The sequence below is a fragment of the Paraburkholderia sp. XV genome, assembly GCF_020177535.1.
Taxonomy (GTDB): Bacteria; Pseudomonadota; Gammaproteobacteria; order Burkholderiales; family Burkholderiaceae; genus Paraburkholderia; species Paraburkholderia caribensis.
Genome location: NZ_JAGUUD010000005.1, coordinates 112374 through 169684, shown reverse-complemented (window position 1 = coordinate 169684; position 57311 = coordinate 112374). Strand labels below are relative to the sequence as shown.

The following is a 57311-nucleotide window of genomic DNA, read 5'->3' as shown; positions in this document are numbered from 1 at the left end:
CGCTTGAAGTCAGCCTGATCGCGGCTGTGCTCGGCATGGCCGGCGGGTTCGCGCTCAATGCGTGGCGCCTGCGATACGCCCGCGTGCTAGCCGCGCCCTACGGCCTGTTCGTCTGGCTGATCCGCGGGATGCCTTACCTGTCGCAACTGATGATCGTCTACTTCGGGCTGCCCGTTTTCGGTATCACGATGACGGCCGTGCAAGCGACGGTCGTGTCGCTCGCCATCTATGCGAGTGCGTATTTCGCCGAGATTTTTCGCGCTGCATGGGCCAGCGTGCCGCGCGGCCAGATCGAGGCTGCGCAGGCGTTCGGCGTGAGCCGCTGGGCGGCATTCCGCGCGATCGAGCTGCCGCAGGCGCTCGCGTTCGCGGTGCCGCTGCTCGCGAACCAGATCATTCTCGTGATCAAGGAGAGCGCTGTCGCTTCCATCATCACGGTCCCCGAACTGACGATGACGGCCAGCGACATCGTCGCCTCCACTTACACGTACATCGGTCCGTATGCGCTGCTGATCGTGAGCTACTGGCTGCTCACGCAGGCCGTGTCGCTGCTGGCGCAGCGCGCGACGGCGACGATTCCTTTTCTGCGTAGCGACACCAATACAGCCACCAATAAAGCCACATGAGCGCTCAACCCATACTCAAGCTGCGCGCCGTCGGCAAGTCGTACGGCGCAACCCGCGTGCTCAAGGGCATCGACCTCGACGTGATGCGCGGCGAAATCGTCACGCTGATCGGGCCGTCCGGCTCGGGCAAGACGACGGCGCTGCGCTGCATGAACTTTCTCGAACCCTACGACGAAGGCGAGGTCTGGATCAAGGGGCAACTGCTCGGCTATCGCTCGGCTGGCCGCACGCCGCGCGATCGCGACAGCGAGGCGAGCGTCGCGGAAGTGCGGCGGCCCGTTTCGATGGTGTTTCAGCAGTTCAACCTGTGGCCGCACATGAGCGTGCTCGACAACGTCGCTGCGCCGCTCGTGCTAGCCAAGAAGATGCGCCGCGCGGACGCGCGCGCCAAGGCGCACGCGGCGCTCGCGCGCGTCGGCCTGCAGCACAAGGCGGACGTCTATCCTGCGCGGCTGAGCGGCGGCCAACAGCAGCGCGTGGGCATTGCGCGTGCGCTCGCCATCGAGCCGGAAGTGATGCTGCTCGACGAACCGACTTCGGCGCTCGATCCCGAACTCGTGGAAGAAGTGCTGAACGTGATCCGTTCACTCGCCCAGGACGGCATGACGATGGTCATGGTCACGCATGAAATGAGCTTTGCCGCAAAGATTTCCGACAAGGTCGTGTTCATGGAAGCGGGGCAGATCGTGGAGTCGGGGCCGCCTTCGCAGCTCTTCGGCAACTCGCGCACGCCTCGTCTTCAGCAATTTCTCAAGCCGTGGTTCGATCGTAGCCTGAGCTTCAGCGCACCGGCGGCAAGGACGGACAGCGCGGCGCAGACGTCGGGGGCGCCGTCATGATGCGCGCCGGTAGCCATCACCTCTCGGACGATGCACTGCGCGCCGCCGCAAGCGTCGACGACACACGCCTGCTCGCGTCGATCGAAGCACTCGCGGCATTCGGCGCGCGGTCCGACGGCGGCGTGAACCGCCCCGCTCTCAGTGCTGCGGATCTGGAGGCGCGGCGCCATCTGGTCGGGTATGCGCATGCGTTGGGCTGCACCGTCACCACCGACGCATGCGCGAACCTGTTCATCCACCGGCCCGGCAGCGACGCCGCGCCGCCCGTGATGACGGGCAGCCACATCGACACGCAACCCTCGGGCGGCAAGCTAGACGGCTGCTACGGCGTGCTCGCCGGGCTCGAATGCATGGCCGCGCTCAACGATGCGGGCATCCGCACACGCCGCCCGCTCGAAGTCGCGATCTGGACCAATGAAGAAGGCACGCGCTTCGCGCCCGGCGCGATGGGATCGAGCGCATTTGTCGAGCCGTCGCGCATGCCTGCCTACCTGAACGCCGCCGACGCGGACGGCGTCACACTGGGCGCCGCGCTGGAGCGCTATCGGCATGCGTTGCCCGGCCTGCCGACACGCGGCGACGCGCCGCCTGCGCATGCTTTCGTCGAGTTGCATATCGAGCAAGGCCCGCAACTGGAGAATGCCGGCGTGCCGCTCGGCATCGTCACGGGCATTCAGGGCGTGCGCTGGTACGAGTTCCACTGCCAGGGCGTGGCTGCGCACGCCGGCACCACGCCGATGCCGATGCGCCGCGATGCGATGACACTGGCCGTGGCGCTGCGGGCCTCGCTCGAAGCAATCGCCACCTCATTGGGCGGCGAGCACACGCGCATCACATTCGGGCGCTGGAGCGTGACGCCGAATTCGATCAACACGATTCCATCAGACGTGACCTTCTCCGTCGATTTCCGTCATCCCGACGCCCACGTGCTCGATTCGTTCGACGCGCAGGTATCGGCTTGCGCGCAGCGCCACGGCGCGCGCATCGCGCCGCTTTTCACTCACGCGCCGGTGCGTTTCGACGCGACGGTGCTGGCGCGGCTCGACGCCGCCTGCCATGCGCTCGAGGCGCCTGCGCTGCGGCTCACGTCGGGCGCCTTTCACGACGCGATGTATCTCTCGCAGCACTGCCCGACGGCCATGCTGTTCGTGCCGAGCCGCGACGGCATCAGCCACAACCCGGCGGAAGCCACGGACGCCCGTCACCTCGTGCTGGGCGCACGCGCGCTCGCGCACACCCTCACCACCCTTTGCAACGACTGACAAGGAACCCAGATGAGCACGACTGCCGTACACGCCCACACCCATACCCACACGCATGCACACGCAAGCGACGACAACGGCACGGAACTCGGCCAGAACGCCACCTTGCACGAACCGATTTCCGCCGACGGCACGCCCGAACCCGGCAAGACCTACACGGTGCCCGCCCGCTGCGGCCGCGCCGTGCGCGTCAAGGCGGGGCAAACCATCCGCATCTCGAACCCGCACGGCACGCAGGTCTGCGACACGTGGATCTTCAATGCCACGCACCTGAACGAATTCCTCTCGTTCGAACACACGCGCGCATATATCGACAAGATCATTCCGCAGCCGGGCGACCCGCTCGTGACGAACCATCGCCGCCCGATCGCCGAACTGGCCGCCGACACGTCGCCGGGCGTGCACGATACGCTGATCGCCGCCTGCGACCTGTATCGCTACAGGAACCTGGGCGTGGAGAGCTATCACGACAACTGCGCGGACAATCTGCGGCTGGCGCTGAAGGCAATCGGCCTGCGCACGCGGGAAGTGCCGCAGCCGTTCAACCTGTGGATGAACATTCCCGTCAAGCCGGATTACACGATCGACTGGCTGCCGCCCGTGTCGAAAGCGGGCGACCATGTGGACATCAAGGCGGCGATGGATTGCATCGTCGTGATGTCGGCGTGCCCGCAGGATATCATTCCCATCAACGCACTCAACCCGGTCGAAGTCGAGTTCACGGTTCTCGCCTGATACTCGCCAGGCCGTTTTTTTACGCTGATCGACAGAACGCACACGGTGGCCACCAGAAAAACCCCCACGTCCGGCAACGGCGCTTCCCGCAGGCCGTCCTCACTCGCGCCACGGCGCGCCGCCAAAACGCCCCGCACGGCAGCGGCTCATTCCGCACAAGGCGCGGCAGCAGAAGGTCTTGGCACACGGCTACGGCACGCGCGCATGGTGCAGCAGCTCACGCTCAAGGCACTGGCGGAGCAGGCGGGCTGCTCGGAGAGCCTGTTGTCGAAAGTCGAGGGCGGCCATGCGACGCCGTCGCTGGCGACCTTGCACCGGATCGCGCTCGCGCTCGATACGAACATCGCTGCGCTGGTGTCCGGTCCTGTCGCAACCGTCACGCCCGTGCAGCGCGCCAGCGAACGGCCATCCGTGCGCTTTCCCGGCGTGCAGCAGGCGTCGGGCCGGCATGGCCGCGCGGGCGGCTCGATCATGCTGGAACGGCTCGTCGTGGCGGGCCCCGGACAACTGCTGCAAGGCGACATTCACGTGCTCGAACCGCTCGCGCGCAGCGACGAGCAGATCAGCCATGCCGGCGAGGAACTGGGCTACGTGCTGGAAGGCGAACTCGAACTCACGCTTGGCAGCGAATGCTACCGGCTGCAGGCGGGCGACTCCTTCTACTTCCCGAGCACCGAGCCGCACAGCTACCGCAATCCCGGCGACTGCATTACCCGCGTGCTGTGGATCAATACGCCGCCAACCTTCTAAAGCATGCGGTTGGCTGCCGAACGAAAGTGAAACAGGAGTTCAATGTGACGGGCACCGATCTGACCCAGATGCAGCAGCCGCGCTTCGCGGGCATCCCGACTTTCATGCGCGTGCCGTTCAGCACCGACCCGAGCACCTTCGACATCGCGCTGGCGGGCGTGCCCTTCGACGGCGGCGTCACGGCGCGCCCGGGTGCGCGCTTCGGCCCGCGTGAAATCCGCAACATGTCCACGATGATGCGCGGCATCCATCACGTGACGCGCTTCAATCCGTTCGACGCCTGTCGCGTCGCCGATATCGGCGATGTGCCGTTTACCGACCTCTATCATCTCGAACGCGCGCACGATGATATCCGCCGCTTCTTCGAACCGGTGTTCCGCGCCGGCAAGCTCGCGCTGACGGCGGGCGGCGATCACTCCATCACCTATCCGATCTTCCAGGCGCTGGCGCCGCGCGAGCCGATCGCGCTGGTGCATATCGACGCGCACACCGACACCTGGGATTCGTTCAAAGGCTCGAAATTCACGCACGGCGCGCCGTTTCGCCGCGCGGTCGAAGCAGGTCTGCTCGACCCCAGGCGCACCATTCAGATCGGCATTCGCGGGGCGCAGAATTCGGACGAAGGCTGGCGCTACTCGCTCGATCACGGCATGCGCGTCGTGTTCATCGAGGAGTTCGACGCGCTCGGGGCGGCCGCTGTTGCGGCAGAAGCGCGGCGCATCGTCGGCGATGCGCCTGTTTATCTTTCGCTCGATGTCGACGGGCTCGACCCGGTGTTCACGCCGGGCACGGGCACGCCGGAAGTGGGCGGTCTCACGACCCGTGAGACGCAGGCGCTGCTGCGCGGTCTCGATGGGCTCAACTGGGTCGGCGGCGACGTGGTCGAAGTGTCGCCGCCTTACGATCCGAGCGGCAACACCGCGCTCGTCGCCGCGACGCTGATGTACGAAATACTGTGCCTGCTCGCGAGGCGCGCGAGCAGCGAGCACCGTTAGCAGGCGGCCATCGCGCTACTGCTTGCCCTTCCACGGCACGAGCTTGCGCTCCAGCGCGCGCATGCCGAGATCGAACAGCCACGCAATCGCGCCGATCAGCACGATGCCCATCACGACCACGTCGGTGCGCAGAAAGCTCGACGCGTTGAGCACCATCTGTCCGAGCCCTGCCGTCGCCGCGACCATCTCGGCGGCGACCAGCGTGGTCCAGCCGAAGCCGATCGCGATGCGCAGCCCCGTGAGAATCTCCGGCAGCGCCGCGGGCAACACGACGTGCAGCACGACCTGCCTGAAGTTCGCGCCGAGCGACCACGCGGCATTGATCTGCTCGACGGTTGCGCTGCGTACGCCCGCACGCGCGGCCATGGCAATCGGCGCGAAGCACGCGAGCCAGATGACGACAAGCTTCGCCGTTTCGTCGATGCCGAACCAGATCACCACGAGCGGCAGATACGCGAGCGGCGGCAGCGGCCGGTAGAACTCGATGGGCGGATCGAGCAGACCGCGCGCAACGCGGCTCACGCCCATCAGCACGCCGATGGGTACGGCCGTCACGCAGGCGAGCGCAAATGCGCCGAACACGCGGATTGCGCTCCACATCAAGTGTTCCGACAACGGCAGTCCGCCCTGGATGCGGCCGTTCCATGCGTCGGCGAATGCGCGCCAGACGGCCTCCGGCGACGGCAGAAACAGCGGCGGCACCCAGCCGAAGTGCGACGAGGCCCACCACAGCAGCAGCAAGGCCGCCACGCAAAACGTGCTGAGCGCGGCGGTCGGCCCTTCGCCGGGCATGCCGCGATTCGACTTGCGCCTGCGCGTGCGCGTGCGTGGCGCGTCGGCGTCGGCGCGGCGCGATGCACGCACGCGGCCCGTTGCGTTTTGCCGCGAAGAATCGATCGAGTTCATCAGGCGGCCTCCCGCACCGTCTCATGCAAGCGGCGCGTCAAACGCTCGCGCCACTCGATAAAGCCCGCCGACGACTTCACCGCGCGCGCATCGCGCGATGCGAGATATGCGCGCGCGAACGGCAGCTCATGCACTTCCGCGACGCGTCCCGGACCCGGCGTCATCAGCACGGGACGCGTCGCGAGAAACAATGCCTCTTCGACGCTGTGCGTGATGAAGAACACCGTCTTTTGCGTGCGCGACCAGACGTCGAGCACGAGTTCCTGTACCGTTTCGCGCGTGAGCGCGTCGAGCGCGCCCATCGGCTCGTCCATCAACAGCACTTGCGGGTCGCTCGCCAATGCGCGGGCGATGCCCACGCGCTGCTGCATGCCGCCCGACAGCGCGTACACCCTGGCGTTCGCATGCCGCTCCAGGCCGACCAGCGCTAGGGTGCGCCGCGCGATCTCGTGCCGCTCGTCGCGCGCGACGCCGCGAAAGCGAAGTCCGAGCGCCACGTTGTCGAGCACGTTGAGCCACGGCATCAACGCATGCTTCTGAAACACCACGCCGCGCTCGGCGCCCGGTCCTTCGATCGGCGCATCGTTCAGCCGCACCTCGCCTTGCGTGGGATCGACGAAACCGGCGATGCAATTGAGCAGCGTGGTCTTGCCGCAACCCGACGCGCCCAGCGCGACGACGAATTCGCCGCTGTCGATGCGCAGATCGACGCCCGCGAGCGCAGGCTCATCCGCACCGTCATAGGTCACGCCGACGCCGCGGATTTCCAGCGCGCTCATCGCGCGGCCTGTTGCGCGAAGCGAGGATTCACCGCGCCCGAATAGTCGGGCAGCACGTTCTGGATCGTGCCCTGCGTCTTCAGGAAGGCCGCCGTCGCCGCCAGCGATGCCACCGCGCCCGACTGCTTGCCGCCGCCGAGCCACGTCGGCGACGCCTGTTCCGCGGGCGTCGGGAATGCGTACAACGCCAGGCTTGCGGGCACGTCGGCGGGCGCTGCGCCCGACTCCTGCGCGACGGCCTGCACCTCCTTCGACGCGGGCGTCCACGCCGCCTTGTGATCGCGATACTGCGCATCCGTTTCGGCCAGCACCTTGACGAGGCCCGTCATGAACGCGGCATTGTCGCGCTCGAACTGGCGCGCGGCGACGAAGCCGTCGAACGTCGCCTTGCCCGATTCCTTCGCGACTTCGCCCGACGTGATCAGCACCTTGCCGTTCTGTTTGACCTTCGCGAGCACCGGGTCCCAGATGTACGTCGCGTCGATATTGCCGCGCTGCCAGGCGGCCGCGACCTCGGGCGGACGCAGGTTGAGGATCTTCACCGTCGACGGATCGACGCCCGCCTGCTGCAACGCGACGAGCGCATGGAAGTGCGACGTCGACACGAACGGCAGGCCGATCGTCTTGCCCTTCAGGTCGGCGAGCTTCGTCACGCCCGAGCCGTCGCGCGCGACGAGCGCTTCCGCGTCGTTGATGTTGTCGAGAATCCAGAACAGCGACAGGTCCACGCCCTGCGACAGCCCCGCCGCGATCGGGCTGGAACCCGCTTCGCCGAGCTGGATCGAGCCGGACGCGAGCGCGCGGATCACATCCGCGCCGCTGCCGAGCTTGCGGTACGTCACCTTGTAGCCGGTGGCTTTTTCGACGGCACCCGTGACCTGCGCGTAACGCCACGGCACGACCATGTCCTGATAGCCGATCACGACTTCGCGGGTGTCGGCGTGGGCGGGCGAGACGATCGCGGCCGCCGCCACGACGAACGCGGCGGCGTGCAACGCGCGGCGCAGGAAAGAGAGAGTGTGGTTCATCGGAAGATTGCGTGCTGGTTATGGAAACTGCATGAGGCTTCCGACTATAGGCACTTCTTGCCGCCGTCGTTCGAATGTTTCGTGCGTAGCAAATTACGCCGTTGCAGCTTTGCTTTTCATGCGGAAACAGCGAAAGCCGCTGATATCGCTGCACGGGCCGGTTTGTGCATTCGGCGAGCCGGATTCGCGCGCTTGCCGTATCGTATTTCGCGCACGCTGCGCAATCCGCTCATTGCATTGCGCTTACCGCTTTTCACCTTTTCGGCAAGGGCTTCCATCATGACCCGATCCCGTCAGTTGCATCTCGGCGCATTCATGCGTCCCGTCAGCCTGCATACGGGCGCGTGGCGCTTTCCCGGCGCGTACCCCGACGCAAACTTCAACATCGCGCACCTCAAACGCTTCGTGCAGACGCTCGAACGCGCGTGCTTCGACGCATTCTTCATGGCCGATCATCTGGCCGTGCTCAACATGCCGCCCGCCGCGCTCAGGCGCAGCCACACCGTGACGTCGTTCGAGCCGCTGACGCTGCTCGCCGCGCTGTCGTCGGTGACGGAGCGCATCGGCCTGATCGCCACCTCGTCGACGACGTTCGACGAGCCATACCACGTCGCGCGCCGTTTCGCTTCGCTCGATCATCTGAGCGGCGGGCGCGCCGGCTGGAATCTCGTGACCACCTCCAATCCCGATGCGGCGCTGAACTTCGGTCTCGAAGCGCATGTCGAGCACGGCGAGCGCTATCACCGCGCGCGCGAGTTCTACGACGTCGTTACAGGCCTGTGGGATAGCTGGGCCGACGACGCGTTTGTCCGCGACGTCGAAAGCGGCGTCTTTGTCGACACGGAGCGGATGCACGTGCTCGGCCACAAAGGCGAGCATCTGTCGGTGCGCGGTCCGCTGAACATCGCGCGGCCGGTTCAGGGCTGGCCCGTCGTCGTGCAGGCGGGATCGTCGGAAGCGGGACGCCAGATCGCCGCCGAAACGGCCGACGCCGTGTTCACCGCGCCGCCCTCCCTCGCCGAAGGCCAGCGCTTCTACGCCGACGTGAAAAGCCGCGTCGAACGCGCGGGCCGCGACCCGGAGCATCTGAAGATTTTGCCGGGCGCGTTCGTGGTGGTCGGCGATAGCGTCGATGAAGCGCGCGAAAAGCGCGCGCTGCTCGATACTTTCGTGCACTACGACAGCGGCATCGCGTCGCTGTCAATCGCGCTCGGCCACGACGTGTCGCAACTCGATCCGGATTCGCTGCTACCCGAGATTCCCGAGAGCAATGCCAGCAAGAGTTCGCGGCAACGCGTCGTCGATTGGGCGCGTCGCGACCAGTTGACCATCCGCCAGCTTGCGCAGCGCATTGGCGGTTATTCGGGGCTGGAGATGGTCGGCACGCCCGCGACCATCGCCGACCAGATGGAGCAATGGCTGACCGAGCGCGGCTCGGACGGTTTCAACGTGATGTTTCCGTATCTCCCCGGCGGCCTCGACGATTTCGCCGATAAAGTCGTGCCCGAGCTGCAACGGCGCGGCATTTTCCGGCGCGCGTACGAAGGCACGACGCTGCGCGACCATCTCGGCTTGCCGCGTCCCGAAAACCGTTTCTTCACGCAGCGCGGCGCGAGCTAGACGGGCACCGCCTCGCGCAGAAAATCCACCAGCGCCGACTGCACCGCGTTCATCGCGCCGCCCGCGCCGACGAGCGCGAGCTCGGTGGGCGGCAGACGCGGCAGGTCGAAGCACACGCTATGCTCGGGCAGCACGGCCGTGGTGGGCAGCACGGTAATGCCGAGGCCCGAAGCAACGGCCGCCTGAATGCCCGTCAGGCTATGGCTGCCGAACGCGACGCGCCAGCTTCGCTGCGAATGATCGAGACTGCGGATCGCGCGCTTGCGGTACACGCAGCCTTGCGGAAACAACGCCAGCGGAATCGGCTCGCCGTCCTCGGGCGGCACTTCGATCATGCGCCCGCGCACCCACACGAGCGTTTCGGGCCACGATGCGAGACATGGCCCGCTGCCCGGCTCGCGTTTGACGAGCGCAATCTCGATCTCGCCGCCCGACAGCTTGCGGTGCAGATCGGCGCTCATGCCCGCGACCGTTTCGAGCCGCGCTTCGGGCCGCGCCTTGACGAAGCCCGACAAGATCGACGCCATGCGCTTCGCGTCGAAGTCTTCCGGCACGCCGATACGGATAGGCGTACGCCAGACGTCGCTCGCGAGCGCGTCTTGCGCCTCCTGCGAGAGCGCGATCAGGCGGCGCGCATATTGCGTGAGCAGCTCGCCGTGCTCGGTCGCGGTCACCAGGTTGCCCGTGCGGTCCCGCATCAGCAGCGTGCGGCCAACCAGTTCCTCGAGGCGCCGCACCTGCTGGCTGACCGTCGACTGGGTGCGGTGCACGCGCTCGCCGGCCCGTGTGAAGCTGCCTTCGTCCACCACGCAAACCAGCGTCTTCAGAAGTTCGAGATCGAGCATGGCGAAGGCCTCATATTTACATTTCCACTGAGCACGTCATTCTAATTTAATTTCCCAATATGCAACGCGCGGCTTAGTCTGTGTTCCCTATCGACATCCATGAACAAGGAACCGCTCATGTCACTCGGCAACACACCGCGCCCGTCGTGGCTGACCTTCGACTGCTACGGCACGCTGATTCAATGGGACGAAGGGCTGCTGGACGCCGTCACCGCGATCCTCGCGGCCAAACAAGCCGCCGCGATCGATCCGCGTGCGTTCATCGCCGTCTACGACAGGCACGAGCACGCGCTGGAGCAGACGCCACCGCACCGCTCGTTCCGCGAAGTCGCGGGCCACGCGCTGCGCATCGCACTGGAGGAATTCGATCTGCGCGCCGACGACAACGACATCCGCCTGCTGACCAGCCGCATCTCCGCGATGCCGCCCTTCCCCGAAGTGACGGGCACGCTGCGCGCGCTGAAGGAAGCGGGCTACCGGCTGTGCATCGTGTCGAATACCGACGACGACGTGATCGCCGGCAACGTCGCGCAGCTTGGCGGCTATATCGACCGCGTGATTACCGCGCAGCAGGCAGGCGCCTACAAACCCGACCGGCGGCTTTTCGACTATGCTCACGAACAGCTAGGCGTATCGCGCGACGACGTGGTGCATATCTGCGCAAGCCCGCATCTGGATCACGCGGCGGCGCGCGACATCGGCTTTCGCTGCGTGTGGATAGACCGCGGCACGGGCCGCCAGCGCCTGCCCGACTACACGCCCGACGCCACGCTTGCGACGCTCGACCGGGTGCCGCCGCTGTTCGCGTCGCTCGGCTGGTGAAACGTGCAAAGGACCTGTCATGGCACATACGCTCAACGTCAATACGGCCGCTGTCGCGCGTCGCGCCGCGCTCGACTCCGACGCGGTGCACACGGCCCGCATCGAACTGGCCGCGTGTTTTCAGCTCGCCGCGCAGCATGGCCTTGAAGAAGGCGTGTGCAATCATTTTTCCGCTGTCGTGCCGGGACATGACGATCTGTTCTTCGTCAATCCGTATGGCTTCGCGTTTTCGGAAGTCACCGCGTCGCGCCTGCTGGTCTGCGATTTCGACGGTAATGTGATCGAAGGCGACGGCAGCCCGGAAGCGACCGCGTTCTACATACACGCGCAGTTGCATCGGGCCATGCCGCGCGTGAAGGCCGCGTTTCATACGCATATGCCGAACGCGACCGCGTTGTGTCTGATCGAAGGACCGCCGCTGTTGTGGCTCGGACAAACGGCGCTGAAGTTCTACGGCCGCACCGCCGTCGACGAGCACTACAACGGCCTCGCGCTCGATACATCCGAAGGCGACCGCATCGCGGCTGCCATGGGCGACGCGGACATCCTGTTTCTGAAGAACCACGGCGTGATGGTGGCGGGCGCAAGCATCGCCGAGGCGTGGGACGATCTGTATTACCTGGAGCGCGCCGCCGAAGTGCAACTCAAGGCGATGCAGAGCAACCGTCCGCTCAAGGCCGTGCCGCACGAGATCGCGCAGCGCGCGTACGAGCAGATGCGTCTGGGCGACAAGGAAAGCGCGCGGGCGCACCTCGACAGCGGCATACGGCGTCTGCGCGACGCGGGCAACCGCTTCGAGACATGAAGCACGCGAGCCACCCTCGCCGCCGCTACACCTGACGCGCGACGTGATCGGTGATCCGCCGCAGCTGCTGCAGCATCTGCTCGCCCGATGCCATGTAGAGCGCGCGGTCGCCCGTCAGCACGCTGGCGCGAAACGTCTGCAGCGCATGCTTCAGCGGTTCGTACCTGAGCACGGACGCCGCGCCGTCCACGCGATGAATCCACTGCCGCAAGACATCCGGCCCGGCTTCGCCGAGCATGCCTTCGAGCTCGTCGGCATCCGTCGTCATGGTCTGGACGATGATGTCTATCAGCTTCTCGTCGCGCCCCGTACTGCCGAAGCTCCGATTGATCGCGTCCCAGTCGAGATCGGGAAGTTCGCCTGGCTCCGACGCTGCGGCAAGTCCCGGCGCATGAGGCGTGACGCGCGGCGCGTCCACCGGCGACGCGGGCCGTCCGTCGCTCGCCAACGCGCAGTGCCCCTGCAGGCACTGCGGCGCGAACCGGGTGAGGCACGCAAGCAGGTCGTTGAGCTTGGCCGGCTTGTACAGGCATTCATCCATGCCGGCGGCCAGGCACTCGTCGCGCTCTTCCCGCCCCACGCTCGCCGTCAGTCCGACGATGGGCATGCGACGTGCGTCACCCGTCCGCTCGCGCACGCGGGTTGCCAGTGTGTAGCCGTCGATCTCGGGCATGTGACAGTCGGTGATGAGCAGCGCATAGTCCGCCGACGCGATCGCCTTCAGCGCCTGCACGCCGTCTTCGACGGTGTCGCACGTGCAGCCGAGCAGTTCCAGTTGCTGCCGCAGCAGATGCCGGTTGATCGCGTTGTCTTCGGCGATCAGGATGAGCGCGTGATCGCGCAGCGCATCGGCGCGGCTGCGCGGCGCGGCGGGCGCGAGCGCCGATGCCGCGGATTCCAGTCCCAGTTCGGCGTCCCCGTGCAAGACGGCATTGCATACGGCAGCCACGCCGCCGAGCGTCACGGGATACACGCAGAGGTAGCAGACGTCGCCCATGCGGTCATAGCCGCTGGATTTGGTGACTGCAGTCGTGGGAACGACGGGAATGCCGCCCACCTGCATCTGAATCGCGCTTTTCGGCGTGCCCTGCACGAGTGGTGGATTCGCCGGCGGGCTTTGCGCTGTCAGCTGGTCGTCGATAATCAGCCGGCAGTCCGCCGGCAAGCTATCCGGGGAAAGCGCTGCATCAGGATCGAGGATCGCCACCGTGCCGCCGAAAGTTTGCAGCGCCTGAGTCAGGCTGCGCAGCACAGACGCTTCGCGAACACGCAGACCGACGGTGATCCCAGCCAGCGGATAGCTCTGAAACCTGCTTTGGTTCACTTCCAGCGGAATGCGGAACTCCACCTGTGTGCCGCGCCCCACCTCGCCTGACATGCCGATGGTGCCGCCGAGCATGGCCACCAGCCGCCGTGAAATCGTCAAGCCAAGACCTGTGCCTCCAAAGCGGCGTGTCGTCGAGGCTTCGGCCTGCACGAAGGGCTGAAAGAGGCGCGCCCGCTGATCCGGGCTGATGCCGATTCCCGTGTCGCTCACGCGCCAGACAATGGTTTGCCTGCCGTCGCCTTCGTGGCCTTCGTTGCCTTCATTGGTTTCGCCCGCGAGTTCGACGTCGAGTCTGATACTGCCTTCCGAGGTGAACTTGATCGCGTTGCTGAGCAGGTTGAAGAGAATCTGCCGTAGCCGCACGCCGTCGCTCCACACCACGGGCGCAATCGCCGCGTCGATGCACAGCACCAGTTTCAGCCGCTTCTCCTGGGCGCGCCAGAAAAACAGCGCGAACGTGCTCGTGCACAGATCGCGGATATCGACAGGCACCCGCTCCAGCGCGATCTTGCCGGCTTCGATCTTCGAGTAATCGAGAATGTCGTTGAGAATTTGCAGCAGCGATTCGGCCGCCTGCGAGATCAGCTTCACCTTGACCGCCTGGTCGGGGCGCAGGTTGCTGTGCGCGAGCAGTTCGATCAGTCCCAGCACGGCGCTCATCGGCGTGCGTATTTCATGGCTCATCGCCGCGAGAAACTCGCTCTTCGCGCGCGACGCCTGCTGCGCCGCATCGCGCGCCTCGGCCAGCGCGACGGCATGCTGATGCTGTTCTTCGGCGTCGCTCCAGTAACCGTTCCAGACGAGATCGCCCTGCTCGACCCGATGCGGCACGGCGTGCAGCCGGGTCCACCGGTACGCGCCGTGGCGCTGCACGCGCAGTTCGCGGCTCACGGGCGCGAGCGTGTGCATGGCGTTGCGCGCCTCGCGTTCGAGATCGGCGCGGTCGTCGGGATGCACGGAGGCGAGCACCGACCCCGGGCTCGCTTGCAGTTCGGCGCTGGTCTTGCCGAACATGTCGACGGTATTGCCGCTCAGCCAGAGAATCTTCGAGCCCCCGCCGTTGCCCTGCCGATACTGAAACGCCGTCGCCGGCAACTGGCTGGTGACGTCGATCAGCCGCAACTCCGCTTCGCGCCGTTCCCGCGCTTCCTTGTGCAGCACGCGGCGCGAGCGCCACAGCACGGCGATCACGGCCAGCAGCGCCAGCGCAATGGGTGCGAAGCGCATGGCGATATCTTTCCACGACGGCCCAAGCTCGTAGTTCGCGCCGAAGTAGCGGTTCTGGATCGCGAGCCGCTCGGTGTCGGGCAAGGCCGCCAGCGCGCGGTCGATCAGCGGCATGAGCCGGACAGCCAGCTTCGGCGCGACGGCAAAGCCCGTCTGCAGCGCCGCGCCGCCCGAGCCGACGATGCGCAGATTGCCGCCATGCATGCGCTGCAGCATGTAGTGGGCCGTCGCCAGGTCGTCGACGTAGAGATCGGCGTTCCCCTCGGCGACCGCGTTCATGCCCGCCGCCACGTCGGGCACCACCACGATGCGCGCTTTCGGCGCCGCCGCCATCACCAGCCCGCGTAGACCGCCGCCCTCCGTCACGGCCACCCGTTTGCTGTCGAGGTCGCGCATCTGCGACAACGCAGGCGCGTCGATGCGGCCCACGGCGACTACCGGAAACGTCGCATAGGGGCGCGACACCGGCACGCCGCGCAAGGCGGGATCGCGCAGAATCGCGACGGCGTTCATATCCAGATCCCCCGCCTGCAACGCATCGACGGCGGCGTCGAGGCTCGCCTCATGGGCGCGTATGAAGCTGATCCCCAGCTGGTTCGACAGATAGCGCAGATAGTCCTGCGCCATGCCGTGCGTCTGGCCGCTGTCGTCGACGTAGCTGTAGGGCGGAAGCCCGTTGTCCACGGCCACGCGCAGCGGCGGCAGCGTACGCAGCCACGCGCGCTCGTCGTCAGTGAGAAAAAACGGCCCGGCGGTTTCCCTGGAGATCGGACCCGCGCTCATCCAGCGGCTCAGAATGCGTTGACGCACGTCGTCAGGCAGCGCGCCGAGCCGCTCGTCGATGCCGTCGCGCAGCGCCTTGCGCGAATGAGGAAAGCCGAAATGGATGCTGCTTTCCGTCTCGCGGTAGCGGTTGATTTCCGCCAGTCCGGCGAACTCCGGCTGCGACAGCAGATAGTCGGCGACGGGCAGCAGCGTGATCAACACGTCCGCCTGCTTACGCTGCACGGCGCGCAAGCCCTCCTGTTCACTGCGCACTTGCACGAACGTCGCATCGGGATAGCGCTCGCGGGACACCTGCTCGATATACGTGCCCACTTCCACGGCGATGCGCTTGCCGGTCAGTCGAGGCGCTGTGCCATTGCGCGCCGCCTCCGCCGCGCGCCCGACCACGACGAAATCGGCATCGAAATAGGGCTGCGACAGCAGCAGACAGCGCCGCGCGACGATGGGCATTTGCACGGTGAGCACGACGTCGATGGAGCCGGCGCAGGCCGCCGCCGTCACCGACTGCTGATCGGGGAAAGTCACGACCCGCACTTGCGCGGACGGGTCGAGCGTGGCCTTCAGAATATCGACCGCAGCGCCGGAAAGCTGGCCGTCATTGACAATCGTGATGGGCGGCAGGCCGCCTCCCCCGACGCCCACCGTGACAACGGAGGGCGGACGCTCGTGGGGCGGCTTCTGCGCAACGCTATCGGCCGATGCTGCCGCGAGCATCGCGCCCAGGAGCCAGCACAGTTTGATGCAACAGTTCCGCATAGTGTTCATGGAAGGCGGGCGCTGACGTCACGTTGGTCAATCCATGATAGTGCCCCGACAGCGTGTTCGGGACCCGCCTTGCAAAGGCTAGCGCGCAAGCGATAAAACACGCGCACAGGCGGCTCAGGCCAGTTCGACCGTCACTTCGTCGAGCGCGCGAAACGGCGCGAGCAGCGCGTCGTCGGCCGTGGCGGACGTAATCAGCCGCCAGTCGCGTTGCAGCGGCGTCCAGTGCTGCTGGCGCGCGCGGCCGAGCTTGTCGGAATCGGCGAGCACGATGATCTCCGCTGCACGCGACACGATGCACTCCTTCAGATACGCCTGCTGCGCCGACGCTTCGCACAGGCCGAAGCCGGCGACCACGCCGTCCGCGCCGAGAAACGCGCAATCGACGGTCAGGCGGCTGAGGATGAGTTCCGCCAGCGGCCCGAGCGTGCTCATGCTGGAGCCGCGCAGCTCGCCGCCGATCAGCGTGAGCCGCACGCCGGGCGCGTTGGCGAGCGCCGTGACCGCGAGCAGATTGTTGGTGACCACATGCAGTTCTTCACGGGTGGACAGATGCCACGCGAGACTGGCGCAGGTCGTGCCGCCGTCGAGCAATACCGTGTCGCCGTCGCGCACATGCAGCGCGGCTGCCTGCGCGATCGCTTCCTTCTGTTCGCGCTGCGCGGCCTTGCGTTCCTCGAGCGATGCTTCCGGTTCATGTACGCCGACCAGCGCGGTCGCGCCGCCATACGTGCGCACCAGGCGCTTCTGTTTTGCCAGCGTCGTCAGGTCACGCCGGATCGTTGCTTCCGACACGTTCAGCGCCGCGCACAACTGTTCGACGTTGGCGTCGCGCGTGCGGACGAGTTCGAGAATCGCCTGATGACGGTCGGTCGTTTTCTTCACGTTTCTCGAGAGTCTGGGAAGGGGGCTCGATCTTACACCAGCCCCTTTTGGCAATCACCTGCGCGTCGCCAGTTCCGCGCCCTGGCGCAGCGCTTCGAGCATGCTGCCTTCGTCGACGACACCCTTGCCGGCGATATCGAATGCCGTACCGTGATCGACCGACGTGCGGATCACTTCCAGCCCCACCGTCACGTTCACGCCCGCTTCGAGGCCGAGCACCTTGACGGGGCCGTGGCCCTGATCGTGGTACATCGCGACCACCAGATCGAAGTCGCCGCGACCGGCGCGGAAGAACAGCGTGTCGGCGGGCAGCGGGCCCGTGACGTCCAGACCGCGTTCCTGCAGCAGCTTCACGGCGGGGATGATCTTCTCTTCTTCTTCGCCGTAGCCGAACAGGCCGTTTTCGCCCGCATGCGGATTGATCCCGCACACGCCGATGCGCGGATGCTCGATGCCCGCCTTCACGAGCGTCGCGTTGCCGCGTTCGATGGTCCGCTGCACCAGGCCCGGCTCGATCTTGCGGATCGCGTCGATGATGCCGATGTGCGTCGTCACGTGGATCACGCGCAGTTGCGGCGCCACGAGCATCATCGATACTTCGTCGACGCCCGTCAGATGCGCGAGCATCTCCGTGTGCCCGGGATACTTGTGCCCGCCTGCGTGCAGCGCTTCCTTGTTGAGCGGCGCGGTGCAGATCGCGTCGATCTCGCCCGCCTGCGCGAGTTCGACCGCGCGCTTGATGTACTGATACGCGGCATTGCCCGCCACGGCCGACAGCTGGCCGAACGGCAGATCGTCGGGAATCAGGCCGAGGTCGATGCAGTCGATCGTGCCCTGCTCGTAGCGTGCATCGGATGCGTCCTCGATACGGCGAATCGTCATGGTCCCGCCGACGATCTGGTTCGCGCGTTCGAGGCGCTTCGCGTCGCCGATCACGAGCGGACGGCATTGCGCGTAGACCGACGCGTGCGCGAGGCTCTTGACGACGACTTCTGCGCCGACGCCCGCTGCATCGCCCATCGTGATGCCGATTACGGGAAGGTAGTTGCTCATGATGTGATCTCGTGGGTACGTGCTGTTCATACGCGGACGTCAGTGTGAAACGACGTCGCGTTCGGTTTCATTGCGCAGGGTCAACCATGCGGCATACAGCGCGTGATCGGTGCCGAAAGCGCCCGCTTTCGTCACGACGCCGGGACAATGCGCGCGGGTCGCGTCGAGCGGCCTCGCCACCGCGACGCCTGCTTCGACTTCGGCCAGCAACTGCAGATTGCCGATACGCGCGGCGGCCAGCATTGCGCGCGCGGTCTCGCCGCCCGTCGCGATCAGGCCGCCCGTTTTGGTGAAATGCGGCTCGACCAGCGCCGCGAGCGCCGCCGACAGCTGCGCGCCTTCGGCGGGATCGAACGCGTCGTCGCGGCCGATGCGCAGCAGCAGATCGACACCCGCCTGCAGCGATACGCCGATCTGTTCCCGCAGCGCGCGCCAGTCACGATGACGCTCGCCTTCGCGCAGCACGACGGGCGGCACGATCAGTTCCTCGACGCCGCCGCGCTCGCGCAGCATCGCGCATTGACGCTCGCTGACAGCCGACAGGCTGCCCACCAGAATCAGGATCGGCCCGCCGGGAAACGTGCCGCTGCCGGACTTGCGTCCTTCAGCATCGGCAGGGGAATCGAGCGCTGCGATCTCGCGCGCGAGCCCGCCCGATCCAACCCAGAAGAACGCCGCATCGCTTTGCAGCGTGGCGCGGGCCAGCGCGCGCAGCGCCGCCTCGCTTTGTGTATCGACGATCAACGCCTGTACGCCGTTCGCCGCCATTGCGCCGATGCATACGGCGAGCGTTTCGGGTTCGCCTGCGAGCGCCTCGGCGTCGAGCCGGTCCGTTGTCAGACCGGCGGCTTCGAGTTGCGCCGCGATGCCGGCGGGAACGCCCGCATGCTCCAGCTTCCATGTGGCCGTCTGTTCGAGCGGCTCGCCGTGCACGAACACACGGCCTTCGCGTACCGTGCGGCCTGTCGCCGGAAATGCCGGTGCGACGATTGCCATGCCCGCCAGCGCCTGCAAACCGGCGACTTCCGCTGCCCAGTTGCCGCGCAGCGTCGAATCGATTTTCTTGTAGAGCCGCTGATCGCGCGCGCTCATCTCGGCGTACGCCGCCGACGTGCGTGCCGCTGCATCGCGAGGCGTGAGACGGCGCGTGTCGGTATCGACGGCGATCGTGTCCGCGCCGTCGTGCGCGGGCGTGCGCGTCGCCTCCAGTGTGACGACCGTCCGATGCCCCGCGCTCGCGAAACCGATCGCGCAGTCCGCGGCGCCCGACAGGTCGTCCGCGAGAATCAGAATCTTCATCGTGCCAGCCCTTCGCGATTCTTCGTGCGCGCGCCTTGCTGGCGCTGCTGATAGCGCTTCGCCACCTGCGCGGTGAGGATCGGCGACAGGATCGCCGTGACCACGACGCAGGCGGCGACCAGCAGCGTCGCGCTCTGCGCCGCTTCGTTGTACACCGGGTTCGCCGCCGCGACGAGCGCGGGGACGGCCGCCGCGTTGCCCGCCGTATTGGCTGCCGCCACACCCGCCACACCCGTGCCGCCCGTCAGGCGGTCGGCGAAGTACAGCGGAATGCCCGTCACGATCACCACCGCAATGCCAAGGCCGATGCCGAGCAGCCCGGCTTGCCAGACCTTGTGGAGATCGAGGCCCGCGCCCAGCGCCAGCGCGAAGAACGGAATCATCACGGGCACGGCCTTCGCGAGAAAGTCGCGCATTTCACGGTCCAGGTTGCCGAGCAGCATGCCGAGCGCGAGCGGCAGAATGCTGCCCACCAGCGTCTGCCACGGAAACGCCGACAGACCGGCGACGCCGAGCGTCACCATGGTCAGGAACGGACCCGATTCGAGCGACATCAGCGTGTACGCGCCGACGTCTTCCGAGCGCCCATACTGGCCCATCAACGCCATGTAGAGACCGCCGTTGGTATCGTTCATCGCCGCGACCACGGCGAGCGTCGAGATACCCGCGAACAGGCCCGACGACACGGGATGCTCGCCGAGCACATGCCCGAGAATCACGCCGACGATCACCGCTGCGCCCACCTTCGTCACGAGCAGCGCGCCGCCCTTCTTCATCAGATACGGCGTGGCCTTCACGTCGATGCTCGCGCCCATGCAGACATAGAACACGGCAAGGATGGGCAGCGCGCCCGTGAACAGCGCATTCGTGAACGAGCCGAAGAACTTCGGCATGCCTGGCAGGAACGTCGCCACCAGCGAGCCGATGAGCAGCGGCACGATCATCATGCCGCCGGGGATGCGCTCGATCGAGCGTTTGATGGGAATCTGAACCATGCGAGTCTCCTGGCCTTATTGGGCGCCGCGTCTATCCGCGATTTTGATTGAAACAGTCATCACTCGATCGAATCGATCAGTTTGGAGTGTAGACCGTTTGATCGAATTGCGCAATTCGCTCATCAATTTGCGCAAAGTGATCATTTTTTGGGAGGGCATGCGAGCGCGGCCCCGAACGCCTTCGTTGAATGGATTAACCGCGCCGCACATTCAGGCGACGCTCCGCAGACGCCTATATCCACGGGTATCGGTCGAATGACCGATCGCGCGCGAAAACGCTCGCGGTATAGTGAGGCTCGATAAAAGACCCGTACCGTTATGCAGACCTCGTCAGGCTCATCCGGCGGCCCCGTCGTTCGCGTCTTCGATGCCGTGAAGGCGCTCGCCTTCATCGGCGATCTGAGCATGGGCCAGCCGACGGATCACTCCATCCGCACCGCATGGCTCGCCATGCGGCTCGCACAAGCGGCAGACCTCGGCGAAGCGGCCGTGGTCGCCGTTCGCGAGGCGTCGCTGTTGCGCTGGTCGGGCTGCACGGCGAACGCGTCGGGCTTCGCGGAAGCGCTCGGCGACGATGTCGCTAGCCGCGAAGCGATGCTCGCGCTCAAGCCGGACTGGGCGCGCCCAATGGCATTGCAAGGCGATGTCGGCGCGGTCATGACGCCGCTTGCGCGCATTCATTGCGAAGTATCGGGCGAAGCGGCGCGCATGCTCGGTCTCGGGCAAGACACGCAAGCCACGCTGCGGCACGTGTTCGAATCATGGGACGGCACGGGCACGCCTGACCGGCTCGCCGGCAGCGCCGTGCCTGTCACCGTGTTCATCGTGGCGCTGGCAGGCGAACTGGAAATCTTTTCGCGCACCTACGGGATCGACCGCGCGAGCGCGCTGATCGGCCAGCGCGCCGATGCGCGCTACCCGGACAAGCTCGCGCGGCTCGCCGTCCGGCTCGCGCCGCAATGGCTCGACGAACTGGCCCGGGCCGACGCGGCGTCCATCGATGCCGCGCTGATGACCCAGCAGATGAACGACGTCACGCCCGTCGAACTCGTAGCGGACATCATCGATCTCAAACTGCCGTGGATGACGGGCTATTCGCGCAGCGTCGCGGCGACGGCCGCGTCGTGCGCGGCGCGCTTCGCACTCGATGCGAACGCGCAAAACCGGCTCTATTGCGCAGGCCTCGTTCATGGCGTGGGCCGCGCCGCCGTGCCGAATCCCGTCTGGGACGCACCCGCCCGTCTGTCGCCGGCGGCGTGGGAGAAAGCGCGTCTCGTGCCGTACTGGACGTCGCGCGCGGGAAGGCAGACAGGCTCGCTCGCCGAGGCGGCCGAACTCGGCTCATACGCGTACGAACGGCTCGACGGCTCGGGCTATTTTCGCGGCGTGTCGGGCGCCGCGTTGCCGGTCGAAGCGCGCATTCTCGCGGCGAGCGCCGCTTGGGTCGCGATGCGCGCAACGCGTCCGTGGCGTGCCGCGCTCACGCAGGACGAAGCCGCGAAGCTGTTGCACGAAGAAGCTGCACTAGGCCGGTTCGACGCCGATGTCGTCCATGCATTGATCGACGAGCGTGTGGCGCCGCGGCGCGTCGTGAATCCGCGCGCGCAGACGGCGCGGCTTTCCGCGCGTGAAGTCGACGTGCTGCGCGGCATATCGCGCGGCGCGAGCAACAAGGAAGTGGCCCGCGATCTGTCCTTGAGTCCGAGCACGGTGCGCACGCACGTCGAAAGCGTATTCCGCAAGCTGGACTGCTCGACGCGCGCAGCGGCCACGCTCAAGGCCCTGGCGCTCGGCGTGCTGTGACGCGCTCAGGCCGCTGCGACGACGTCGATGCGCAGTGCTTCGCCGCCCGCTGCGATCTCCAGCAGCCGGTCCACGTTCGGATGCGCGCCCGGTCGGTTGCGCGCGTCGGCCGTATGTTCGGCGAACACGGCGAGACCATGTTCGGCGGCCTTCGCGTCGAGCGTGCCGAACGCGTTGCGCAAATAGTGGTACACGGCAACCGAGCCCTGCTTGCCCGGCTTGTTCTCGATGCTCGCGACCACGGCGCCTTTGCCGTCGACGAGATCGATCCGCTCGATGCCGTCGATGCCCGGCAGTTGCGCGAGGTTGTCCTTGAATACGTTGCCCGCTTGAATCACTGAAACACTCCATCGTTCGAAAATAACTGGCCGGCCGTATCTTAGCCGATTGAATGTGCGGCGGCCGAGTTTGCATGCCATGACCGTCTTTCACGTGCCTTTCTGCTTCGGACCCCAACGCAAACGCTTCGCGATGAAAACGCTCGTCAGCAACATTGTTCGATCAACGTTAAAATTGCTGGCTCGAACTCCGTCCGTATCTTCGAGTGCGCCAACGTTTGCCGCGCACCGGCCTCATGCCTTCGTCGAGGGCAGCCTAACGAGTCAGTAGCAAGGAACGACTTCAATGACAGGCGCAGACTTGTCCAGCATGCTGCCCGAGATGCTTCCAAGGTTATGGGCTTTCGCATTGCGCATTTCCGGCGACCAGCACGACGCGGAAGACCTCGTTCAGCGTGCCTGCGTGCGCGGACTGGAACGCGCGCACCAGTTGCAGGCGGACACCGCGCCGCTTAGCTGGATGTTCTCGATCGTCCATTCCACGTGGATCAACGAACTGCGTGCCCGTTCGGTGCGCAGCCGCTCCAGCATGGAATGGGACGACGACTTTCTCGAAACGGTCGAGGACCCGAAGGCGCGTACCCCGGAACAGATCACGATGAACGCGCAGATCATCGAGGCCGTGCAGCGCCTGCCCGAGGCACAGCGCGCCGTGATGCTGCTGGTCGCCGTCGAAGGACTCAGCTACAGCGAAACGGCCGAAACGCTGAACGTTCCCATCGGCACGGTAATGAGCCGGCTGTCGCGCGCGCGCCAGGCGATCGGTGCGCTGTTCGCCAGCAAGCCAGGCCCGTCGATGAAAATGGCCACCCTCGGCAAGGACTCGGCGTCATGAAAGTAGACGACATCACGCTGATGGCCTACGTTGACGGCGAGCTCGACATCGAGGAACGCCGCGAGATCGAACGCGAGCTCGACGACTCGCCGGAGCTGGCGGAGCGCATCGAACTGTTCCGCGCATCGAGCCTGCCGTATCACGATGCGTTCGCGCAGCAGAAGCTGCCGCCCGTGCCCGAATCGTTGACGCGCAAGATTGCCGAGCTGTCGCGCACGCACGCGAGCGCGACAGCGCCCGTGCCGCCCGGCCCCGCCGCCGATCCCGCCGCGAACGATGCCGTCGCGCCGCCGAACCTTGGCCTGCCACCGTCCGTGCCCGTGCGTTCGCTCATGCGCTTTTCCGCGCCGTGGCTTGCCGCCGCGTTCGCGGCAGGCGTGTTCTCTTGCGTGGTCGGCTTGCGGCTGTTGCCCAGCCTTCCGGGTTTGCCGGGCGGTGCTGCAACGGTCGCGTCCGCGCAACCCGCTTCGCCGTGGGTGATGGCCGCCGCCGGTTATCAGGCGCTCTATTCGCGCGACACGGTGGCCGTCGCGACAGACGCGGCCGTGTCGGCAAAAACCGTCGCCGACATCCATCAGATCGACGGTTTGCCCGTGCGCGTGCCTGATCTCAGCGCGCAAGGCCTGACGTTCAAGCGCATCCAGAGGCTGCGCTTTCACGACAAGCCGCTGGTGCAGATCGTCTATCTGCCGCAAACGGGCGGCCCGGTCGCGTTGTGCGTCGTGAAGGACGCAAAGCCCGACCAGTCGCTCGCGCAGCAGAAAATCGACGACATGGACGTCGTTACATGGCGGCAGTCGGAGCTGAGCTACGCGCTGATCGGCACGGCGGGCCAGGTCGATCTCGACAAGCTCGGCAAGCTGATCGCGAAGCGCGATGTCGACGCGATGTTCAGCCAGGCGCCGCTGCCCGAGCGGCCCGTGGCGAGTTGACGGGGCATGCAAGGTTCTTCGCGCGGAAGCACGTCGGATCGGAGCATTGCCCCCATGCGTGGACAGGACGTTATACTTGTTGTTCAGATAGCTGTGACATGATTGATTTAGCGTGTTGCGGTACTCCCTACCAAGGCCCGAGCGTATGAAAGTCGACGATACCGTGCTGATGGCGTATGTCGACGACGAACTATCGCCACAAGAACGTCAGCAGATCGAGGACGAACTTCGCGCACACGCGGAGTTCGCGGATAAGGTCGCCCTTCTCCAGGCGTCGCGCCTGCCCTATCGCGAAGCATTCGCCGCGCAGAAACTGCCGCCCGTACCGGAGAGTCTTGCCAGACGTGTCGACGATCTGATCCGCGCGCATACGCAAGCCGCGAAGCTGAGCGCCGCCGCGCAAGCCCAGCAGGCCGAACAGGCCGTGGCGCCCGCCGCTTCGCAAGGCAACGCGCCGGGCGCGAACGACTCCGCGATCCGACACGACGCGCACATGCCGCCTTCCGCGCCCGTGCGCTCGCGCCTGCGCATCGCGCCGGCGTGGCTTGCCGTCGCGTTCGTCGGCGGCGCGTTCTGCTCCGCAATCGTGCTGCGGCTCGCGCCCGGCGTCGGCCTCGACGCGCCCGGCAAGCCGTCTGGCAACACCGCGACAGTCGCGTCCGCAACGATGGGCTCGCTGCCGTGGGTACAGGTCGCCGCGAGCTATCAGCAACTCTATTCACGCGATACCGTCGCGCATCTGTGGCCTGATTCGTCGGACGCGCAAAGCACCGTCAACGAGATTCGCAGCGAGGACGGCATTGCGCTGAGCGTGCCCGACCTCAGCAAGGCGGGCTTGCGCTTCATCCGCGTGCAGCGCCTGAAATTCCACGGACGCCCTCTCGTGCAGATCATCTATCTGCCGCAAAAAGGCGATCCCGTCGCGCTGTGCGTGATCAAGGAAAACAAGGCGAATCAGTCCGTCGCGTCGCAACGCATCGACACGATGAACGTCGTCACGTGGCGCGAGTCCAATCTCGGCTATGCGCTGATCGGCGCAACCAGCAATGGCGATCTCGCGCCGCTTGGCAAGGAGATCGCCGAACGCCGTTTCGATCCGCTGTTCGGTTCGGTTTGATCCCGCGCGCGCACTGACGCGTGTTGTATCCGTTGTCGATTCATGCCCAGACTTCCCTTTAGCATTGTCGCGGGCGGTGCGCTCGCCGTCGTCACGCTTGGCTCGATTGCAGGCGCGTACGCGTACTCGCATGGCCTCGGCGGCCTGCTCGGCACGCAGCCCACGGCGAACCAGATCGTCGATCGCTTCGAAGCCGTATCGGGCAAGCACCCCGGCTTTCGGCGCAATCACGCTAAAGGCGTGTGCGTGACCGGCTATTTCGACAGCAACGGCAACGCCGCGCCGCTCTCGCGCGCAAGCGTGTTCGCAGCGGGCAGGTCGCAGGTGGTGGGACGCCTGTCGATCGGCGGCGGCAATCCCGCGCAGGCCGATGGCGCCTCGAACGTGCGCAGCCTTGCGCTGCGCATCGTCACGCCGGGCGGCGGCGAATGGCGCACCGCGATGAACTCCGCGCCTATCTTTCCGGTACGCACGCCCGAGGCCTTGTTCGACATGCTCGCAGCCTCCCGGCAAGCGCACGACGCCACCACGTACGGCGACAACCCCGGCATGGATGCGTTCATGAAGACGCATCCCGAAGCCGCGCGCTTCGACCAATGGCTGCGCGATCATCCGCCTTCATCGGGCTTCGACAATGCCGCGTACTATAGCGTCTCGGCATTCCGGCTGATCGATCGCGACGGTCATGCGCAGGACGTGCGCTGGCGCGTCGAACCCGACGACGCCTATACGCCGCTCGCCGCCGCGCAAACGCACGACACGGATTTTCTGGAGCGCGGTCTCGCCGGGCGTCTGCGGCAGGGCCCCGTGCGCTGGCACATGATCATCACGCTCGCGCAACCGGGCGACGTCACTAACGATTCGACACGCCAATGGCCCGCGAACCGCACGCAGATCGACGTGGGCACGCTCGTCGTGCAGCGTGAAGAGCCGCAGATCGACGGCCCATGCCGCGATATCAGCTTCGATCCGCTGAAGCTGCCCGATGGCATTGCGCCGTCTGACGATCCCCTGCTCAAGGCACGTTCCGCCGCGTATGCGCAGTCGCATGAACGCCGCGTGCATGAAGAGCAACGCTACGCAGCAGACAAGTAAGCGCGGCTCACCCAGATAGTGGGCGCGTGCGCGATGGCGCTTCGTTTGATCGAACGGTTCTTCGCTGCGCTAAAGCACAAAAGATTTTTTGCGCCGCGTCTTTCGATGCCGCGGGGCTCGCGCTGCAAACCTTTGTCCCACAAGCACTTTTCGCGTGTTCATTCGCATTCGCCACCGATTGAGAAACGGATGGAATAGCCCCTTGCTATCAGGTGTTCTGTATGACGAGAGCGCTGCAAAAACATAGACGGCGCCTCGGACCAGAACGACGGGGGATATCGGCGCGCCTGGGTCGCGCCGCGATGGTAATGGAGTACACATGCGAATTGCCTGTTTCACTTTCAGCGACGTGCTGTTCAAACAGATCAGTGAAGCGTTCGAACAGAACGGCACATCCTGCACGCGTTTCACCGACGAGCTTTCGCTGATCCGCTTCCTGCAACGCGATTCGGCGGCGCTCGTCATCTTCGATGCAACGCAGAGCCAGATTCCCGCGCTCGCGACACTGAAGTGGCGCAGTTGCCATTTCCGCACCGATCTGCCTGTGATGATGATCGGCCGTTCGTGGGACAGCGAAGCCGTGATCGAGGCGCTCGACGCGGGCGTCGATGAAGTCGTGATCGGCACGGCGAACGTCGAAGAAATCATGGCGCGCGCGCGGCGCTCGATTTCGCGTTGCCGTGGCTCGCGCGTCGTCGACCGGTTGACGGTGGCGGGTTACACGATCGACCGGACCGCGCGCACGGTGAGCTTCGGCGAGCGTTGCGTAGCGCTGACCGCGCGCGAACTGAGCCTCGCATGGCTGCTGCTGATGAACGCAGGCTCGCTGATGAGCCGCGAGCAACTCGCCAACGCCGTGTGGGGCAAGGACGCCGACCTCGCGGGCCGCTCGCTCGAACAGCACATCTACAAGCTGCGCTCGAAGCTCGCGCTCGATAGCCGCGACGAGTCGCCGCTGAAAACGGTCTACTCGCTCGGCTATGTGTTCGTCGCACGGCATGACGAGACGCTCGACAGTCGACAGCCGATGGCCGCGTGAACGGGCTTTCGAGCACCACAGCGCAGATTGGAAAGAGGCACAGTGCAGGACGAATGCGACCGCGCGGCACACGATGCACGCGCCCGACGATGCGGCAACCCGCCCGCCACCGGTATCCATTCGCCATGCTCGTTGTGATGCGCCCGTTCACGCATGCGAACTACCCTTCGCGCATGCGTCAACGGCGTGCGAGCGCCGACCTCAAACGGCGCGTCGCCGCCTATTGGGCGGCGTGAAGTCTTACGCAAGAATCTGGTTCAGATACCCGAGACGCGATGCCATCTGCGGATCGGACGGCTGCTCGAAGGCGTTGCAGAAGGCCTGCGTCGCGGCCTGTGCGCTATTCGTGCCCTTGACGGCCGCAATCGCGCCCGCCTGCGAGGTCTGCAACTCCTGTTTCAGAAAGCCGTAGTTCGCGGCCTCGCTCGATGGATCGAGGTTGTGCTGGCGCGCGTAGTCGAGCAGACCTTGCTTGCGCGTACCGCCCCATTGCGCGATTCCGTATCCGTTCGCGTTGTCGTCGGCCATGTTCGAACCCGGCGCGCCGATCTTGCCGCCCTGGTTGATGCCCGAGTTCATGCCGCCGCTCTCGTGCCACAGGTTCGCGACAATGCCCGCCGCCTGATCCTTCGTAAGCCCGAAGTCCTTTTGCAGATTGCTGACGTAGGCGTCGGCGGTCTGCTTGCTTTGCGCAGGCGACAAGGCTTGGGTTTGCGGCGCGGTGCTGAGTCCTTCGGGTGCGGCGCCTGTCGATGCAGCGCGCGTCGGAGGCGGTGCCGACGTGGAAGCGGGCGCGCCGTTCGGGCTTGCGGTATTGCTTGCGGCGGTATTGCTTGCGGCGGTATTGCTTGCGACCGTATTGCCTGCACCGCCATTGCCGATGGCCGCCGCACTGCTGCCGGGCATCGCCGCGAAATTATCGTAGCCGCCAGACGGCGTGCCGCCCGCCCCGCCTTGCGCGCCCGTGCCGTCAGGGTCGCGCAGCATGGCGGCGAGGTCGGCGAAGAACTGCGACAGACCGCTATCGCCGACCGCCGATGCGCCCGCCGTCCCCGCACCTTGTCCCGTACTTTGCCCCGCTCCGCCGCCGTCGATCAGCTTCGCGATATCGCTCAGCAGATTCGCAACCGATGCGTCCCGAGACGCGCCATCGCCCTGCACGCCCGCGACGGGCGACAGCCCCGACACACCACCCACGCCGTTGAGAAGAGAAAGAGTGTTCATCCGAGTCCTCTGAGGAGAAGGCCGACGCAGCGCCGTATCGAATGCGTCGTCGACCTGGTGGCGTCACGATAAAAGCTCTTCAGCGGCCGGACCGCGCGGCGCACGAAGCCAGATGTGCAAACGCGAAAGCGCAGCGCGCCGCCATGTGCTTCGCCCGGCCGTATCGATGCTTCGCGTCGCGCGGGTGTTCGATACGGCGTGGCTCGTATCCTCGTTCGCATCCCATCCCGCCCGCTTATGCCGAACCATCAAGGAGCAACTCAATGCGCCTCTCCGGACGACGCGCCGTCATTGCCATGTCCATCTCGCTATCCGTCGTGTTGTGCGCTCACGCATTCGCGCAGACCGCGCAACGCGACGGCTTGCTCAACGTGAACGCCGCCGACGACGGGATCGAAGCGCGACATCGTGAAGCCGCGCGCGCGGAGCAAAGGCGCCTCGACGCACATCGCGAGGAAGCACATCGCGAAGACGCGCATCTCGAACAGGACCGCCTCGCCGAAGCACGCCGTGAGGCGCGCATCGACGCGTACCACGCATGGCTCGCGCACTGGCACGACATGCGCTCGCGCGATGGCATGACGCCATGACCCCGGAGCGCCGCATGAACCGCCGCGCATTGCGTCTCGCCGGCGCGCTGCTGGGCGCGTCGATGTCGCTTGCGACGCCGGCAGCCCGCGCCGACTGCTTCGACGATGCCGCCGCCTGGCAACGTCTGAATCCGCTGATCTTGCGCGCGATCGCGTGGCAGGAATCGCACAACAACGCCGACGCGACCCATGCGAACGCCAACGGCTCGACCGACTACGGCGTGATGCAGATCAACTCGATCCATCTGCCGGAGCTGGAGCGATACGGCATCCGGCGCGACGCGCTGATGGTGCCGTGCAAGAACGTCTATATCGCTGCGTGGCATCTGCGCAAACAGGTGGTGCGCTACGGCAACACGTGGACGGCCGTGGGCGCCTATCATTCGTCGACGCCTGCGCTGCGCGACGACTACGCGCGCCGCATTGCCGCAATCATCGAACGCTGGCGGCGCGATCCTGCGCATGCGATCCCGGTGACGGCGGCCTCGCTGGCCGCGCGTTGAGCGTTTTGCGGAGTCGTTGGTGAGCAGCGCGTCGGCACAACAGCGGCGCGTCCGACGAATCTCGCGCGCCGCATCTCGCGTCCGATCAGACGTCGTTCTTCTGATTCAGATCGCCCGACGACACCGACACCTGCGACGAATCGAACACCTTGTTGCCGCCATCGCCCGTTTCCGGCTTCGTCAGCCCGCCGCCGCCGAACACCTGCGCGATGTTCATCTTGCCGTTGGAGTGACCCGTTTCGAGAATCGCGGCTTCCTTCGTCGCGCCCGAGTTCAACGTGACCGAGCCGTCCGCGCCCATATGGCCGACGTTGTTGCCGCTCCCGTTGTACAGGTTGCCCTGCGAGTCTTCCTGCAGATGCAGTGCGTCGCCGCCCGCCTTGCTGTTGATCTTGATGTCGTGCATGCCCTGTCCAGCCGTGCCCAGACCGTTGCTGGCAGACGCCCCCGTAGCGGAGCCCGCGGGCGGCATCGAACCGGGCTGCCCGCCCATCGGCGAAGCGGGATTCTGCGCGCCTTGCGCACCTTGTGCGCCTTGCTGACCACCGAGCACGCCCGCCAGATCCTGCAGGAACTGGCTGACGTTGTTCGCGCCGCCCGCGTTGTTCTGCTGACCGTCGATCAGTTGCGACAGATCCTGCAGCAGCTTGCCGACGTCGCCGCCCTGACCCGGCACAGCTTGCGACGCGCCTCCCGTCATGCCGCCGACGGGCGTGTAGTTCACGGGATTGAGAAAGGATTGGGTAATGGAGTTCATCGAATTCTCTCTGGTTAAAAAGAAGACGAACCGGCGATCTTTGCCCGATCCCGATTCAGCCTCGACGATAGATTCATGTGAGCACGCCACACGCATGCAGCGCGAAGCCGCGTGACGCGTCGCGAATGACGCATGCAGTCGACGCGCCGCACCGCGCCGGGACGTCGTGCCCGCTTCACCCCGCCGAGGACGCGCTTCGGCACGCGGCACGACGCTTCGCGCAGCCGAAAGACCAATGGCGACGGCGCACACAGAATGCAGTGTCGGGCGTGTGCCCGCTTTCGATCGTCAACCGTTCATGCGAGACCGCCATGTCGAATCTTCAATGCAGTCCATCCGTGCTCAACGCGATGATGTCGGTGTTTTCAGGCGGCATGCGCATCGGCGCCATGCCGGAGTTGCATGACATGCTCGGCGCGTTGCGTGCGTGGCAGCCGGACAGCCCGCTGGCCGACGTGTGCGAGGCGCGTCTGCTGATCAACCAGACGCAATGGCGCGAAGCCGCGAGCCTTTTGCGCCACGTGACGAGCCGTCACGCGAATCTGCCCGTCGTGTCGGCGCTATTTGCGCTGTGTCTTTTCATGCAGCACGACGATGAGTGGCGGCGCGCCGCGACGGACACCGTCGATACGGGCAACGACACGGCTATCGCCATCGTCGCGCGGTTCCTGAACGTGCCCAATGACGAGGCTGCGAGCGTTCATGGTCCGGAACTGTCGATGCGCGTGCTTGCTGCAATCGAGACGACTCGCGCGGTGGAGCACAGTTGATAGTGATGGCGCGTTGCTCGTGCCGAAGATTAGCGGCCTATGCCGACAGCTGTTGCATCTCGGCGAAGAGATCGGCTTTCCCTTCGAAACCGATACCGGGCAGATCGGGCATGGTGATATAGCCGCCTTCCACCCTCACGCCATCGGGGAAACCGCCGTACGGCTGGAACAGGTCCGGATAGGATTCGTTGCCGCCGAGACCAAGGCCCGCCGCGATGTTCAGCGACATCTGGTGTCCGCCGTGCGGAATGCAGCGGCTCGGCGACCAGCCGTGCTGATGCAGCATGTCGAGCGTGCGCAGGTATTCGACGAGGCCATAGCTGAGTGCGCAGTCGAACTGCAGCCAGTCGCGGTCGGGGCGCATGCCGCCGTAACGGATCAGGTTGCGGGCGTCCTGCATCGAGAACAGGTCTTCGCCTGTCGCCATCGGCTTGTCGTAGTAATTGCGCAGCGTGGCTTGCAATTCGAAGTCGAGCGGATCGCCGGGCTCTTCGTACCAGAACAGGTCGTATTGCGACAGTGCCTTCGCGTACTGGATAGCGGTGTCGAGATCGAAGCGGCCGTTGGCATCGACGGCGAGCTTCTGGCCGTCCTGCAGCACGCTCAGGATCGAGTCGATACGGCGCAGATCTTCGTCGAGCGAAGCGCCGCCGATCTTCTTTTTCACCACCGTATAGCCACGGTCGATGTAGCTGCGCATCTCGTCTTTCAGCTTTTCGTGGTCCTGGCCCGGGTAGTAGTAACCGCCCGCGGCATACACGAAGATCTTGCGATTGGGCTGGCCATCGCCGTAACGGTCCGCCAGCAACTGGAACAGCGGCTTGCCTTCGATCTTGGCCACCGCATCCCAGATCGCCATGTCGATCGTGCCGATGGCGACCGAACGCTCGCCGTGGCCACCCGGCTTTTCGTTCGTGAACATCGTCGCCCAGATCTTGTGCGGATCGAGGTTGTCGCCCGTATCGTCGACGAGCGTGGCGGGATCGGCTTCGAGAATGCGCGGAATGAAACGCTCGCGCATCAGCTTGCCCTGGCCGTAGCGACCGTTGGAATTGAAGCCGTACCCAACAACCGGCTTTCCGTCCCGGATGACGTCCGTCACCACGGCGACGAGACTCAGCGTCATCTTGCTGAAGTCAATATAGGCATTCCGGATCGGGGAACTGATCGGAACGGTCTTTTCGCGGATTTCAACGATTCTCATGATGGCGTCTCCTGAGTTTTGAGCACGTTTTGCATGTGTCTGGCTGCAATGGAAACTAGCTTATCCGCGGAACGCCACGTTAGAATTCACCTGAATTCATTTCATTTTTTACTTTTGGCGAATAAACCGAAGTGACGACCGACCCGGCTTCCGATTTCGAGTTTTTCATCCTCATCGCCAGGCTGAAAAGCCTGTCGGGCGCGGCGCGTGCGCTCGATCTCACGCCGCCGGCGGCGACCAAGCGGCTGGGGCTGATCGAACAGAGACTGGGCGCGCGCCTCGTCAACCGGACCACACGCAGTGTCAGCCTCACGCCGGAAGGCGAGACCTACCTGCGCTACGCGACGCAGATCGTCGCGCAAGTCCGGCAGATGGAAGACGACATATCCGGGTCCCGGTCCGACCCGCATGGGCTATTACGGATCAACGCGACGCTCGGCTTCGGGCGCACGACGATCGCGCCGCTCGTGTCCGACTTCGCCAAACGGTTTCCCAATGTCGAGATCCAGTTCGAAGTGACCGACCGGCCCATCGATCTCGTCGAGGAAGCATTCGACATGGCGATCCGCTTCGGCGAACTACCCGACAGCCGGCTTAGCGCACGGCGCATCATGAGCAATCGGCGCTTTCTCTGCGCCTCACCCAGATATCTCGAACGTTTCGGCACACCGGAGCGCGTGGAAGATCTGGTTCAGCACCGTTGCATCATTCATCGACAGAACGACGATGCGTATGGCGTCTGGCGGTACATGCAGGGCGACCGCACGGAAGCGCTGAAAGTCAAGGGCGCGCTGTCGAGCAACGACGGCGATATCGTGCTGCGATGGGCGCTCGATGGACATGGGATATTGATTCGTTCCGAATGGGATCTGGCGAAGTACGTTCAGAGCGGCAGATTGAAACTGGTTCTGCCGGAAACGGTATTGCCGTCGGCGGATCTGTTTGTCTACTATCCCAGCCAGCGGAACCAGACTGCGCGCGCACGGGCATTTATCGATTTTCTGATCGATCATTTTCAGGCGCCATTCATTCCGGTTGAAACGGGGGCTGCGATTTTTGCCCGGAAGAAGCGAGGGGGACGAAAGGCGTGAGGCTGGTGTCGCAGTCACGCTGACTGCACCGTGTGCGGAGCGACCTGAAAAGAGCGCTTCGACGCCGTTTAAAGCGGCGACGACCATTTGGCAGACCGGCCGTCCTGCTCTCACCCTTATGCTATGCCTTTTCCCCCTCTCTCTTACTGCCAAGCAGGTTGAGGTATTTCTGGTAATCGGCAGTGGCTGCCTGAACTTCGCCTCTGATCCGGTTCACAGCAGACGACGAATAACTTCGCTATAGCAGCGCACCTTCTCGTTCGGATCCGTCGCGTTGAAGCCCTGTTCGAACCATTGTTGCGCCGTAAGTTCGTTCCCATCCACCGCGACAGCCGTGGCAGCCGACGCCTGATCTTTTTTCGCGGCCTTTTGCGCGGTCATTGAGGCAGGGTGAATCGCAGCCGTCAGCGGCACGTTCAAGTGTCTGTCGCGCAGGCGGCTCATGGCTTCGAAGAAATACTCCATTGGTAGGCGCAGCGCGTTGTAGCGCCTAAGCGCGTCGATCTTGCCAGTTAGGTGGTTTGCAATCGCCGGGGTGCCGAAATCGAAACCCTCCAGCATCAGCGGCACGATGTTGCGTCGATTGTTCAGGGCGACTTCGATTTCACGGCGCAACCAGTCATCGGCCCCATCACAGCGCTCCAGGGCAGAAGGCGTGAGCAGAATCAGGAAGTGCGCGCGGGCTCTGATGTTCTCGAGGATGACAGTCTCGAAGTCGCCACTAGCAATGCCCTAATAGTCGAAAAATACGTCATATCCGTGCTGCGTCAGGTTCAGAAAAACCGCCAATGCCCGCGGCGCATGAGTGCGGCGATAGCTGATGAAAACGGATTTCTCGACCCGATCCATGTCCAGTCCCCTGACTGTGGATTTCCATCGAATCCTGACCCCACCTGAGACAGGGCAGTGCATCTATTGGGACAAGGAAACGGTTCGTCGCGTTGCAGCTGATTCGGGATCGTGCCTTCGCGCTTTGCAATTGCTATCTGACCGCGAAGAACAACGCGTTTTACGAAAATCCGTGTGGCGTCTGCATGACCTCTAAAGCGGCGATGCGGGCCCCGACAGACTCCAGTCATTCGCCGGCTCATAAGCGACTTGACCAAAGTACATCATTCGCCAGTTCTGCAACTTGGAAAAGTCTTTCGCGAAACCGGCGACGGAATCGTGGACCAGATAGTCGAAAAATTCGAGCAACTGGTCCCGTTGGCCCGCAGGTCCGACGATCAACGTGACATCTTCATAGGCTCTTGCAAGCGTCTCTTCCCGCAAGCTGAGCTTTCCACCATTGAGCCGCCTCGTCTCCGCGGCGGCGGTGGCCTCGTTAACCGCGTTGCCATCCGCCGTGACAATGGCGAGTTCCTTCCTGACGTTCGGCACGAGGTCGTTATTGTGGGTCTCAGCAAGCACCTGCTCGGAGGCTGTCACCCGTGCCTGCGCTTTCTCGTCATTCGTGAGCTTAGACAGATAGCTGCGCGCGATATACATCTGGTAGAGATGATCCGACGTCGCCTTCTCGATGGGGCCACTCGCCTGCGCGCGGCTCATATACGAGTCGAACAGTGCCGCCGTCCTTGACGAGACAGCGAACGTCCCCTTGATACCCGGACCCAATGTTTCAAGCGCGGACAACGGCACGCCCGCCGTTCTCGCCGCGCGATACATATGTAGAAGAGGCACCTGACTGAGCTTGTCTTCGTCCTTCAAGGCGCGCGTCTGCTCCCCTGGCGCGTAACCGCCGCCGACATCCGAATGCACACCCGGATAGACGACCTCGTGAACATTGGCCGGATAGTGCTTCCCGTCGCGCACGGAATCGAGCGGAAACGAATCTCTGACTTCATGCGCGGCGACGTAATGGACGCACTGTTCCACCATTGCCGGTATGCGCAGATCCTTCGCCCACTCGTAGTGACCGTCTTTATTCGTGAAGGACAATCCAATGCCCGCCAACGGCGAGATCACATAGGTCCCAATTCTGACGAGTGGACTGTGGTCATAGGTTTTGGCGCCTGCGGGCACACCCGCCGAAGCGACGGTATCGAACAGTCCCATGAAATACAGGCGAATGGGATGCCCTTGATATGTCCAGCCGCCCGCACCCTGGCGACAGTCCTTTGCAACTTGAATCGCAAATGCGCGCGCAAGCGCCGCGCCCCTCGAAAAACCGAACAGCGCCAGATTGATCATCCGGATCGGCTGTGTCGGATTCTTTGCGCGCGCTTTGGCTTTCGCAACCAGCTTATCGAAATCGGCGCGCGCCCGCGCAAGCCGTGCGTCGCCGCCCGACGCCACGCCGAGCCCCATCGTACTGTAGCCGTGCTCGCCGATTTCCGGATACGGCGTGCCGAGACCCGGAACATAGATCGCGTATTTACCCAGTTCGTCATCGCTTTCCGGATGCGTCAGGAACAACCGCGCGACGTTGCTGTGTTTGAGCTTCGGTGTGTCGTTGAAACGATTGTTGCCTGTGCCATCAAAGAAGACCGAAATCCAGACCGTTTGCGAGCAGTCGGGCGTGCCGGGCTTCTTCGACGGGTCGAGGCAAGCCATCGCGGCCGCGCGTTGCCTGCGCTCTTCGAGCGACAGCGGGCGCAGTCCTGCCATCGGTGTAAGCTGGGTATCGTCAAGCATGCCCGCCCCGTCAGCGAACGTAGGGCAAGCGGCGTTCGAGCTTCAAACGCGGCGGCGAAGGTCCGTCGTCACCCGAAATCGCACCTTCGATATGACCATCCGGATAGAAGTGCACTTCGAGATACGCAGGTTTCTCAGGAATAGGCCCCTTGACTTCGACGCGTGCCTTCAGATGGTCCTGGTCGGCGGGCTCGACGATCTTGTCCGAGGGATAGGCCACCAGCGCTTCGCGCATGTATTCGACGTCGACCATGAAGGGTGTTTTCGTCGAGCGATCGAGCCGGACACAGCAAGCGTATTTGCCGCCGCCCGATGTCTTTGTGCTCAGGAATATGTTGCCGCCCGAAATGCCGTTCACCGCGAAGTCGAGCAAAGCCCGGTTCGTGTAGTCATACCCCACGAGTTCGAGCTCATACGGCTCTTTCGCGCAACCCGTCAAACTTGAAGATTCCACAATACCGACTCCGACAAGAATGCCAACCTTGAGCAGTTTTCTCAAATGCATCACTCGAGTTTTTCCTCACAAAATGCGATCAGTGCGCAACGTGCCCGGTCAGCCAGCAGCAAGGAACTGTTCTTTTCCCGCTCGGTCGCCCCGTGCAGCGCATTGGCTACGATGTCGTAGCGGGTCGACTCGTCGATCATCGCAAGCAGGTCGTCATCCGTCTGCGCCAACATGTAAAGAATCGAATCGGTTAATCCCGCGTCGGTAAAGATGCTGACCTGTCGATCATTCAACCTCAGTGGCGAACGGTGGTCCGCATTGGCCTGAAACCCATGGATCACTTTCTGAAGCGAGCGCTTGCGATCCAGATACCACCATTCGTCGACCATCGCGAGATACGACGTCAACTGTGCTTGCGTCAATGCCTGTGCCAATACGGGTATCACGCGCGTGTCGAACAGTTTGACCTGCCACTCCGTTCCATCGTCGCACACGGCATCCAGTCTATTCCTGATTGCCTCGACAAGCCGTTGCAGCGAAAGCGGTGAGACGATGAAAGAGAGCCCGCGCGGATCCTCCACGCATTTCTCGCATAGCTCGCGTACCACATCCCGTCGCGACGGTTCGATCGGGATGACAAACGGTCCGAATTGCCTTGCACCCGTGTCGTCAGCGGCGTCGAACACCAGTTCGATATTCGAGGTTGCCGGAAAGCCTCGCGCCCTGCCCGCCAACGCAGAGAAAAGCGTCGGATAGGCGACGCCATATACGAAGGCGTAAAGCGGCCGGCCTGCGTCGCGGGCAAGGAAACCGACAATTTCCTGCTCCAGCGCGTCGGCCGTCATAGTCCTGAGTGTGGGCACGTTCGAACTCACTTCGTACCCAGCAACGCGCCCTGCGAGTATTCGGCGAGCAGGCAGGGAATGCAGATGGACTTAGGCATCGAAGGCAGCGGGTACGCATCGCCCGTCGGCCCAGCGAATGAATGTTGACTGCCCTTGATGTCGATCTTTCCCGGCGCATGAATCTCGATGTTTCCACCTTTGATCCGCAGGTACGCGCCACCCGATGTGAGAAGGATCTCCTGCTTGGCCGCCGCTTCGATATTTTCCGTCGCGGATAGTACTTTGAAGGCCTTCTGCGCGGTCAGTTCGATGTCGCCAGAATGGGCCTGAATCTCAACTTTGCCTTTGGCCGCAAAGAGTTTCATGCCGGCGTTCAGCGTGAACAGGCTGAGCTTTTCGGCAACGCTCGCTACGAACGCATGGCCCGCTGCCAAGTACGCACTCTGTCCGCTGACAAGGTTGATATGTTCATTGGCCGCGATATGTATTGATTGTCCCGTCGATAAGGCAATGCCTGACGGACTTGCCATCAGCATCGCGGGATCACGGAACGCTGCCGCACTGCCCGTGCCGCCGCCCGCCGTGTTACCGCCAGACGAAGAACCGGCTACGCTATCTTGCGTTGCATCCGTCAAGGACTTCAGCGAGTCGCTGCCATCCTTAAGGCTCTCCGCCTGATGCGTCGTGCTCGCATCTGACATGGCACCCAGCACGCTCCCGGCATTCACCAGTTGTGAACTCGCCGCGCGCACATCGAGTGGCTGGCTAACTACAGGGTGAGTTGTGACATATAGACCTTGCGCCGCGCGCACCGCGCCATACGCGTCCGACTTCAGGTCGAACCCGCTGCCCAGATAGGCGCCCCGCTCGTTTCCATTCTGTGCAATCAGATAACCCAGATGCAGAGACGAATTCGCGCTGCTGCTATAAAGCTGGAGGCGATTCTGCCCGGTCGCATCATCCATCACCAGATGGTTGTATCCGCTGCCTCCGAATTCCTTCGACCGGTAACCGGACAGCAAGCCGTTCGAATGCCATTGCGGCTTCATCGCGCCGTTGTAGATCCGGGCAACCACGATCGGCCGGTCGCAATCGCCATCGACATAATCGACAAGAACTTCCTCGCCGACACGCGGCAGATGCACACCGCCATAACGGCCACCCGTATCCGATTGCACGACGCGCAGCCAGCACGACGCGCGTTCGTCTCCGCTATTGAGCCGGTCCCAGATGAAGCGCACCTTGATGCGATTCAGTTCGTCGCTATAGACTTCTTCGTTCCCCGGCCCGACAACGATTGCCGATTCGAGTTGCACGTCTGGCTTTTCGTGCTCGAGCGGACTGCGATACGGCACCGTCGTGCGCTGCGCCTCGATATCGACCCGGAAGAATCCTTCCGATCCGTTGACGGACACCGGGCCGGCCGCCGTCGCACCTTCATGCCGCGCACGGACGGCCGCCACCGACGCCTGCAGGCTATGAGGAAACACCGGCGCATCACGGTTGACAGGCAGGTTGTTCTCAATCGTCCAGACGGTCTCGATCACGGCAAACTCCCGTTGACCGGCAGCATCACGGTCGTGATCGGGATGCCCGCTCAATGAGAAGCGCCGTCCGGCGTCGATGCCACGCACGCCTCCCGCTCCGTGAAAGCGCTTCGCTTGTGACTCCCATTCCTCCACACGGATGCGCGAGAGCGCGTCACCGCGATCCTGCGGCCCATACGTGTAAGCGCCCGTGTATTCGTAGACCTCGGCTTGCGCAGGCAACGCACCTTGCGTGGGCATCGTGGGAGTGCTGGTGCCCTTCGGGTTATATACGCTGGACGGGCTTTTGTAGTCGAACGTGCGCGTGGTCAGCAGCGCGCTTTGAAGCGTGCGCGTGCCCGACCATTGCGTGAGCGCATCCGCTTCGCTGTTCGTTCCCGCGCGATAAAACTGCACCGTTCCGGGTGACATCGCGACGAACGCCGAGAGTTTGTCCGTGATCACCAGCGTATGGGATTTGCCGTCCTGCGCCTGCTGCCAGAAACCATACAGGCCTTCCGACTCCAGCAACCGATGCACGAAGTTCCAGTCGTACTCGTCCTGCCGGCAATACGAGCGTATGGGACGCGGCTTCGACAGTTCAAACCGGAATCGCCCTTGGGCTTGAGGATGCGCGTTGAACACATCGCTGACGATATCCTCGACGCTCATGTCCTGCCAGATACGCTGGTCGCGCCGGAACTTGAGAAAATGCATCCACGATGCGAACCCGATCTGATAACTGGTTAGCGCACTGTCAGAGCCGAGCCGGCGTGCGGTGTGCACGAAGCCGTTATGAGGCAGATAAGACTTGTCAGACTGCTGTAGCCAGAGCGTGACGGGCTGCGCGATCAGTTTCTTAAGTTCGATGCCCGAAGAAGTCGAGACGACGTCGACGGTGAAATCGAAGTGCCTCCCGATGCGCGAACTGCCCACCGCCCGCTGCGGCACAACCAGGTCGCCGCCCAGCGGCGTATCCAGCTTCAACAACCGGTCGCCCTGCGCAAGCCCACCCGTGACGGCCGCGATAATATCCTGCGCCCCCATAACGCCTCTTCTTGTTTGTTGCTGATTAATGCGCGCGATTTTACAAGATTAAAACGAACAGGCGACCCAATAATTTTTAAATGATCATCAAAAGCGATTCAAAAAAGGTTAAATATGCGGCTGGCATTTTCATGCAATGGTAAAACCTGCATTTGCCCGGCGCTTCGTGGAAAAAATGACCGAAACCATATGACTGGCGCGCCCCGCACGGAAACGGTGCCTTTTTAGAATGAATCGTGAGAATCGAATCGCCTTACGCGGCACCATTTAAATGAAGCCGGAATCATTTTATATTTCTTACCAGGCCTCCATTACGCACGTCTATCGCACAACGCACGCCCGCCCATGGTCGGTCATTTGACCGATGCCACCGGCTCCAATCCAGTGCGATCCTTCCCTTCGGCACGTTCATTAGAATCCGTTAGGGAGTTGCAATGGTTGATCGTCAGGAAGATATCACTCGAGCTCAGAACGAACGCTGGCTCACGCGCTACTATTTCGTCCGGACTGCATTTTCCGTTGTCTGGGTCGTACTGGCTTTCTCCGTCGGGCAGCACTTCCCGGTCACCGCAGTTGCACTGCTGGTCGTGTATCCCGCGTGGGATGCTCTGGCCAATTACATCGACGCGTCGCGTAACGGTGGGATGGCTGACAATCCTACTCAAACCATCAACGTCATCATCAGTGCCGTTGCAACGGTTGCGGTGATGGTGGCCTTGGGATTGAACTGGGTGCTGGGTGTATTCGGCGCCTGGGCGATACTTTCCGGATTGCTTCAACTCGCCACTGCCGTCCGCCGTTGGAAACACCTTGGCGCGCAATGGGCGATGATCCTGAGCGGCGGACAGTCGGCATTGGCAGGGGCATTTTTCCTGATGCAAAGCGGCGCGCCGACGCATTCCGCGATTAGCAGGGTGGCCGGCTACGCAGCCGTAGGCGCCGTCTACTTTCTCGTTTCTGCGTTGTGGCTATCGGTCGGCCAGCTTCGCCGCAAGGCGCTTCGAACGTCTTGAAGAACGGGCGCAATTGCCACATGGCGGCAGTCGCCTGGCGTCAATTCCGGGCGTTCAGGACGAACGTGAGTACGTATTGGCCGCTGCTTAGCCAGCTACCGGTGAGCATGGCCGTGCCATCCAGGACAACACGCGGCGCACCCATCGTGGCAGGGAGCGTCGCCGCCGTGTCCGGCGTCGACGGATGGAGGGCTGGTCTGCCGTCATCGACGTTGCTGTTCGTCACGCCCTCGCGAACCGTGCTCACGTAACTGACCGATTTATCCAGTCTGCCGGGAGCCACGCGTTCGATGGGACGGAACGAATCCTCGGGAAGCGACACATCCGGGATTGCCACGTTCCTGTCATCGCCGGTCGCCATTGGCCGCGATACGCTTGCCGCGTGGCTTTCCCAACTCTCGCCCGAATCAGATTCTCGAAAGCAGCAACTCGCGATGTCCGGATGAGCGGCTGCGTTTCCGCCAAGGGCAAGTGCCATCAACATAGCGCCCGTCTGTAGAGGCTTGCGCATGGACTTCTCCCGTCGCTCGAACATCCTGTGTTCAACGGTCCGACTCGAACTGAAGCATGGGACGTCCCGCGTCGGGCCAACCTGAGTCCCATGTCAAGTCGAGTGGGATAGGCCACCTGGCCGCGCGGATCGTCATTCATCATTCGTCATTCACCACGCAGCACAATCTGTTCAGCATAAACGCTGAAGTCACCTTAGGCAATCAACCTGTACGCTGCGCGCAAGCCGATCGAAATTCTTCTGATGCAGTGCGTCTGCGGACCTCGCGCTCGTGTGCGTGATCAGACAAAACGCAGCGCATCTTGCAGGCCACTTCGCGGTAAGGCGGCCACATCGCGTGCGAGCGTTGAGATCCGAAAAAGCCGTGCGTTCCTGACCTTTCCGCGCCCTGCATGTGCGTACCGTATAGGCTCAGCCTGATGCAAAGCGAACGATGGATACTCTGAACTTACGCGGCCCCCACCCGAATACCGATTCATTCTTCAGCTTGATGGCGCGCATGTGCGCGACACTATCGCTCTGCGCATTCGCGAGCACGTGCTTTGCACAAAACCGGGTCCCGGCCGCAGACGGCATGCCGGCCGCGCAAACGCCGAAGCCTGCCGTCGTCGCGGTTCCTGGATCATCAGCGGCGGTTCTCTCGGCTGGTGAGCAGCTGGCCGAACTGGGCGCGCCCGGCATTCCCGCCTGCTTCAGTTGTCACGGTGCAGGCGGAAGGGGCAACGGTGCGCATTTCCCTGCCATTGCAGGTCAGCCGGTTGCATACACGATCGCCCGAATCCATGCGTTTCAGGCACGCGCGAAGGAAAGCGGCGCGAAGCCCGGCACGATGAAGGCCGTCGCGTCCGCACTCGATGAACAACAAATCGATCAGGTCGCCGCGTACCTATCGGTGACGAAGCGTTGAACGCACGGCGCGACCGCCTGGCTACGATCGGCTGCGCCGTTCCCGTGCGTGATTTACTGTTTGGAGACGTTGCACTCCACGCCGCCTGACGCGCTGGTGGCAGCGGTATTCCTGAACGTAAGCGTGAGCCTGCTTCCCTTGGTCGCTGTGATGATCTGCCCGTAACTGACGGTCGGAACAAACTGAATATCGGGGGCAACCGCCACGGGAGGATTCTTTGTCCCGTCGACAGTCAGATCAAGCTCCACGGTAATCGAATCAAGCGCAACGCCATAGTCCTGCTTATGTGCCGCGAGATTCTTCTTCGCATTGCACAGGCCATCTAAAACGTGTTCCAGAGCAGTCGGAATATCGACGGACTTTCCCGGCGGAATGGGCGGCGTGTTGCAGCCGACAACCAGGAATGGCAGAACAAACAGAGGGAGAGAGAGATTAACGCGCATCACGATTCCCAGTTCGGCCTTGCACGACTGCCACTATTCGCCTGGTTCGCGATCGGTTCTGTTCGGTGCCGCACAGACATCGCAAATGGCCTGGCATGGTGCTTCGATGAAGTAAGCGCTCTCAACAGGTGTTGCAATGGACCAGCACCCTGTCACAACCGATCCCTCACCATCGACTGACCATCCTCCGCAATTTCGAAAGCGAGCATCCGCCTGAAGGCCGAAATTGGGCGGAATATTTCGACACCCATTCACGTTCTATCTGCGAGGCTCGCCGGCACTGGCAAGCTCGGGTCCTTCATCCGTGACGACATTCACGCGCGCAATGTGTGCAAGCCTGCTTGCACCGCTGCGCGAAGGCTAAGCTTTGAGCGCCGCGATAAATGGTCTCGAGCGACCGCGACGATGACGAGGGTTCTTACCCATGCAGATTGGAGAACGTTTCCGCAGACGCCCGACACTCATCGAGAGAACATTGGACCCAGGAGCTTACGGGGCCGGCGAATCCGGCGCCGTGGCGAGGCGACGCAGCCCTTCGAGGAGAAACATCATGATCGACAGAAACCATGCTGTGTACATGCTGGCGGCGCTCGCACTCGGCGTTGCGCCGCTGAGCGCCAATGCCGACGGGACGATCCATGTCAAGCTCACGGACAACATGATTCAACTCGATCCCGCTACGGTGAATGCCGGGCGGGTCACGTTCGAGGTGAACAACGCAACGAGCGGCAATACCGAACATGAGCTGGTGGTGCTGAAGACAGACATGGACGATGCGCATCTGCCTGTCCACAAAGGCCAGGTCACGGAAAGCCGGTTCAAGAAAATGGGCGAAGTGGAGGACCTGGCGCAGGGCTCGACAAAGCACCTGTCATTGAAACTCGCGCCAGGACACTACGTGCTGATTTGCAACCGGCCGGGGCACTATGAGATGGGCATGCACACATCGTTCGTCGTTGCGCGCTGAGGCGACGCACGAACGGCACGCCATTCATCCAGGATGATGCGTCAGCCCGATCGCCGCGGCTCATGCGCATCGTCAATTCACTTGAATGGCGACACCATCATCGACTTCGCCGCACTCGCGCCGGCCCCGCTCGAGGCGGCCGGCGTCCAGCGATAAAGCACGATGCTCGAATCGTTGTAGTTGTCCTTCGTGACTTCATATTCGCCGTTCGAACGCCGGTACGCCCGAAGTCCATACATCGAGTCCACGTCGTTGCCGACATCGACTGCGTTCGGGTTGCTATTGACGAGCGTGATATCGAGCTTCCCCGTCGTGAGGTTGTACGCATCGATATTCGGCACGGTATGGACGTAGCCCACAAAAAGATAATTCCCGGCCGCCACGACCGATTTGGGATTGGCGCCAGTCAGGTTGATCACGGGATCCGGTGCAGTTCTGTTGCCGGCCAGCCATCCGTGATACACCTCGACACGCGATCCAACCGCGGTCCAGTCCGTGCTGCCCGTGATCCCGGTGAGTACCATCGTATCGCTTTCGGGCAGGTACATGATGCGCGTCAGTTGCGAGATCGTCGCCGGAATCGGCATCGTGATCGCGGCACCCCACAACGGTTTGCCGTCCGCGTCGAAACCCGTCAGCGGATAGTGTGAAATCGCGTTGGTCTTGTCGAGGCCAGCCCAGATATCGCCCTTGCTATCCAGGCAAAAGCCGTTTCGGACTTTTACCGTCGTACCGAACGCCGTTCCCGGCAGCGTGCTATCGGGAATCGCAATGTACCCGCTGGTCCGATTGAAATGAAAAAAGTAAAAGGTATCCGGGTTCTGGCTTGCTGCAACGAGTATCCGGTGTCCGCCCACGCTGACGACCTGGGCGAAATGTTCGCCGCGTTCGTGGTCGGCGAGATTGATGCGCGGATCGGCGGGGTAGGTAAACGGATCGATTGTGTTCGCAACGTACGCGCCTCCCGGAGTGCCCGCATAGATGTGCATGCCGCCGTAGAAGATCGCCCCGTCGGTGGCTGGGTCCGGCGCGGCGTTGCCTTCGAAGTTCACCGACTGGAGCTGCCAGCGCAACACGCCGGTGCCATCGTATGCGTGGATGTCGGTGCCTCCGTTGCGGCCGAGATCCCATGATCCGCCCCACGGGTTGTTCAGCACATAGAGATTGCGCGCAGAATCCCGGCCAATCCCCGTCACGCGCGTGAACCGCCTGTCGCCTACCTGCCCCTTGACCCCCGTGACCGCATTGAGGTATCCGCCTTGAACACCAAATGTTCCGGCAACATACGGTGTGCTGGAGACGTCATAGATCTTGATGTTCATGTCCGGCCCTTCGTCGCCAATCCATAGCTGCCCGGTGACCGCGTCAAAATATAGCGAAGCGGGTTGTGCTTTCGCTGCCAGCTGGATGGTATTTTTGCGTTCACCTGTCGGGCTGAACTGGACCACGGCACCCGTGCCCGGCTGCGCGACCCAGATGTTGCCGCCCGCGTCCACCGCGAGCGCGCCCGGCCCTGCCACAGCGATATCGCGCAACCAGTCCCCCGAGGTCGTGTACACCCGCACCCGGTTGCCTGGAAAATCGCTCGCGTAGAGCAGCGCGCCGGACGTGGCGAGTCCCGTGACGACATCCGCGAGGCGTTCGGTGGTCGTGTCGCTTACCGCAATGAGCAGGTCGCGCGTGCGGCTTTGCCGGTTGTATCGACCGATCTTCCCGCTTCCATATGCGACGTTGAACTGCAGCGCAGCGAACAGCGAGGTCGAGTTGCCCGTGATCGCGCCGCCCTGAAACTCGCCGTGCGCGCCGATCGATCCGATGTTCTGTCCATTCTGATACATCGCGATGCCGCCCTCGCCCTCGTCCCACATCGACGCGGTATAGATCACCCCTTCCGATGCCACCCACATCGAGCGAGCCACATTGCCCACGCGAGTCGTCGCCGTGCCATGTGTGTTGGCCAACCAGCCGGTGGAGTATTGAGCCTCGCAACCGGACGCAGCCGCCAGGTTCAGCACGACTGCGACTAATGCGGTACAGAGTCCTTTGAAAACCATGAGAGATGTTTGTTTGATCGCACGCCGTGCAGCACGGACGTCCATGGCGCGGTGTTGCCAACCCTGGCAAACTTGCAGTCCGGGCCCAACGATTCGAGCCCATACGTCGCGAAGCGAGCGAAGTGACGCGTCGAATGGGTGCGGGACGTCGTACGGGTTAACGGCGACGCGCGGCGCGAGTTGAGCGATCAGGCAAAGTGCCGCCGCGCGCATCCGCACCGCAAAGCGTGACGCCGGCACGGCATCGATTGATAACCAATGAACATCAATCGTTCACAACATTGCACTTATCGTTTGACCGGTTCCGGGCGAACATTCCTGAAACGACAATCCGCCGGATTACCGCGCATTCACAGGATTTCAGGAGACACCTCGATGCACCCCTCGCCCTCTATCCCTTCGCCCGGGCATTCAAAGGCCGCAGCGGTTTTCCGCGTGACGGCCGGGAATTTCCTCGAGCAGTTCGACTTCTTTCTGTTCGGCTTCTACGCTACGCAGATCGCCAACGTCTTTTTTCCCGCCGCGAGCGAATTCGCCTCGCTGATGATGACCTTCGCGGTTTTCGGCGCAGGCTTCCTGATGCGGCCGCTGGGCGCGATCGTGCTGGGCGCCTATATCGACGACGTCGGCCGCCGCAAGGGCCTGATCGTCACGCTCTCCATCATGGCGAGCGGCACCATCCTGATCGCCTTTGTGCCGGGCTATGCGACGATCGGCCTGATGGCACCGGCGCTGGTGCTGATCGGGCGGCTGCTGCAGGGCTTCTCGGCGGGCGCGGAGCTGGGCGGTGTGTCCGTGTATCTCGCCGAGATGGCCACGCCCGGCCGCAAGGGCTTCTTCACGAGCTGGCAGTCCGCGAGCCAGCAGGTGGCGATCGTCGTGGCGGCAGGTCTCGGCTTCGCGCTCAATCAATGGCTGGACGCGACGGCCATCGCGGCGTGGGGATGGCGCGTGCCGTTCTTCGTCGGCTGCATGATCGTGCCGTTCATCTTCATGCTGCGCCGCAATCTCGAGGAAACGCAGGAGTTCAAGGCGCGCCAGCATCGCCCGGCCATGAAGGAGGTGTTCCGCACGCTGGTCCAGAACTGGGCCGTCGTGATCGCAGGCGTGATGCTGGTGGCGATGACCACCACGAGTTTCTACCTCATCACGATCTACGCGCCCACCTTCGGCAAGACGGTCCTGCACCTGAGCACCGCGGACAGCCTGCTGGTGACGCTGTGCGTCGGCGTGTCGAACTTCGTGTGGCTGCCGATCGGCGGGGCGCTCTCCGACAGGATTGGCCGCCGGCCGCTGCTGCTCGCCATGACGGTGCTCGCCATCGCGACCGCGTATCCGGCACTGTCGCTGCTCGCTCACGCGCCGAGCTTTATCAACATGCTGCTCGTGCTCTTGTGGCTCTCGTTCATGTATGGCATCTACAACGGCGCGATGGTCGTCGCGTTGACGGAAGTGATGCCCGTGGAAGTGCGCGTCGCGGGGTTCTCGCTGGCCTACAGTCTCGCGACGGCGGTGTTCGGCGGTTTCACGCCCGCGATCTCGACCGCCCTCATTCACGTTAGCGGCGACAAGGCCGCGCCCGGCTACTGGATGAGCTTCGCCGCCGTCTGCGCCCTGTGCGCGACACTCGCGCTCTATCGCCGCCGCGCCGTGACGCTGACGCCAGCGCATTGATCCCGCGCTCGTCCCGCACACGTCTGAATACGCAACCCGATACACCTTCATCCATGAAAAACCTTCTTCTGAAACTTTGTACCGTCGCGCTCGTGGCAACGTCGACGGCGGCAGCGAGCGTCCAGGCCGCCGACCTGCACGTCATGAGCTCGGGCGGCTTCACCGCCGCGTACAAGGCGCTCGGCCCGAAATTCGCGTCCGCGACGGGCAATACGCTCGACACGGCGCTCGGGCCCTCGATGGGCAAATCGCCGGAGGCGATTCCCAACCGTCTTACGCGCGGCGAGCCCGCCGACGTCGTGATCATGGTCGGTTACGCACTCGACGATCTGATCAAGGAAGGCAAGATCGTCCCCGGGTCGCGGGTCGAACTGGCGGATTCGCGCATCGGCATGGTCGTGCGCGACGGCGCGGCGAAGCCCGACATCGGCTCGGTCGAAGCGCTCAGGCAAGCCCTGCTGCACGCCGGGTCGATCGCCTACTCGGACAGCGCGAGCGGCGTGTATATCGAGCGCGAACTCTTCAAGCGGCTCGGTATCGAGGATCAGGTCAAGCCGAAGGCGAAGATGATTCCGAAGATTCCAGTGGCGTCGGTGGTGGCAAACGGCGACTACGAAATCGGCTTCCAGCAGGTGAGCGAGTTGTTACCCGTCAAGGGCGCGACATTCGTCGGAAAGATTCCCGAGTCCCTGCAGTCCGTCACGCGCTACGCTGCGGGCATCCCCATCGGCGCACAGCATCCGAAGGAGGCCAAAGCCCTCCTCGACTATCTCGCTTCGCCCGAAGTACAACCCGAAGTGAGATCAACCGGGCTCGATTCCGTCACGATGCATTGATACGGCGAGCCGGAAGGCGTGCCGTGAGCCGCCTGCCCGTCAGCCTGGCGTGTTCGCGGCGGGGGCGTCAGTGTCGTCCGCGTCGCGCGGCGCCGGGCCGCGCAGCATCTGCAGGAGACGCACGCGGTCGCAGGCCCCTTCCCACTGCGAAACGAAGATGACCGCGCACGCATTGCTGATCACGCTCGTCAGGGCGCGCGCCTCCGACATGAACCGGTCGATTCCCACCAGCAGCGCCACGCCCGCGACGGGCAAATCCGGAATCACGGTCAATGTCGCGACGAGCGCGACGAGCCCGCTGCCGGACACGCCCGCCGCGCCCTTGGAAGTGAGCAGCATGACGGCGAGCATCGTCGCGATCTGCGGCCAGGTGAGCGATATGTCGCACGCCTGCGCGATGAACACGGAAGCCAGCGTCAGATAGATCGCAGTGCCGTCGAGATTGAACGAGTAGCCGGCTGGCAGAACGAGGCCGACGATCCCCCTGTCGCAGCCAAGCGCTTCCAGCTTCACGATCAACCGCGGCAGGACAGGTTCCGTCGAAGAGGTTGCGAGCACGATCACCAGTTCCTCGCGCATGTAGCGCAACAACCGCCACAGCGCGAAGCCGTGCAGCCGTGCAAGCGGCGCAAGGACCAGCGCGACGAACAGCAGGCACGCCAGATAGAACGACACCATCAGCATGCCGAGCGAGCTGACCGAGCCGATGCCGAAGCGGCCCACCGTGAATGCCATCGCGCCGAACGCGCCCACGGGCGCAAGCCGCATGATCATCGCGAGAATGCGAAAGAGCAGGTCGGCGACCCCGTCGATGAGTTCGAGCACCGCCCGCCCCGCACGCGGGTTCGCATTCAGCGCGAAACCGAACAGCAGCGAAAGCAGAAGCACGGGCAGCACATCGCCCTTCACGAACGCCCCGACGAGCGTCTCGGGGATCAGGTTCAACGCGAACTCGTCCAACCCGCGCGGCGGCGAGTGCGCGGCAAGTTGCGCGAGCAGGCTCGTGTCCAGGTGGCGCAGGTCGATGTGCATGCCCGCGCCGGGGCGCAGCGCGTAGGCGGTTGCAAGGCCGATGACGAGCGCGATGGCCGTCAGCAGATAGAAGAGCGCCAGCGCCTTGAGGATCGTGCGTCCGATCGTCGAGCCGCTTGCTAGCGACGTGATGCCGGAGACGATGGTGCAGAAGACGATCGGCGCGATCATCATCCGCACCAGACCGACGAATGCATCACTGAGGGGCTTGAGCGACGCGCCGGCTTGCGGCCAGATGTGCCCCAGACTCACGCCGAGCGCCATGCCCAGCAAGACCTGCACGTAGAGCAACCGAAGCGGCCTTGCCAACGTCACGATGCTGTCTTCCTTCTGATTTTCTCTTTCGTGTTCACACCGCTGCTCTCGATATCGCCGTTCACGGCAACGCCGCGCTTCATTTCAATGATCGTCCGGTGAAACTCCTGCGCGGCCGGCGTGAGCGGCCGTCCGCGCCGCGTGACGATGCCGACGCGCCTTTTCACCACGGGATCGACCAGCGGCACACTGGTCAGGATGGGATGCTCGCGCCCGGGCATGGCCATCGAAGGCACGGCCGCGACGCCGAGCCCCGCTTCGACCAACCCAAGCATGGTCGTGACGTGGCGCGTCTCGCAGACGCTCGGCACACGCGGGGCCACGGCGGAGAGCGCCTGATCGAGCAGCAGGCGGTTGCCGGAGGTCTTGTCGACGGAGACGTACTCGTGCTCGTAAAGCTCGTTCCAGCTCACACGCTTCTTGCGCGCGAGCGGATGGTCGCGACGGCACGCGGCAACGAAGCGCTCCTGCAACAGGAGTTTGAACTCGACCTCCGATTCCTGGCTGCCCATGAAGCTCACGCCAAAATCGGCTTCGCCGCTGATGACGGCGCCAAGCACCTCGTTCGCGCTCGAATCCAGCAGCTTGACCCGGATGCGTGGAAAACGGCTGTGATAACTCGCGACAACGTTTGGCAGGAAATAGTAGGCCACCGACGGTACACAGGCGATCGTCACATGACCCAGGCGGCTCGACGAGACATCCCGGATGCCAAGCAGCGCGACGTCGAGATCGTCGAGCAGTTGCTCGGCGCTCGGGGCGAACACGCGCCCGACGGTGGTGAGCGTGACGCTGCGCGTGGTGCGCTCGAAGAGGCGCACGCCAAGCGCCGCCTCGAGCTTGTCGATGCGGCGGCTCAAGGCCGGCTGGGAAATGTTGACCGCGTCGGCGGCCTTGCGGAAGCTTCCCAGTTCCACAACGGCTCGAAACGCCTGCAAGTCATTCAGGTCGAAGTTGACGGCCACGCCCCTCTCCGCATTGTCGGTGTTGATATGTTGCGTGAATCCAGACGAGGTCGACCGACATTGTGGGTGTGCCGCGTCAGATTCCGGAACTGCCGCAGTTGAGCAGCGCTGGGCTCATATCAAGGCTGATCATGCGCGCATCGCGTCGGATGGACGGCAGTCTGTGAAGGTTCTCGAACCCGGATTTTACACAGCCTGCTCCTCGCCGGTCCGGCGCTTCCCGAAAAGACCCGCGTTCGATGGAAAGCGCTGCAGCTTGCTCGTATGCAACCCGTCAAATCATTTCGCTATGCCGAGCGATCTGTTGCGAAGCGGGCGCCCCCCGACACGGTCTTCCGCGATGTGCGCCAAAAAAAGCCCGCCCTCTCATCGAGACGGGCGGGCTTTGAGCGCCTGATTCATCGCGACAGACAGCATTGTCACTCGCCGCGCGATTGCAGATGAATGGAGCGGGGCGAACAGGCCATTCGATTCAGCCCCGCCGTTGCGGTGATTGCGGGCGCAGTCGCCGCAGGCAGCTTACGCTAGCGGCCCCGCGCATCTCTGTGGCGACGACGACCTATCGTCTCCCAGAGCTTTTTGGCCTGCGCCGGTGAAAACCGCGTGTGCTCATCTCGTTGCGCTTGAGATTCACCGTGGGCTGCGTCGTCAGGGGCGCCTGTCACTGGGCGCCGCCTGAAGATATCAGAGAACTTTCGGGCCATAGCAACCTCCGACACGGCAGTTTCGCCGTATTAGCAGTGTACGCCGTTCGCCGCGGCCCGGAACGGCCCGTCGCAGCATCGCGAAAGCTCCCGCAAGCTTCGATATCCAGCGCCAACCCGCCAAACGCTACAGACCGTCAGACATCTCGCCCGGCGCACCTTCAACGGCGTTCGGTAACCGGCCCCTCGGCCGCCACATGCCCGACCACACCGGGCGGGGCCTTCGACGCCGGATCCGCACCTCCACGAAGCGACTACACTTGAATGAACCATCGTTGAAAAACGGGCAGGCACGTAAGCAGATCGATGGCGCCGGCGTGCGCAGCTGTCCGTCCTCTCGTGGAGACGATCATGAAACAGGAGAGAAAGAGCGCCCGGCAAATTCTGTCCGAGAACCCCCGGAACGTGATTTCGGTCGGCCCCACGGACGCCGTGCTAACGGCGCTGCGTCTGATGGCCGACGAGGATGTCACCACCGTGCTGGTGTTGCAGGGCAGCAATCTTGTCGGCATCCTGTCGCAGCGCGACTACGCCCGCAAGGTCGAACTGGCCGGCCGCAGCGCCGCCGGGACCCAGGTGGGCGACATCATGACGACCCAGGTGTTTTACGTCACGCCCGAGCACACGTGCGAACAGTGCCTCGCGTTGATGCATATCCGGCGGATACGGCATCTGCCCGTGATCGATTCCGGACGGGTTATCGGCGTGCTGTCCAACAGCGACGTGCTAGAGGAGCTGATCCAGGAAGACGAGCATTTCATCAACCTTCTCGAACATGACATGCTCTATCTGTCCGTCGATACGGGCGGTGCCTACTAGGCTTCACGCGCGGCCGCCCCTCAGGTCACACGGCAAGACGCGTCCTTACCCGCAGCAGGCGCATTGACGGCACGCTTGACCTTGATCAGGCGCCCGATCGCGCGATGCAACGGCTTGTCGACGTAGCGATAGACCACGCAACCCACCGCCGAAGCCACCACGATCGCGAGGATCACCCCTGTTGGCGAGCGCACATCGAAACCATGCACGACTTTGGGGACCAGCTTGCGCATTGCCTCGATGACGAACGGGTGGCTGAGGTAGGTCGCATAGCTCGCATCGCCGAGATACAGCAATCCGCGCGTGAACGCGCTGTCCACCACGCGCCCTTCGAGACTCAGCGTGCTCAGCAGCAGCAGACAGGTCGGCACGCCATTTCCCAGAAGCGGGGAGATGTCCGGCCATACCCGTTCGATACAGGTCATCAGCGCATACATCGCGACGGCTCCCGTCGCGGCCAGCGCGACGGGAATGCGCACCCCTTTCCTCCATACGAACCACACGGCGATACCCAACGGGAATTCGAGCAACCGGTCATAGGCGAGGAATTCGACGATCGGCCGGCTCGAATGCGCGAGGCTTGCGATCAGAAACAGCGTGGCGAGCATCAGCGTGATCGCCGCGAATATCAAGGGGACATGCCGCCGGAACCGCCACAGCGCAAGCGCCGACGTCGCGTAGAAGAGCATCTCGTAGTTCAGCGTCCAGCCGACGAACAGCATCGGAAACATATGGCCGCTCTCTTTCCTGTATGGAATGAAGAAAAGCGATTTCAGCAGAGCAGGGATGTTGGCGGTCGTCGAACTGAAGAGATCCGGTCTAAGCAGCGCGCCAAAGAACACCAGCAACGTCGCGAGCCAATAGAGCGGCACGATCCGCACCAGGCGGCTTGTGACGAAGTCACGCACGCTGTGCGTGCCCGCTTCGAGCGCGAGCGCGATCACAAAGCCGCTTAGTACGAAGAATACGTCGACGCGGAATTCGCCGAACATCCGCCCGTCCTGTATCAGGACGTGGTGCACGACGACAGTCGTCGCTGTGACTGCGCGAAGGATTCTTATTGAATTCAGCCTGCGCATCGCTCACCCGTTGATGAGTAAACCGTACCTGGCTGTGCTCCAGCCCTGAGAAGGCCGAGATACGGTCGCGGCGGTCACAGGATCGCCGTGGGTATCGTGCCTTTTACCAGTATTCCTGACTAAATCTTTCATCGCCGCCGCTGCGTCGACCCGTGTGAGACACACCCGTTCGCACCGGGCACTCATGCGATCCGGAGCACGATGGTTTCATCGCTTGAACTGGAGTTTGTAATGACAGACGGCGGTATTCCAACCGAAGCGTCGAATTCTGTCTTGCGATCGCGGTAGTCACGACCCGATCATAGAGCGTATCGAGGCCGGATCAGCGCGAGGTCCCACACATATAGCGGCAAACGGGTCGAAAAAATGGCGCGCGAACGTCCACTCCCAGCGATGGTAATGTTTGCCCAAAGGCGCTACTGTTAGGCGGCGCACAGAAGGTGGACAGGAAACGCAAAGATTACCGGATGTCGACGCTCGCACACAGATAGGTTCACGCGCAACCAATGACGTTGCGCCCCACACTCCAATCCAGGGAGCACGCCCGACATGGAAACGGACACGAAGCGGATCGTAGTGATCGGCGCCGGCTTTGCCGGACTGTGGAGCGCGCTCGGCGCGGCGCGCAAGCTCGACGAGCTGCGCGTCCCCGCGGATCAGGTCGAAGTCGTCGTGATCAACAGCACGCCGTATCACAGCATTCGCGTGCGCAACTACGAGCAGCCGCTCGACGCCACGCTCGTGCCGCTGGCCGACGTGCTCGATCCGGCAGGCGTGCGGCGGCTTCAGGGCATGGTCCGCTCGATCGATCTGCCCGATCGTCGCGTCGGCTTCGAATCCGGCGATTCATCTACTCAATGGATCCGCTACGACCGCCTGATCCTCGCAGCGGGAAGCGAGTTGGCGCGCCCGGCCATTCCCGGGCTGCGCGAGTTCACCTTCGACGTCGATACCTTCGACGGCGCCGCGAAGCTGCATGCACATCTGCTTGACTTGCCGGAACGTCCCGAGGCGCCGGGACGCTATACGGTGGTCGTCGTGGGTGCAGGCCTGACGGGCGTCGAACTCGCCGCCGAATTACCCGCGCGTCTGCGCGGCATTGCAGGCGGCAACGCGAGCGCCGAGGTGCGCGTGATTCTCGCCGACCGCTCCGCGAAGATCGGCCAGGCGATGGGCGGCGCGCAGCCGGTGATCGAAGAAGCGCTGCGCGCGCAAGGCGTCGAGCTTCGGCCGGGCGTGTCGCTCGAATCCGTCACACGCGACGGCATTCAACTGACAAACAGCGAACCCATCGACGCCGCAACGGTGGTCTGGTGCGGCGGCATGCGCGCCAGTCCGCTGACGGCGCAATTCCCCGTCACACCCGATGCATTCGGACGCGTGCCCGTCGATGCCTTCCTGCGCGTCGACGGCGTACCCGGCGTTTTCGCAGCGGGCGATTGCGCGCGCATCCTGATCGACGGCAAGCGGCCATCCGTGATGTCCTGCCAGCACAGCCGCCCGATGGGGCGCCATGCGGGGCACAACGCCGTTTGCGACCTGCTGGGCCTCGCGATGCTGCCGCTTTGCATCGATTGGTACACGACCATTCTCGATCTCGGTCCGTGGGGCGCCGTCTACACGGAAGGCTGGGAACGCCGCCTCGCGTCGCAAGGGGCTGCCGCGAAGCAGACCAAGCGCACGATCAACTGCGAGCGTATCTATCCGCCCAGCACGAAGCGCCGCGAAGACATCCTGCAAGCGGCAGCGCCCGTCGTGCAGGCGCCGCCCTACACGGTCCGCGACGCGGACTGAAGCCGCGCTCAGAATTCGATCACGCGCGGCGTCAGCAACACGAGCCGTTCCATGTGGCTGCTCTGATGCGTGCGCGAGCGAAACAGCGCGCCGAGCACGGGAATCTTCGACAGCACGGGCACACCCGTATTCAGAGTCGAGTCGTTGTCGATCCGGTAACCGGCGATCAGCAGACTCTGCCCTTCGCCGACCACGGCCTCGGTATCGATCTCGCTGGTGCGGATCTCGGGAATGTCCTTCACGCTGTTGCCCGTCGGCTGGCCGTCTTCGACGTGTACCTGCAGCTTGATCTGCTGCACGCCGTTCGTATCGACCACCATCGGCAGCACGCGCAGCGTATTGCCGACCTGCACGCTGAACAGATTGCTCGACGTGAAACCCGAGACGGGAATGAAGAACTGCGTCTTGTTGTTCATCACGGCTTCGACGTTGTCGAGCGTCGCCACTTTCGGGCTCGCGTCGATGTGCGCGAGATTGGTCTGCTCCAGCGCATCGATACGCGTCAGCAGATAGCGGCTCGCGTCGCCGATCACAGCCGTGAGCGAGCCGCCCGTCGGCGTCGCCGTGGCGACCAGATTGCCCGCCGTATCGAGCGACGAGAAAGTCGGGCTCACCGTGCCGTTGAAGTTGTTCGCGTTGGCGCTGCCGCTGCCCGTCTGGAAATCGACGTGGCTCGAATGCGCGTGCCAGTCGACGCCCAGTTGCTTCAACGCGCCGTCGTCGATCTCGATGATGTGCGCTTCGATCTCGACCATCCTGCGCTTCACGTCGAGCCGGTCGATCAGCTGCTGGTACTGGCCGACGCGATCGGGCAGATCGCGGATCAGCACCGAATTGGTCCGTGCGTCGGCCTGGATGACGGGCAGCGAGCCCGCGCCGTCCGGCACGGCCGCCGTCGCCGCGCGGCCCGCGCTCTGCGGCCCGCTGCCCGATGCGCCGCCCTGCGTGCCACCCACGCCGCCCGCGCCTGGCATCGCAACGGGCCCGCCGCCCGCCGCCGTCACGCCTGCGAACACATCGGGCAGCGGCGGATTCACGCCGCCGTTGTTGTACGGCGAGCCGCCGTTGGTGCCGCCCTGCACGTCCGCATACGGGCTGACCTGTTGCAGGTTCGCGGTGCCGTCGGCGGATGCGCGCGAGGTGCCCTGCGGATCGCTGTCGCGCTCCGGGTGATAGAGACTCGCGAGCACATGCGCGACGCCAGGCACGACCTGGGTCTTGCCGTTCACGGTGATCGTGTGGTCGGCCGCCCAGCCGTAGCGCAGCGGAAACGCGCGCACTTCGCTGCCCGTGCGGCGGTTCGCGTTCTGGTCGAGCCGCGCGGCCACTTCGTCGACGAGCTGGATCAGCCGGTGCGGCCCGGTGATCAGTGCAACGCCCTGCTCCGGGTCGTAGACGATCGGGAAGCGGTCGGTGTCGAGCCCGATCTGTTTAAGCGTCGAGCGCAGGCTCTGCGTGCCCGCGAAGTCGAGCTTGATGACCTTGGTGGTCACGTCGTCGGCGGTGCTGATGGACAGCACGCTGCCGTCGTAAAACCACACGAAGCCGAACGTCGCCGCCATCGTGTCGATGAACTTGCGCGGCGGCAGATCGAAGCGCCCCGACACGGTGCCCTGCACGTTCGGCGCGATCGTCGCGATAATGCCCTGGCTCGCCGCGAAGTCGCGCAGCACGTCTTTGAGATCGCGGCTTTCCACGGATATATGCACTTCGCCGGGCCGCCACGTGATCGGCGCGGCGTGGCCCGCGTTCAGGCCCATCAGCAACAGGGCAGCCGCGATCGCGCGGTGACGGAATGTGAGTTTCATGTTCGACGCTCGGTATAGGTGTGGTTCTGGCGGAATGGTCTCGAAAGAATCTCAGCGGTTCAGCGTGTCCGAGGGCGATTCGTTGAATTCGCGACGGTAGCTGTTGACGAGCGTCGAGCGGTTGCTGACGCCCCACTTGACGGCTGTCGCGAGAATGCCTTGCTCGTGCGCGCTGTCGTCAGCTTCGAGTTCCGCGCGAATGCGCTCCATGCGCAGGCGGCGGATGATCTCGGTCGGTGTCGAGCCGAG

The 57311-nt window shown here is 63.9% G+C and carries 52 protein-coding genes (2 of these 52 cut by a window edge); 26 read left to right on the top strand and 26 right to left on the bottom strand.

The window, feature by feature from the left end:
• The 6 genes from KFO72_RS04800 to speB form a co-directional block, all read left to right on the top strand.
• A protein-coding gene (locus tag KFO72_RS04800; RefSeq protein ID WP_224099327.1) for an amino acid ABC transporter permease crosses the window boundary here: on the top strand, positions 1-626 show its 3' portion. It extends 52 nt beyond the left edge of the window; the window shows 626 of its 678 coding nt (coding positions 53-678); its start codon lies off the left edge, out of view; it ends in the stop codon at positions 624-626.
• Positions 623-1465 (top strand): amino acid ABC transporter ATP-binding protein, encoded by an 843-nt coding sequence (locus KFO72_RS04795; protein ID WP_060608214.1) that lies wholly within the window; start codon positions 623-625, stop codon positions 1463-1465. The genes KFO72_RS04800 and KFO72_RS04795 overlap by 4 nt, the downstream gene beginning before the upstream one ends.
• Entirely contained in the window at positions 1462-2727 is a 1266-nt protein-coding gene (locus KFO72_RS04790; protein ID WP_225031520.1) for a M20 family metallo-hydrolase, read from the top strand. The genes KFO72_RS04795 and KFO72_RS04790 overlap by 4 nt, the downstream gene beginning before the upstream one ends.
• Positions 2728-2739: 12 nt before the next feature.
• Positions 2740-3462: a DUF1989 domain-containing protein gene (locus tag KFO72_RS04785; RefSeq protein ID WP_224099329.1), complete on the top strand. Its 723-nt coding sequence runs from the start codon at positions 2740-2742 to the stop codon at positions 3460-3462.
• Positions 3463-3666: 204 nt separating this feature from the next.
• Complete coding sequence (locus KFO72_RS04780; RefSeq protein ID WP_054932247.1) at positions 3667-4212, top strand: cupin domain-containing protein; 546 nt, start codon at positions 3667-3669, stop codon at positions 4210-4212.
• Positions 4213-4256: 44 nt separating this feature from the next.
• On the top strand, positions 4257-5207 hold the full coding sequence (gene speB, locus KFO72_RS04775; protein ID WP_082670559.1) for an agmatinase: 951 nt from the start codon (positions 4257-4259) through the stop codon (positions 5205-5207).
• Positions 5208-5222: 15 nt separating this feature from the next.
• Here the strand turns inward: speB and KFO72_RS04770 are convergent, their stop codons facing one another.
• From KFO72_RS04770 to tauA, 3 genes are read right to left on the bottom strand one after another with little or no spacing between them, the layout of a single operon-like run.
• The gene (locus KFO72_RS04770) at positions 5223-6113 is read right to left on the bottom strand and encodes an ABC transporter permease subunit (protein WP_225031519.1); all 891 of its coding nucleotides are present in this window, start codon (positions 6111-6113) and stop codon (positions 5223-5225) included.
• The gene (locus tag KFO72_RS04765; protein ID WP_225031518.1) at positions 6113-6892 is read right to left on the bottom strand and encodes a taurine ABC transporter ATP-binding protein; all 780 of its coding nucleotides are present in this window, start codon (positions 6890-6892) and stop codon (positions 6113-6115) included. Before KFO72_RS04765 ends, KFO72_RS04770 begins: the two co-directional genes overlap by 1 nt.
• Positions 6889-7920, bottom strand: coding sequence for a taurine ABC transporter substrate-binding protein (gene tauA, locus KFO72_RS04760; RefSeq protein ID WP_225031517.1), 1032 nt, complete (start codon positions 7918-7920; stop codon positions 6889-6891). The genes KFO72_RS04765 and tauA overlap by 4 nt, the downstream gene beginning before the upstream one ends.
• A gap of 279 nt (positions 7921-8199) precedes the next feature.
• On the opposite strand from tauA, the gene KFO72_RS04755 reads away from it, so the two are divergent.
• Positions 8200-9540, top strand: coding sequence for an LLM class flavin-dependent oxidoreductase (locus KFO72_RS04755; RefSeq protein WP_054932260.1), 1341 nt, complete (start codon positions 8200-8202; stop codon positions 9538-9540).
• Here the strand turns inward: KFO72_RS04755 and KFO72_RS04750 are convergent.
• A complete protein-coding gene (locus KFO72_RS04750; protein WP_054932251.1) occupies positions 9537-10385 on the bottom strand; it encodes a LysR substrate-binding domain-containing protein in 849 nt (282 codons plus the stop codon). The two genes, KFO72_RS04755 and KFO72_RS04750, sit on opposite strands and share 4 nt — an antisense overlap.
• Positions 10386-10502: 117 nt before the next feature.
• Here KFO72_RS04750 and KFO72_RS04745 point away from each other — a divergent pair, with 117 nt between their 5' ends.
• Positions 10503-11207: a haloacid dehalogenase type II gene (locus KFO72_RS04745; protein WP_062918847.1), complete on the top strand. Its 705-nt coding sequence runs from the start codon at positions 10503-10505 to the stop codon at positions 11205-11207.
• 19 nt (positions 11208-11226) lie between these two features.
• The gene (locus KFO72_RS04740; RefSeq protein ID WP_225031516.1) at positions 11227-12012 is read left to right on the top strand and encodes an aldolase; all 786 of its coding nucleotides are present in this window, start codon (positions 11227-11229) and stop codon (positions 12010-12012) included.
• A gap of 25 nt (positions 12013-12037) precedes the next feature.
• Here the strand turns inward: KFO72_RS04740 and KFO72_RS04735 are convergent, their stop codons facing one another.
• The 5 genes from KFO72_RS04735 to KFO72_RS04715 form a co-directional block, all read right to left on the bottom strand.
• Positions 12038-16117 (bottom strand): ATP-binding protein, encoded by a 4080-nt coding sequence (locus KFO72_RS04735; RefSeq protein WP_225031515.1) that lies wholly within the window; start codon positions 16115-16117, stop codon positions 12038-12040.
• A gap of 114 nt (positions 16118-16231) precedes the next feature.
• A complete protein-coding gene (locus tag KFO72_RS04730) occupies positions 16232-16999 on the bottom strand; it encodes a DeoR/GlpR family DNA-binding transcription regulator (RefSeq protein WP_054932254.1) in 768 nt (255 codons plus the stop codon).
• Between the two features lie 54 nt (positions 17000-17053).
• Positions 17054-18052, bottom strand: a complete 999-nt coding sequence (gene pdxA / locus KFO72_RS04725) for a 4-hydroxythreonine-4-phosphate dehydrogenase PdxA (protein WP_224099337.1) — start codon at positions 18050-18052, stop codon at positions 17054-17056.
• 39 nt (positions 18053-18091) lie between these two features.
• Positions 18092-19351, bottom strand: a complete 1260-nt coding sequence (locus KFO72_RS04720) for a four-carbon acid sugar kinase family protein (protein WP_062918091.1) — start codon at positions 19349-19351, stop codon at positions 18092-18094.
• Positions 19348-20346 (bottom strand): 2-keto-3-deoxygluconate permease, encoded by a 999-nt coding sequence (locus tag KFO72_RS04715; protein WP_054932256.1) that lies wholly within the window; start codon positions 20344-20346, stop codon positions 19348-19350. Before KFO72_RS04715 ends, KFO72_RS04720 begins: the two co-directional genes overlap by 4 nt.
• 318 nt (positions 20347-20664) lie before the next feature.
• Here KFO72_RS04715 and KFO72_RS04710 point away from each other — a divergent pair, with 318 nt between their 5' ends.
• Positions 20665-22149, top strand: coding sequence for an HD domain-containing phosphohydrolase (locus KFO72_RS04710; RefSeq protein ID WP_225031514.1), 1485 nt, complete (start codon positions 20665-20667; stop codon positions 22147-22149).
• 5 nt (positions 22150-22154) lie between these two features.
• On the opposite strand, the gene KFO72_RS04705 is transcribed toward KFO72_RS04710, so the two are convergent.
• Positions 22155-22487: a DUF2322 family protein gene (locus KFO72_RS04705; RefSeq protein ID WP_054932257.1), complete on the bottom strand. Its 333-nt coding sequence runs from the start codon at positions 22485-22487 to the stop codon at positions 22155-22157.
• Between the two features lie 286 nt (positions 22488-22773).
• On the opposite strand from KFO72_RS04705, the gene KFO72_RS04700 reads away from it, so the two are divergent.
• From KFO72_RS04700 to KFO72_RS04680, 5 genes are all read left to right on the top strand, one after another.
• The gene (locus KFO72_RS04700; RefSeq protein WP_054932258.1) at positions 22774-23322 is read left to right on the top strand and encodes an RNA polymerase sigma factor; all 549 of its coding nucleotides are present in this window, start codon (positions 22774-22776) and stop codon (positions 23320-23322) included.
• Positions 23319-24254, top strand: coding sequence for an anti-sigma factor (locus tag KFO72_RS04695; RefSeq protein WP_225031513.1), 936 nt, complete (start codon positions 23319-23321; stop codon positions 24252-24254). The genes KFO72_RS04700 and KFO72_RS04695 overlap by 4 nt, the downstream gene beginning before the upstream one ends.
• Positions 24255-24399: 145 nt before the next feature.
• A complete protein-coding gene (locus KFO72_RS04690; protein ID WP_062918094.1) occupies positions 24400-25371 on the top strand; it encodes a hypothetical protein in 972 nt (323 codons plus the stop codon).
• 42 nt (positions 25372-25413) lie between these two features.
• Positions 25414-26466, top strand: a complete 1053-nt coding sequence (locus KFO72_RS04685; RefSeq protein WP_225031512.1) for a catalase family peroxidase — start codon at positions 25414-25416, stop codon at positions 26464-26466.
• A 319-nt stretch (positions 26467-26785) separates the two neighbouring features.
• Complete coding sequence (locus tag KFO72_RS04680; RefSeq protein ID WP_062918096.1) at positions 26786-27505, top strand: winged-helix domain-containing protein; 720 nt, start codon at positions 26786-26788, stop codon at positions 27503-27505.
• A 240-nt stretch (positions 27506-27745) separates the two neighbouring features.
• Here KFO72_RS04680 and KFO72_RS04675 read toward each other — a convergent pair whose 3' ends face one another.
• Complete coding sequence (locus KFO72_RS04675) at positions 27746-28729, bottom strand: phage tail tip lysozyme (protein WP_225031511.1); 984 nt, start codon at positions 28727-28729, stop codon at positions 27746-27748.
• 263 nt (positions 28730-28992) lie between these two features.
• Between KFO72_RS04675 and KFO72_RS04670 the strand changes: the two genes are divergently transcribed.
• Positions 28993-29319 (top strand): hypothetical protein, encoded by a 327-nt coding sequence (locus KFO72_RS04670; protein WP_225031510.1) that lies wholly within the window; start codon positions 28993-28995, stop codon positions 29317-29319.
• Positions 29320-29333: 14 nt separating this feature from the next.
• Positions 29334-29822: a lytic transglycosylase domain-containing protein gene (locus KFO72_RS04665; protein WP_176053627.1), complete on the top strand. Its 489-nt coding sequence runs from the start codon at positions 29334-29336 to the stop codon at positions 29820-29822.
• An 85-nt stretch (positions 29823-29907) separates the two neighbouring features.
• On the opposite strand, the gene KFO72_RS04660 is transcribed toward KFO72_RS04665, so the two are convergent.
• On the bottom strand, positions 29908-30579 hold the full coding sequence (locus KFO72_RS04660; protein ID WP_060608253.1) for a hypothetical protein: 672 nt from the start codon (positions 30577-30579) through the stop codon (positions 29908-29910).
• 311 nt (positions 30580-30890) lie between these two features.
• On the opposite strand from KFO72_RS04660, the gene KFO72_RS04655 reads away from it, so the two are divergent.
• Positions 30891-31349 carry an HrpB1 family type III secretion system apparatus protein gene (locus KFO72_RS04655; protein WP_225031509.1) on the top strand — a complete coding sequence of 153 codons (459 nt, stop codon included), beginning with the start codon at positions 30891-30893 and terminating at the stop codon, positions 31347-31349.
• 37 nt (positions 31350-31386) lie between these two features.
• Here KFO72_RS04655 and KFO72_RS04650 read toward each other — a convergent pair whose 3' ends face one another.
• A complete protein-coding gene (locus KFO72_RS04650; RefSeq protein WP_107201431.1) occupies positions 31387-32553 on the bottom strand; it encodes a mandelate racemase/muconate lactonizing enzyme family protein in 1167 nt (388 codons plus the stop codon).
• A gap of 131 nt (positions 32554-32684) precedes the next feature.
• Here KFO72_RS04650 and KFO72_RS04645 point away from each other — a divergent pair, with 131 nt between their 5' ends.
• Positions 32685-33644: a LysR family transcriptional regulator gene (locus KFO72_RS04645; protein WP_225031508.1), complete on the top strand. Its 960-nt coding sequence runs from the start codon at positions 32685-32687 to the stop codon at positions 33642-33644.
• A 213-nt stretch (positions 33645-33857) separates the two neighbouring features.
• Here KFO72_RS04645 and KFO72_RS04640 read toward each other — a convergent pair whose 3' ends face one another.
• The 5 genes from KFO72_RS04640 to KFO72_RS04620 all read right to left on the bottom strand — a co-directional run bounded on the left by KFO72_RS04640 (position 33858) and on the right by KFO72_RS04620 (position 40141).
• A complete protein-coding gene (locus tag KFO72_RS04640; RefSeq protein WP_224099342.1) occupies positions 33858-34259 on the bottom strand; it encodes a hypothetical protein in 402 nt (133 codons plus the stop codon).
• A 426-nt stretch (positions 34260-34685) separates the two neighbouring features.
• On the bottom strand, positions 34686-36278 hold the full coding sequence (locus tag KFO72_RS04635) for a T6SS phospholipase effector Tle1-like catalytic domain-containing protein (protein WP_225031507.1): 1593 nt from the start codon (positions 36276-36278) through the stop codon (positions 34686-34688).
• A 10-nt stretch (positions 36279-36288) separates the two neighbouring features.
• Positions 36289-36732 (bottom strand): DUF3304 domain-containing protein, encoded by a 444-nt coding sequence (locus KFO72_RS04630; protein WP_197496941.1) that lies wholly within the window; start codon positions 36730-36732, stop codon positions 36289-36291.
• A gap of 50 nt (positions 36733-36782) precedes the next feature.
• Complete coding sequence (locus tag KFO72_RS04625; RefSeq protein ID WP_225031506.1) at positions 36783-37568, bottom strand: DUF4123 domain-containing protein; 786 nt, start codon at positions 37566-37568, stop codon at positions 36783-36785.
• A gap of 26 nt (positions 37569-37594) precedes the next feature.
• Entirely contained in the window at positions 37595-40141 is a 2547-nt protein-coding gene (locus KFO72_RS04620; RefSeq protein ID WP_225031505.1) for a type VI secretion system Vgr family protein, read from the bottom strand.
• 434 nt (positions 40142-40575) lie between these two features.
• Here KFO72_RS04620 and KFO72_RS04615 point away from each other — a divergent pair, with 434 nt between their 5' ends.
• Positions 40576-41154, top strand: coding sequence for a DUF308 domain-containing protein (locus KFO72_RS04615; protein WP_225031504.1), 579 nt, complete (start codon positions 40576-40578; stop codon positions 41152-41154).
• Between the two features lie 40 nt (positions 41155-41194).
• Here KFO72_RS04615 and KFO72_RS04610 read toward each other — a convergent pair whose 3' ends face one another.
• Positions 41195-41665 (bottom strand): hypothetical protein, encoded by a 471-nt coding sequence (locus tag KFO72_RS04610; RefSeq protein ID WP_225031503.1) that lies wholly within the window; start codon positions 41663-41665, stop codon positions 41195-41197.
• A gap of 574 nt (positions 41666-42239) precedes the next feature.
• On the opposite strand from KFO72_RS04610, the gene KFO72_RS04605 reads away from it, so the two are divergent.
• Positions 42240-42572, top strand: a complete 333-nt coding sequence (locus tag KFO72_RS04605) for a c-type cytochrome (RefSeq protein WP_225031502.1) — start codon at positions 42240-42242, stop codon at positions 42570-42572.
• A gap of 53 nt (positions 42573-42625) precedes the next feature.
• Here the strand turns inward: KFO72_RS04605 and KFO72_RS04600 are convergent, their stop codons facing one another.
• Positions 42626-43015, bottom strand: coding sequence for a hypothetical protein (locus KFO72_RS04600; RefSeq protein ID WP_054932274.1), 390 nt, complete (start codon positions 43013-43015; stop codon positions 42626-42628).
• Between the two features lie 550 nt (positions 43016-43565).
• Between KFO72_RS04600 and KFO72_RS04595 the strand changes: the two genes are divergently transcribed.
• A complete protein-coding gene (locus tag KFO72_RS04595) occupies positions 43566-43982 on the top strand; it encodes a cupredoxin domain-containing protein (protein ID WP_062918108.1) in 417 nt (138 codons plus the stop codon).
• 77 nt (positions 43983-44059) lie between these two features.
• On the opposite strand, the gene KFO72_RS04590 is transcribed toward KFO72_RS04595, so the two are convergent.
• On the bottom strand, positions 44060-46036 hold the full coding sequence (locus tag KFO72_RS04590; RefSeq protein WP_225031501.1) for an SMP-30/gluconolactonase/LRE family protein: 1977 nt from the start codon (positions 46034-46036) through the stop codon (positions 44060-44062).
• A gap of 375 nt (positions 46037-46411) precedes the next feature.
• On the opposite strand from KFO72_RS04590, the gene KFO72_RS04585 reads away from it, so the two are divergent.
• Positions 46412-47710 carry an MFS transporter gene (locus KFO72_RS04585; RefSeq protein WP_054932277.1) on the top strand — a complete coding sequence of 433 codons (1299 nt, stop codon included), beginning with the start codon at positions 46412-46414 and terminating at the stop codon, positions 47708-47710.
• 53 nt (positions 47711-47763) lie between these two features.
• Positions 47764-48546, top strand: a complete 783-nt coding sequence (locus KFO72_RS04580) for a substrate-binding domain-containing protein (RefSeq protein WP_224099350.1) — start codon at positions 47764-47766, stop codon at positions 48544-48546.
• 39 nt (positions 48547-48585) lie between these two features.
• Here KFO72_RS04580 and dctA read toward each other — a convergent pair whose 3' ends face one another.
• Both dctA and KFO72_RS04570 read right to left on the bottom strand, forming a co-directional pair.
• Positions 48586-49893, bottom strand: coding sequence for a C4-dicarboxylate transporter DctA (gene dctA, locus KFO72_RS04575; RefSeq protein WP_062918111.1), 1308 nt, complete (start codon positions 49891-49893; stop codon positions 48586-48588).
• A complete protein-coding gene (locus KFO72_RS04570; protein WP_054932280.1) occupies positions 49890-50858 on the bottom strand; it encodes a LysR family transcriptional regulator in 969 nt (322 codons plus the stop codon). The genes dctA and KFO72_RS04570 overlap by 4 nt, the downstream gene beginning before the upstream one ends.
• Before the next feature lie 1055 nt (positions 50859-51913).
• Here KFO72_RS04570 and KFO72_RS04565 point away from each other — a divergent pair.
• On the top strand, positions 51914-52381 hold the full coding sequence (locus tag KFO72_RS04565) for a CBS domain-containing protein (protein WP_062918849.1): 468 nt from the start codon (positions 51914-51916) through the stop codon (positions 52379-52381).
• Positions 52382-52401: 20 nt separating this feature from the next.
• On the opposite strand, the gene KFO72_RS04560 is transcribed toward KFO72_RS04565, so the two are convergent.
• A complete protein-coding gene (locus KFO72_RS04560) occupies positions 52402-53460 on the bottom strand; it encodes an acyltransferase family protein (protein WP_225031500.1) in 1059 nt (352 codons plus the stop codon).
• Positions 53461-54009: 549 nt separating this feature from the next.
• On the opposite strand from KFO72_RS04560, the gene KFO72_RS04555 reads away from it, so the two are divergent.
• A complete protein-coding gene (locus KFO72_RS04555; RefSeq protein WP_225031499.1) occupies positions 54010-55254 on the top strand; it encodes an NAD(P)/FAD-dependent oxidoreductase in 1245 nt (414 codons plus the stop codon).
• 8 nt (positions 55255-55262) lie between these two features.
• Here KFO72_RS04555 and sctC read toward each other — a convergent pair whose 3' ends face one another.
• On the bottom strand, positions 55263-57062 hold the full coding sequence (gene sctC, locus KFO72_RS04550; protein ID WP_225031498.1) for a type III secretion system outer membrane ring subunit SctC: 1800 nt from the start codon (positions 57060-57062) through the stop codon (positions 55263-55265).
• A 51-nt stretch (positions 57063-57113) separates the two neighbouring features.
• Positions 57114-57311 carry the 3' portion of a helix-turn-helix transcriptional regulator gene (locus KFO72_RS04545; RefSeq protein WP_054932285.1) on the bottom strand. It continues 1257 nt past the right edge of the window, so 198 of the gene's 1455 nt are visible here — the last part of the coding sequence; its start codon lies off the right edge, out of view — the gene reads right to left on this strand; the stop codon is at positions 57114-57116.

Coding starts and splice junctions, on each gene's coding strand:
- KFO72_RS04605 (WP_225031502.1), top strand. CDS start 42,240: ATGCCGGCCGCGCAAACGCCGAAGCCTGCCGTCGTCGCGGTTCCTGGA.
- KFO72_RS04555 (WP_225031499.1), top strand. CDS start 54,010: ATGGAAACGGACACGAAGCGGATCGTAGTGATCGGCGCCGGCTTTGCC.
- KFO72_RS04695 (WP_225031513.1), top strand. CDS start 23,319: ATGAAAGTAGACGACATCACGCTGATGGCCTACGTTGACGGCGAGCTC.
- KFO72_RS04785 (WP_224099329.1), top strand. CDS start 2,740: ATGAGCACGACTGCCGTACACGCCCACACCCATACCCACACGCATGCA.
- KFO72_RS04745 (WP_062918847.1), top strand. CDS start 10,503: ATGTCACTCGGCAACACACCGCGCCCGTCGTGGCTGACCTTCGACTGC.
- KFO72_RS04690 (WP_062918094.1), top strand. CDS start 24,400: ATGAAAGTCGACGATACCGTGCTGATGGCGTATGTCGACGACGAACTA.
- KFO72_RS04680 (WP_062918096.1), top strand. CDS start 26,786: ATGCGAATTGCCTGTTTCACTTTCAGCGACGTGCTGTTCAAACAGATC.
- KFO72_RS04715 (WP_054932256.1), bottom strand. CDS start 20,346: ATGGTTCAGATTCCCATCAAACGCTCGATCGAGCGCATCCCCGGCGGC.
- KFO72_RS04735 (WP_225031515.1), bottom strand. CDS start 16,117: ATGAACACTATGCGGAACTGTTGCATCAAACTGTGCTGGCTCCTGGGC.
- KFO72_RS04795 (WP_060608214.1), top strand. CDS start 623: ATGAGCGCTCAACCCATACTCAAGCTGCGCGCCGTCGGCAAGTCGTAC.
- KFO72_RS04660 (WP_060608253.1), bottom strand. CDS start 30,579: ATGAACTCCATTACCCAATCCTTTCTCAATCCCGTGAACTACACGCCC.
- KFO72_RS04790 (WP_225031520.1), top strand. CDS start 1,462: ATGATGCGCGCCGGTAGCCATCACCTCTCGGACGATGCACTGCGCGCC.
- KFO72_RS04770 (WP_225031519.1), bottom strand. CDS start 6,113: ATGAACTCGATCGATTCTTCGCGGCAAAACGCAACGGGCCGCGTGCGT.
- KFO72_RS04665 (WP_176053627.1), top strand. CDS start 29,334: ATGAACCGCCGCGCATTGCGTCTCGCCGGCGCGCTGCTGGGCGCGTCG.
- KFO72_RS04755 (WP_054932260.1), top strand. CDS start 8,200: ATGACCCGATCCCGTCAGTTGCATCTCGGCGCATTCATGCGTCCCGTC.
- KFO72_RS04615 (WP_225031504.1), top strand. CDS start 40,576: ATGGTTGATCGTCAGGAAGATATCACTCGAGCTCAGAACGAACGCTGG.
- KFO72_RS04590 (WP_225031501.1), bottom strand. CDS start 46,036: ATGGTTTTCAAAGGACTCTGTACCGCATTAGTCGCAGTCGTGCTGAAC.
- pdxA (WP_224099337.1), bottom strand. CDS start 18,052: ATGAGCAACTACCTTCCCGTAATCGGCATCACGATGGGCGATGCAGCG.
- KFO72_RS04620 (WP_225031505.1), bottom strand. CDS start 40,141: ATGGGGGCGCAGGATATTATCGCGGCCGTCACGGGTGGGCTTGCGCAG.
- KFO72_RS04650 (WP_107201431.1), bottom strand. CDS start 32,553: ATGAGAATCGTTGAAATCCGCGAAAAGACCGTTCCGATCAGTTCCCCG.
- KFO72_RS04595 (WP_062918108.1), top strand. CDS start 43,566: ATGATCGACAGAAACCATGCTGTGTACATGCTGGCGGCGCTCGCACTC.
- KFO72_RS04670 (WP_225031510.1), top strand. CDS start 28,993: ATGCGCCTCTCCGGACGACGCGCCGTCATTGCCATGTCCATCTCGCTA.
- KFO72_RS04700 (WP_054932258.1), top strand. CDS start 22,774: ATGACAGGCGCAGACTTGTCCAGCATGCTGCCCGAGATGCTTCCAAGG.
- tauA (WP_225031517.1), bottom strand. CDS start 7,920: ATGAACCACACTCTCTCTTTCCTGCGCCGCGCGTTGCACGCCGCCGCG.
- KFO72_RS04740 (WP_225031516.1), top strand. CDS start 11,227: ATGGCACATACGCTCAACGTCAATACGGCCGCTGTCGCGCGTCGCGCC.
- KFO72_RS04600 (WP_054932274.1), bottom strand. CDS start 43,015: ATGCGCGTTAATCTCTCTCTCCCTCTGTTTGTTCTGCCATTCCTGGTT.
- KFO72_RS04625 (WP_225031506.1), bottom strand. CDS start 37,568: ATGACGGCCGACGCGCTGGAGCAGGAAATTGTCGGTTTCCTTGCCCGC.
- KFO72_RS04580 (WP_224099350.1), top strand. CDS start 47,764: ATGAAAAACCTTCTTCTGAAACTTTGTACCGTCGCGCTCGTGGCAACG.
- KFO72_RS04565 (WP_062918849.1), top strand. CDS start 51,914: ATGAAACAGGAGAGAAAGAGCGCCCGGCAAATTCTGTCCGAGAACCCC.
- KFO72_RS04655 (WP_225031509.1), top strand. CDS start 30,891: ATGTCGAATCTTCAATGCAGTCCATCCGTGCTCAACGCGATGATGTCG.
- KFO72_RS04560 (WP_225031500.1), bottom strand. CDS start 53,460: ATGCGCAGGCTGAATTCAATAAGAATCCTTCGCGCAGTCACAGCGACG.
- KFO72_RS04585 (WP_054932277.1), top strand. CDS start 46,412: ATGCACCCCTCGCCCTCTATCCCTTCGCCCGGGCATTCAAAGGCCGCA.
- KFO72_RS04750 (WP_054932251.1), bottom strand. CDS start 10,385: ATGCTCGATCTCGAACTTCTGAAGACGCTGGTTTGCGTGGTGGACGAA.
- KFO72_RS04610 (WP_225031503.1), bottom strand. CDS start 41,665: ATGCGCAAGCCTCTACAGACGGGCGCTATGTTGATGGCACTTGCCCTT.
- KFO72_RS04765 (WP_225031518.1), bottom strand. CDS start 6,892: ATGAGCGCGCTGGAAATCCGCGGCGTCGGCGTGACCTATGACGGTGCG.
- KFO72_RS04720 (WP_062918091.1), bottom strand. CDS start 19,351: ATGAAGATTCTGATTCTCGCGGACGACCTGTCGGGCGCCGCGGACTGC.
- KFO72_RS04780 (WP_054932247.1), top strand. CDS start 3,667: ATGGTGCAGCAGCTCACGCTCAAGGCACTGGCGGAGCAGGCGGGCTGC.
- KFO72_RS04685 (WP_225031512.1), top strand. CDS start 25,414: ATGCCCAGACTTCCCTTTAGCATTGTCGCGGGCGGTGCGCTCGCCGTC.
- KFO72_RS04710 (WP_225031514.1), top strand. CDS start 20,665: ATGCAGACCTCGTCAGGCTCATCCGGCGGCCCCGTCGTTCGCGTCTTC.
- sctC (WP_225031498.1), bottom strand. CDS start 57,062: ATGAAACTCACATTCCGTCACCGCGCGATCGCGGCTGCCCTGTTGCTG.
- KFO72_RS04635 (WP_225031507.1), bottom strand. CDS start 36,278: ATGCTTGACGATACCCAGCTTACACCGATGGCAGGACTGCGCCCGCTG.
- KFO72_RS04675 (WP_225031511.1), bottom strand. CDS start 28,729: ATGAACACTCTTTCTCTTCTCAACGGCGTGGGTGGTGTGTCGGGGCTG.